The organism is Laspinema palackyanum D2c, from assembly GCF_025370875.1.
Lineage (GTDB): Bacteria > Cyanobacteriota > Cyanobacteriia > Cyanobacteriales > Laspinemataceae > Laspinema > Laspinema palackyanum.
In genome coordinates this window covers 18,393-76,063 of record NZ_JAMXFD010000003.1, presented here as the reverse complement: position 1 = coordinate 76,063, position 57,671 = coordinate 18,393, and the positions used below count along the sequence as shown (strand labels likewise).

At 48.4% G+C, this 57,671-nt stretch carries 47 protein-coding genes, 1 pseudogene and 1 riboswitch (1 of these 49 only partly in view); of the genes and pseudogenes, 30 read left to right on the top strand and 18 right to left on the bottom strand.

All coding sequences use genetic code 11. The features are described 5' to 3' along the window. Positions 1 to 628 carry the start of a TldD/PmbA family protein gene (locus tag NG795_RS05505; protein WP_367287903.1) on the bottom strand. Its footprint begins 740 nt before the window's first position, so 628 of the gene's 1,368 nt are visible here — the first part of the coding sequence; the start codon lies at positions 626 to 628; its stop codon lies beyond the left edge, outside the window. A gap of 341 nt (positions 629 to 969) precedes the next feature. Here NG795_RS05505 and NG795_RS05500 point away from each other — a divergent pair, with 341 nt between their 5' ends. From NG795_RS05500 to NG795_RS05470, 7 genes and pseudogenes are all read left to right on the top strand, one after another. Continuing rightward, entirely contained in the window at positions 970 to 1,950 is a 981-nt protein-coding gene (locus NG795_RS05500) for an alpha-ketoacid dehydrogenase subunit beta (RefSeq protein ID WP_367287666.1), read from the top strand. Between the two features lie 95 nt (positions 1,951 to 2,045). After that, complete coding sequence (gene secD / locus NG795_RS05495; protein ID WP_367287665.1) at positions 2,046 to 3,464, top strand: protein translocase subunit SecD; 1,419 nt, start codon at positions 2,046 to 2,048, stop codon at positions 3,462 to 3,464. A 27-nt stretch (positions 3,465 to 3,491) separates the two neighbouring features. Beyond that, positions 3,492 to 4,478 (top strand): protein translocase subunit SecF, encoded by a 987-nt coding sequence (gene secF / locus NG795_RS05490; protein WP_367287664.1) that lies wholly within the window; start codon positions 3,492 to 3,494, stop codon positions 4,476 to 4,478. Positions 4,479 to 4,552: 74 nt separating this feature from the next. After that, positions 4,553 to 4,993, top strand: coding sequence for a hypothetical protein (locus NG795_RS05485; protein ID WP_367287663.1), 441 nt, complete (start codon positions 4,553 to 4,555; stop codon positions 4,991 to 4,993). 78 nt (positions 4,994 to 5,071) lie between these two features. After that, on the top strand, positions 5,072 to 5,902 hold the full coding sequence (locus tag NG795_RS05480; protein WP_367287662.1) for an Rpn family recombination-promoting nuclease/putative transposase: 831 nt from the start codon (positions 5,072 to 5,074) through the stop codon (positions 5,900 to 5,902). 15 nt (positions 5,903 to 5,917) lie between these two features. Further along, a pseudogene (locus NG795_RS05475) lies at positions 5,918 to 5,974 on the top strand (hypothetical protein); the annotation flags it as partial. Further along, entirely contained in the window at positions 5,975 to 6,220 is a 246-nt protein-coding gene (locus NG795_RS05470) for an RpnC/YadD family protein (RefSeq protein WP_367287661.1), read from the top strand. 37 nt (positions 6,221 to 6,257) lie between these two features. Here the strand turns inward: NG795_RS05470 and NG795_RS05465 are convergent, their stop codons facing one another. Then, positions 6,258 to 7,061, bottom strand: a complete 804-nt coding sequence (locus NG795_RS05465) for a Nif3-like dinuclear metal center hexameric protein (RefSeq protein WP_367287660.1) — start codon at positions 7,059 to 7,061, stop codon at positions 6,258 to 6,260. Between the two features lie 744 nt (positions 7,062 to 7,805). On the opposite strand from NG795_RS05465, the gene NG795_RS05460 reads away from it, so the two are divergent. After that, positions 7,806 to 9,881: a cation:proton antiporter domain-containing protein gene (locus tag NG795_RS05460; protein ID WP_436836034.1), complete on the top strand. Its 2,076-nt coding sequence runs from the start codon at positions 7,806 to 7,808 to the stop codon at positions 9,879 to 9,881. Positions 9,882 to 9,981: 100 nt separating this feature from the next. Here NG795_RS05460 and NG795_RS05455 read toward each other — a convergent pair whose 3' ends face one another. Beyond that, positions 9,982 to 11,067 (bottom strand): AI-2E family transporter, encoded by a 1,086-nt coding sequence (locus NG795_RS05455; protein ID WP_367287659.1) that lies wholly within the window; start codon positions 11,065 to 11,067, stop codon positions 9,982 to 9,984. Positions 11,068 to 11,243: 176 nt separating this feature from the next. Here NG795_RS05455 and bchD point away from each other — a divergent pair, with 176 nt between their 5' ends. The 9 genes from bchD to NG795_RS05410 all read left to right on the top strand — a co-directional run bounded on the left by bchD (position 11,244) and on the right by NG795_RS05410 (position 21,661). Further along, positions 11,244 to 13,301 carry a magnesium chelatase ATPase subunit D gene (gene bchD, locus NG795_RS05450; RefSeq protein WP_367287658.1) on the top strand — a complete coding sequence of 686 codons (2,058 nt, stop codon included), beginning with the start codon at positions 11,244 to 11,246 and terminating at the stop codon, positions 13,299 to 13,301. A 98-nt stretch (positions 13,302 to 13,399) separates the two neighbouring features. After that, positions 13,400 to 13,873, top strand: a complete 474-nt coding sequence (locus NG795_RS05445; RefSeq protein ID WP_367287657.1) for a GNAT family N-acetyltransferase — start codon at positions 13,400 to 13,402, stop codon at positions 13,871 to 13,873. Between the two features lie 286 nt (positions 13,874 to 14,159). Next, positions 14,160 to 14,319: riboswitch (cyclic di-AMP (ydaO/yuaA leader) on the top strand. Positions 14,320 to 14,418: 99 nt separating this feature from the next. Beyond that, positions 14,419 to 15,255, top strand: a complete 837-nt coding sequence (gene ntrB, locus NG795_RS05440) for a nitrate ABC transporter permease (protein WP_367287656.1) — start codon at positions 14,419 to 14,421, stop codon at positions 15,253 to 15,255. Between the two features lie 186 nt (positions 15,256 to 15,441). Then, positions 15,442 to 16,854 carry a CmpA/NrtA family ABC transporter substrate-binding protein gene (locus NG795_RS05435; RefSeq protein ID WP_367287655.1) on the top strand — a complete coding sequence of 471 codons (1,413 nt, stop codon included), beginning with the start codon at positions 15,442 to 15,444 and terminating at the stop codon, positions 16,852 to 16,854. A gap of 143 nt (positions 16,855 to 16,997) precedes the next feature. Next, positions 16,998 to 17,840 carry an ABC transporter ATP-binding protein gene (locus NG795_RS05430; protein WP_436836033.1) on the top strand — a complete coding sequence of 281 codons (843 nt, stop codon included), beginning with the start codon at positions 16,998 to 17,000 and terminating at the stop codon, positions 17,838 to 17,840. A gap of 214 nt (positions 17,841 to 18,054) precedes the next feature. Next, positions 18,055 to 18,243: a hypothetical protein gene (locus NG795_RS05425; protein ID WP_367287654.1), complete on the top strand. Its 189-nt coding sequence runs from the start codon at positions 18,055 to 18,057 to the stop codon at positions 18,241 to 18,243. Positions 18,244 to 18,383: 140 nt separating this feature from the next. Next, on the top strand, positions 18,384 to 19,691 hold the full coding sequence (locus NG795_RS05420; protein WP_367287653.1) for a TldD/PmbA family protein: 1,308 nt from the start codon (positions 18,384 to 18,386) through the stop codon (positions 19,689 to 19,691). Positions 19,692 to 19,744: 53 nt separating this feature from the next. Beyond that, a complete protein-coding gene (locus NG795_RS05415) occupies positions 19,745 to 20,602 on the top strand; it encodes a DUF3153 domain-containing protein (RefSeq protein WP_367287652.1) in 858 nt (285 codons plus the stop codon). A gap of 651 nt (positions 20,603 to 21,253) precedes the next feature. Beyond that, positions 21,254 to 21,661, top strand: coding sequence for a response regulator (locus NG795_RS05410; RefSeq protein WP_367287651.1), 408 nt, complete (start codon positions 21,254 to 21,256; stop codon positions 21,659 to 21,661). Between the two features lie 337 nt (positions 21,662 to 21,998). Here NG795_RS05410 and NG795_RS05405 read toward each other — a convergent pair whose 3' ends face one another. Beyond that, positions 21,999 to 22,130 (bottom strand): hypothetical protein, encoded by a 132-nt coding sequence (locus tag NG795_RS05405; RefSeq protein ID WP_367287650.1) that lies wholly within the window; start codon positions 22,128 to 22,130, stop codon positions 21,999 to 22,001. Positions 22,131 to 22,147: 17 nt separating this feature from the next. On the opposite strand from NG795_RS05405, the gene NG795_RS05400 reads away from it, so the two are divergent. The 4 genes from NG795_RS05400 (at position 22,148) to NG795_RS05385 (ending at position 29,497) form a co-directional block, all read left to right on the top strand. Then, positions 22,148 to 24,139, top strand: a complete 1,992-nt coding sequence (locus NG795_RS05400; RefSeq protein WP_367287649.1) for a protein kinase domain-containing protein — start codon at positions 22,148 to 22,150, stop codon at positions 24,137 to 24,139. 82 nt (positions 24,140 to 24,221) lie between these two features. Then, positions 24,222 to 25,370, top strand: coding sequence for a protein kinase domain-containing protein (locus NG795_RS05395; RefSeq protein WP_367287648.1), 1,149 nt, complete (start codon positions 24,222 to 24,224; stop codon positions 25,368 to 25,370). 182 nt (positions 25,371 to 25,552) lie between these two features. Continuing rightward, positions 25,553 to 27,424 (top strand): protein kinase domain-containing protein, encoded by a 1,872-nt coding sequence (locus tag NG795_RS05390; RefSeq protein ID WP_367287647.1) that lies wholly within the window; start codon positions 25,553 to 25,555, stop codon positions 27,422 to 27,424. A gap of 180 nt (positions 27,425 to 27,604) precedes the next feature. Beyond that, positions 27,605 to 29,497: a protein kinase domain-containing protein gene (locus NG795_RS05385; protein WP_367287646.1), complete on the top strand. Its 1,893-nt coding sequence runs from the start codon at positions 27,605 to 27,607 to the stop codon at positions 29,495 to 29,497. A 140-nt stretch (positions 29,498 to 29,637) separates the two neighbouring features. Here NG795_RS05385 and NG795_RS05380 read toward each other — a convergent pair whose 3' ends face one another. From NG795_RS05380 to gatA, 3 genes are all read right to left on the bottom strand, one after another. Beyond that, complete coding sequence (locus NG795_RS05380; protein WP_367287645.1) at positions 29,638 to 33,792, bottom strand: DNA polymerase III subunit alpha; 4,155 nt, start codon at positions 33,790 to 33,792, stop codon at positions 29,638 to 29,640. Between the two features lie 239 nt (positions 33,793 to 34,031). Continuing rightward, the gene (locus NG795_RS05375; protein WP_367287644.1) at positions 34,032 to 34,949 is read right to left on the bottom strand and encodes an alpha/beta hydrolase; all 918 of its coding nucleotides are present in this window, start codon (positions 34,947 to 34,949) and stop codon (positions 34,032 to 34,034) included. 83 nt (positions 34,950 to 35,032) lie between these two features. Beyond that, a complete protein-coding gene (gene gatA, locus NG795_RS05370) occupies positions 35,033 to 36,490 on the bottom strand; it encodes an Asp-tRNA(Asn)/Glu-tRNA(Gln) amidotransferase subunit GatA (RefSeq protein WP_367287643.1) in 1,458 nt (485 codons plus the stop codon). A gap of 359 nt (positions 36,491 to 36,849) precedes the next feature. Here gatA and NG795_RS05365 point away from each other — a divergent pair, with 359 nt between their 5' ends. After that, entirely contained in the window at positions 36,850 to 37,623 is a 774-nt protein-coding gene (locus NG795_RS05365; RefSeq protein WP_367287642.1) for a M15 family metallopeptidase, read from the top strand. Positions 37,624 to 37,628: 5 nt separating this feature from the next. Here the strand turns inward: NG795_RS05365 and NG795_RS05360 are convergent, their stop codons facing one another. Next, on the bottom strand, positions 37,629 to 38,456 hold the full coding sequence (locus NG795_RS05360; RefSeq protein ID WP_367287641.1) for a TlyA family RNA methyltransferase: 828 nt from the start codon (positions 38,454 to 38,456) through the stop codon (positions 37,629 to 37,631). A 551-nt stretch (positions 38,457 to 39,007) separates the two neighbouring features. Between NG795_RS05360 and NG795_RS05355 the strand changes: the two genes are divergently transcribed. Together NG795_RS05355 and NG795_RS05350 are read left to right on the top strand one after the other, a co-directional pair. Then, positions 39,008 to 39,511 (top strand): hypothetical protein, encoded by a 504-nt coding sequence (locus NG795_RS05355; RefSeq protein ID WP_367287640.1) that lies wholly within the window; start codon positions 39,008 to 39,010, stop codon positions 39,509 to 39,511. Positions 39,512 to 39,862: 351 nt separating this feature from the next. Further along, positions 39,863 to 40,060, top strand: a complete 198-nt coding sequence (locus NG795_RS05350) for a hypothetical protein (RefSeq protein ID WP_367287639.1) — start codon at positions 39,863 to 39,865, stop codon at positions 40,058 to 40,060. A gap of 273 nt (positions 40,061 to 40,333) precedes the next feature. Here the strand turns inward: NG795_RS05350 and apcB are convergent, their stop codons facing one another. Beyond that, positions 40,334 to 40,843, bottom strand: coding sequence for an allophycocyanin subunit beta (gene apcB / locus NG795_RS05345; protein ID WP_367287638.1), 510 nt, complete (start codon positions 40,841 to 40,843; stop codon positions 40,334 to 40,336). A gap of 988 nt (positions 40,844 to 41,831) precedes the next feature. On the opposite strand from apcB, the gene glnA reads away from it, so the two are divergent. The 3 genes from glnA to NG795_RS05330 all read left to right on the top strand — a co-directional run bounded on the left by glnA (position 41,832) and on the right by NG795_RS05330 (position 45,222). Continuing rightward, positions 41,832 to 43,253 carry a type I glutamate--ammonia ligase gene (gene glnA, locus NG795_RS05340; RefSeq protein ID WP_367287637.1) on the top strand — a complete coding sequence of 474 codons (1,422 nt, stop codon included), beginning with the start codon at positions 41,832 to 41,834 and terminating at the stop codon, positions 43,251 to 43,253. Between the two features lie 159 nt (positions 43,254 to 43,412). Continuing rightward, on the top strand, positions 43,413 to 44,480 hold the full coding sequence (locus NG795_RS05335; RefSeq protein WP_367287636.1) for a class I SAM-dependent methyltransferase: 1,068 nt from the start codon (positions 43,413 to 43,415) through the stop codon (positions 44,478 to 44,480). A 265-nt stretch (positions 44,481 to 44,745) separates the two neighbouring features. Then, positions 44,746 to 45,222, top strand: coding sequence for a YbjN domain-containing protein (locus NG795_RS05330; RefSeq protein WP_367287635.1), 477 nt, complete (start codon positions 44,746 to 44,748; stop codon positions 45,220 to 45,222). 140 nt (positions 45,223 to 45,362) lie between these two features. Here the strand turns inward: NG795_RS05330 and NG795_RS05325 are convergent, their stop codons facing one another. Then, positions 45,363 to 45,767 (bottom strand): type II toxin-antitoxin system VapC family toxin, encoded by a 405-nt coding sequence (locus NG795_RS05325; protein WP_367287634.1) that lies wholly within the window; start codon positions 45,765 to 45,767, stop codon positions 45,363 to 45,365. Continuing rightward, positions 45,767 to 45,991: a DUF2281 domain-containing protein gene (locus NG795_RS05320; protein WP_367287633.1), complete on the bottom strand. Its 225-nt coding sequence runs from the start codon at positions 45,989 to 45,991 to the stop codon at positions 45,767 to 45,769. The genes NG795_RS05325 and NG795_RS05320 overlap by 1 nt, the downstream gene beginning before the upstream one ends. A 267-nt stretch (positions 45,992 to 46,258) precedes the next feature. Here NG795_RS05320 and NG795_RS05315 point away from each other — a divergent pair, with 267 nt between their 5' ends. Beyond that, entirely contained in the window at positions 46,259 to 47,068 is an 810-nt protein-coding gene (locus NG795_RS05315) for a lipoate--protein ligase family protein (RefSeq protein WP_367287632.1), read from the top strand. A 230-nt stretch (positions 47,069 to 47,298) separates the two neighbouring features. Here NG795_RS05315 and NG795_RS05310 read toward each other — a convergent pair whose 3' ends face one another. Both NG795_RS05310 and psaK read right to left on the bottom strand, forming a co-directional pair. After that, complete coding sequence (locus NG795_RS05310) at positions 47,299 to 48,537, bottom strand: site-2 protease family protein (protein WP_367287631.1); 1,239 nt, start codon at positions 48,535 to 48,537, stop codon at positions 47,299 to 47,301. Between the two features lie 721 nt (positions 48,538 to 49,258). Next, positions 49,259 to 49,534 (bottom strand): photosystem I reaction center subunit PsaK, encoded by a 276-nt coding sequence (psaK, locus tag NG795_RS05305; protein ID WP_367287630.1) that lies wholly within the window; start codon positions 49,532 to 49,534, stop codon positions 49,259 to 49,261. 145 nt (positions 49,535 to 49,679) lie between these two features. Here psaK and NG795_RS05300 point away from each other — a divergent pair, with 145 nt between their 5' ends. Further along, positions 49,680 to 50,339: a phosphoribosylanthranilate isomerase gene (locus NG795_RS05300; RefSeq protein WP_367287629.1), complete on the top strand. Its 660-nt coding sequence runs from the start codon at positions 49,680 to 49,682 to the stop codon at positions 50,337 to 50,339. 32 nt (positions 50,340 to 50,371) lie between these two features. Here the strand turns inward: NG795_RS05300 and folE are convergent, their stop codons facing one another. From folE to NG795_RS05275, 5 genes are all read right to left on the bottom strand, one after another. Next, positions 50,372 to 51,097, bottom strand: a complete 726-nt coding sequence (folE, locus tag NG795_RS05295; protein WP_367287628.1) for a GTP cyclohydrolase I FolE — start codon at positions 51,095 to 51,097, stop codon at positions 50,372 to 50,374. Between the two features lie 1,201 nt (positions 51,098 to 52,298). After that, on the bottom strand, positions 52,299 to 53,279 hold the full coding sequence (gene accA / locus NG795_RS05290) for an acetyl-CoA carboxylase carboxyl transferase subunit alpha (RefSeq protein ID WP_367287627.1): 981 nt from the start codon (positions 53,277 to 53,279) through the stop codon (positions 52,299 to 52,301). A gap of 213 nt (positions 53,280 to 53,492) precedes the next feature. Continuing rightward, positions 53,493 to 54,521, bottom strand: coding sequence for a long-chain acyl-[acyl-carrier-protein] reductase (locus NG795_RS05285; protein ID WP_367287626.1), 1,029 nt, complete (start codon positions 54,519 to 54,521; stop codon positions 53,493 to 53,495). 247 nt (positions 54,522 to 54,768) lie between these two features. Continuing rightward, positions 54,769 to 55,467, bottom strand: coding sequence for an aldehyde oxygenase (deformylating) (locus tag NG795_RS05280; protein WP_367287625.1), 699 nt, complete (start codon positions 55,465 to 55,467; stop codon positions 54,769 to 54,771). Between the two features lie 245 nt (positions 55,468 to 55,712). Then, the gene (locus NG795_RS05275; protein WP_367287624.1) at positions 55,713 to 56,756 is read right to left on the bottom strand and encodes a hypothetical protein; all 1,044 of its coding nucleotides are present in this window, start codon (positions 56,754 to 56,756) and stop codon (positions 55,713 to 55,715) included. 293 nt (positions 56,757 to 57,049) lie between these two features. Here NG795_RS05275 and NG795_RS05270 point away from each other — a divergent pair, with 293 nt between their 5' ends. After that, a complete protein-coding gene (locus tag NG795_RS05270) occupies positions 57,050 to 57,490 on the top strand; it encodes a peptidoglycan-binding domain-containing protein (RefSeq protein WP_367287623.1) in 441 nt (146 codons plus the stop codon). Positions 57,491 to 57,671 lie beyond the last annotated feature (181 nt).

Sequence of the window (57,671 nt, the reverse complement as noted above, 5' to 3'; positions counted from 1 at the left end):
GTTCTGCGGCACTGCGAACCCGATTTTCAATGCCGGTGAAGGCATCATAATCCGATCGCGAATGCACCGATTCATACCCTTGGCGCACTAAACCGCCTTCCCCCCTGGCGATCGCCCCAAAACCGCCGGAAACATCCAGACGTTCTTGAGCAATACAGGTCCCGGTGGAATTGACAAAATAGGTAATCCCAAAGCGATCGCGATAACTGGAACTGGTGGTTTGAATCCTTGGGTCAAAATCCAGCAAAAGCTGATTATACTGTTCCACCATTTGCCGCTTTTCTGCCAGGGAGACCCCACGAGGGTCCCGGAGTAAGGACTCCGCGACATAATCCTGAATGGGTTTAATATCAGCCAACTGAGTGGTATCTGAACCGATTAATTTAGCTTGGGAAATCGCTTCTTCCAGGCGATCGCCCAACTCGTCCAACCCATTAAACGTGACGAAACTCCACCCCCCCTTATGACAGGCGCGGACCCCACCAGCAAGGGAAAAATTGCGATTCACCGCATCAAGGCGATCGCCGCGAAACGCGATCGCCGTGGATTCGCTTTGTTCCATGCGAATTTCTAAATAATCGACGCGATCGCGGTAAGGGGCGATCGCTGAGAGTAACCGATCCTGCATTGAATGATTCACGCGCTAACGTTCCCGATTGGACAACTTGTAATCTTTCTTACTTCCAGTCTAATGTGCCAAACTCGGACCCCGGTACAGTCGGGATTAAAAACCGGGGTTATGCCCGAAAATTTGGAACCCTTGACCGCATTCTGAGGGCCATCACCCCGGTTTTTGGTCCCTAAAGCATCCGTACAGGAGCCAGAAGACAACCCTGGGGGACTTGTCCGACCCCTTTAAGAGGGGACCCACCGCCTAGAATCTAAAACTGTACCGATGCTCTAAAATCTCTAGCGTCGGGAAAATGCAATGGTATAAGATAAAAGCTTGTCCCATTACCCACCTTGAAGATGGCAGAAACCCTTTTCTTCAACGCGCTCAAAGCCGCCATTGACGAAGAAATGGCCCGCGACCCTACAGTATTCGTCCTCGGTGAAGATGTCGGTCAGTATGGAGGATCCTACAAAGTCACCAAGGACCTGTACGAAAAATATGGCGAACTGCGGGTACTCGACACCCCGATCGCGGAAAATAGCTTTACCGGAATGGCGGTTGGGGCCGCTATGACTGGATTGCGTCCGATTATTGAAGGCATGAACATGGGCTTTTTGCTCCTCGCCTTCAACCAAATCGCCAACAATGCCATGCTGCGCTATACCTCCGGTGGCAACTTTACAATGCCGATGGTGATTCGCGGTCCCGGTGGGGTTGGACGACAACTCGGTGCCGAACATTCCCAGCGCTTAGAAACCTATTTTCAGGCCGTTCCGGGCTTAAAAATGGTCGCTTGTTCCACCCCCTACAACGCCAAAGGATTGCTCAAGAGTGCCATCCGTGACAATAACCCCGTGCTATTTTTCGAGCACGTCCTTCTTTATAATTTGAAAGAAGACCTGCCCTCGGAAGAATATCTAGTGCCCCTAGATAAAGCAGAAGTGGTCCGACGGGGCAAAGATGTCACGATTTTGACCTATTCGCGGATGCGCCATCACGTTCTGCAAGCGGTGCCGCAGATCGTCAAAGACGGGTTTGATCCGGAAGTCATTGACTTAATTTCCCTCAAACCCCTAGATCTCGACACCATTGGCGAATCCATTCGCAAAACCCATCGGGTGATTGTGGTTGAGGAAGCCATGAAAACCGGAGGGATTGGGGCTGAAATTATTGCTTCAATTAATGATCGGTTCTTTGATGAGCTGGATGCACCTGTGCTGAGACTTTCGTCACAGGATATTCCCACGCCCTACAATGGAACCTTAGAGCGACTAACCATCGTGCAACCGCCCCAAATTGTTGAAGCGGTGCAAAAAATGGTTGGCTTAAAAATATAAGACAGTGTTGAAAAGTGAGTTTTGAGTTTTGAGTGAAATTGTCTAAATTTACAACTTAAAACTCAATTCTCAACCCTCTAGAAACAGGTAAAGTCATGCAAAAAAACCGTTCATTATTGGCTTTAATTCTGGTTCTGGTTATTGCCGCGATCGTTGCGTTGGTGAATGTCCCATTCCGGTTGGGATTGGATCTTCAGGGGGGTTCCCAACTCACCCTTCTGGTGCGACCCTCACCCGAGGTCCCGCAAATTACCTCCTCCGTGATGGAAGCTGTACAGAGCGTAGTCAGAAACCGGGTTGATGCTCTTGGGGTATCTGAACCCATTGTTCAGTCCGTCGGGACGGATCAGATTCTCGTCCAACTCCCAGGGGTCAGCGATCCCGCCCAAGCCGAGCGGGTGCTGGGGGGGACCGCTGTCCTGGAATTTCGCGAAGAAACCGCGAGTCAGGAAATCCGGGTGCAACTGGACGTGCGGATCCAAGAAGCCACCCAAATCGCCCTAGAGTTGGAGGCGTTAAAAGCATCGGGAGAACAAGGACAAATTGCTGAAAAGCAAGCCGAGTTCGATCGCAAGCGCGAAGAAATTCAGGCACTCAATCTCCAACTCTATGAAAAAACCCCCCTCACGGGTTCTAATCTGGAGGATGCCTATCCTGAACCGGCGCAAGTAGGGGCCGGGGCTTGGAATGTGGGTCTAGTTTTTGATAACGAAGGCGGAGAACTCTTCGCCCAACTCACCCGAAATCTGGCGGGAACCGGACGGACCCTAGGGATTTTTCTGGATGAAAAACTAATTAGTTCTCCCACAGTCCCTGCCGAATTTGCTACCACGGGGATTACCGGAGGACGTGCTGTGATTCAAGGCAACTTTACCGTACAAGATGCCAATGAACTCGCGGTCCAACTGCGGGGTGGAGCCTTGCCGGTGCCGGTAGAAATTGTGGAAAATCGCACCGTTGGAGCAACCCTGGGGCGCGATAGCATTGTTAGAAGTATCTATGCCGGAATCGGGGGCCTGGTACTGGTCTTGATTTTTATGGTGGTCTATTACCGTTTACCCGGTGTGATTGCCGATCTGTCCCTGGTGATCTATGCCATTCTGACCTTAGCCAGTTTCTCACTGTTGGGGGTGACTTTGACCCTACCGGGAATTGCCGGATTTATCCTCAGTATTGGGATGGCGGTGGATGCCAACGTCCTGATTTTTGAACGGACCCGGGAAGAATTACGGGCCGGAAAGAGTTTGTATCGGTCGGTAGAGTCGGGTTTTTACCGCGCTTTTTCGAGCATTTTGGATAGCAATGTCACCACGCTGATTGCCTGTGTCGCCTTATTTTGGCTGGGTGCTGGTTTGGTGAAAGGGTTCGCATTGACCCTGGGAATTGGGGTGGCGGTTAGTATGTTTACGGCGATTACTTGCAGTCGCACGTTAATGTTTTTGGCGATTAGTGTTGATGACCTTCGCAAGCCCGAACTGTTTTGTCCGAACCTTCAAAATGTTAGGAAAGTTTAGGGGGATGTGTTACCAGAGGCAGATTCGATGAGATTAAACATTAACAAACAGCGCCAATTGTGGTGGACATTATCCGCAGCCGTTGTGGTAGCTGGGTTGATTTCGATGGTGATTTCCTGGCAACAGTTGGGAGCCCCCCTGCGTCCGAGTCTGGATTTTGTTGGGGGGACTCGGTTGCAGTTGGAATTGGATTGTTCGGTTCCGGGTAATTGCGATCGCCCGATTGAATCGGGAACGGTGCGATCGATTCTCACCAGCCAAGGATTGGGCAGTAGTAGCATTCAAGTCGTCGGTGAGGAACGGCAGGCGTTATCCATTCGCACCTCTACCCTGGATGTGGAACAACGCACTCAACTGGTGAATTCTTTAACGGAAGAATTGGGCAGTTTTGATGCACAAAAGAGTCAAATTGATACCGTGGGTCCAACCCTTGGCCGTCAATTGTTTACCCAAGGACTCTTGGCATTGATTGTCTCGTTTGCTGGGATTATTGTCTATCTCAGTTTCCGGTTCCAATTCGATTATGCCCTGTTTGCGATCGTGGCTTTATTCCACGATGTATTGATTACGGTGGGGATTTTCTCAATTCTGGGACTGGTTTTGGGGTCGGAAGTGGATAGCTTGTTTATTGTGGCGTTGCTCACGATTATCGGGTTTTCGGTGAATGATACCGTGGTGATTTACGATCGCATCCGGGAAACCCTGGCTCAGGATAAATTGAATCGCCCCATTGATCAAATCGTGGATGAGGCGGTGAATCAAACCCTGGGGCGATCGATTAATACCACGGCAACCACGATGTTACCTTTGGTCGGGATTTTCCTGTTTGGGGGGGAAACCCTCAAATACTTTGCCCTAGCCTTAATTGTGGGGTTTTTGGCGGGTGTGTATTCCAGTCTGTTTTTAGCGAGTACCTTGTTAACCTGGTGGCGAGAACGCAATGGACAAGGGATGTCCCCAGTACCAGAGGGTCCAACCCCTGGGGAAGCATCCCCAGACTCGAACGAAGGTTAGTCCGGGTTAATGCTGCGTCGTTCTTCTGGATTTAGCGAGGTTGACGTGATCTTCTATCAATTGAGATTGCTCTGATGGAGAACAATCACGAATTTAGCGATCGCCCCCTCGACTCCGTTTCTCTGCAACAGGACCCCAGGTTCGAGCAAGAAGTGCAACGGTTACATGAGTACACCGTTGCCGCTCGTTGGGTGTTGGTGTTGCTGCTGTGGCTAACGGTGGGGAGTTTTAGCCTGTGGGCGTTGCGAGACGATATCAGACTGCTGTCTGAACATTTTACCTGGGCGAGTCTGCGCTACGCCCTTAGTCTGCGGTACAATCCCATCCCGGCGATCGGACTCACCTTCACCGTGAGCATGACCGTTGCAGTCCTGGTTTGGCAAAGTCGCAACATTTTATTTGGAATGCCACAATCAGAGCGATCGCGCTTAGAACAACAACTCCTCCGGATTCGTCAACAGGGTCCCTCTCATCCCCTCTATTCCTGGATTGTCCAGTCTCCCCGCCTGAAATAACTATCCATATCCTGTGCGGGTCGTCTTTCCAACTCGACCCGCCGCTTGGTGAGCTTGAAGAATCTCAAAACATAGCTCATGAAAACCGATACCATTTTTTACCGCATCTTTCAACAATATCCCCGCAGCTTTTTTGAACTCATCCACAGTTCCCCCGGGAACGCTGAGGAGTATCAATTTACCTCCGTGGAAGTTAAACAATTAGCCTTTCGGTTAGATGGGTTATTTCTTCCAAAAACCGATAAACCTGACCAACCTTTCTACCTCGCCGAAGTCCAATTTCAAGCGGATGAAACGTTTTATTCGCGGATTTTTGCCGAACTTTTCCTCTACCTGCGTCAATACCAACCGAGCTCTCCTTGGCGCGTGGTCATCATTTATCCCAGTCGAACCCAGGAACGAGAACAACGGCACCAATTCCACGAACTCCTGGACTCCGGGCGAGTCACTCGCATTTATCTCAATGAGTTAGACAACCCGGACGACTCATTAGGATTCGCCATTGTTAAACTGGTGGTAGAACCCGAACAAGAGGCGATCGCCACCGCCAAACGCCTGATTACCAAAGCCCAACAAGAACTAACCATCGCCCCTGTTCAACGGGATATCATTGATTTAATCGAGACCATTATCGTTTATAAACTACCCCAAGCTAGTCGAGAGGAGATTGCCAAAATGTTAGGACTTACCGATTTAAAACAAACCCGCTTTTATCAAGAAGCATTTGTCGAAGGTCGCGAAGAAGGCCTTGAAGAAGGTCGCGAAGAAGGTGTCCAACAAGCAAAGCGAGACTTTGTTCAACGTCTTGCTAACCGAGGAGAAAGTTTAGAAGAGATTGCCCAATTGTCTGACTTACCCCTGTCAGTGGTTCAAGAAATCTTGGACTCCTCGAATCAATCTCAGTTGTAACGGCTCCCTAATTTAATCGAGACCATTATCGTTTATAAACTACCCCAAGCAAGTCGAGAGGAGATTGCCAAAATGTTAGGACTTACCGATTTAAAACAAACCCGCTTTTATCAAGAAGCATTTGTCGAAGGCCGCGAAGAAGGTCGCGAAGAAGGTCTCCAAGAAGGTCTCCAAGAAGGTCTCCAGCAAGCAAAGCGAGACTTTGTTCAACGTCTTGCTAACCGAGGAGAAAGTTTAGAAGAGATTGCCCAATTGTCTGATTTACCCCTGTCAGTGGTTCAAGAAATCTTGGACTCCTCGAATCAATCTCAGGGGTAAAAAGTTTCCTACTCGTTAGGGGCTGGTTACCTCTGCTCTATCCTCGAAAAAACTGGCGGAAATCTTCATCTTGGGTACTTAATTTTACCCAAGAAACCCCGGCTTTACTTAATTTTTGCACCAGCCGATCGCAGGCGGGGCGTTCTGTGGCATAATGACCGGCGTCAATCAGAACTAAGCCGCGATCGCGCGCTTCCTGGAATTGATGAAATTTGCAATCTGAGGTGAGATAAGCCTCAGCACCGGCTTGAACTACGGCATCGATATAACTTGCTCCCGAACCGCCTAAAACCGCTAACCTGCGGATGCGCTTTTGGGGTTCGGCAGGAGAAACAATTAGTTCGGGCGGATGGAATTTTTCTTGAATTAGGGTTAACAAATCCCGGAGGGAAAGTGCCGGTTCCAGTTGTCCAATTCTGCCATAACCGAGTCCCGGTTGGGTGGGGACAATGGGCTTAACTTGTTTCAAATTTAACCATTGCGCCAAGACATCAGCGGTTCCATGATTCACTTGATCAAAGTTGGTGTGAGCGCTGTAAATGCCGATACGATGGGAAAAGGCTAGTTTTGCCATCTCGCCGATCGCCTCACCGCTACAGAGGCGATTGACTCCGCCAAAAATGAGGGGATGGTGAGCGAAAATTAAATTAACAGGTTCACCTGTTTGTTGGAGGGTGATTGCTTCTTGCATCACGGCTAAGGTCGGCGTTAAACAGACTAACACCCCCGCCGGTTCCGTTAAGATTCCCGGTTCGATTTGCCAACCACAATTATCCCACTTTTCTTGCCATGCTGGGTTCGCCCAGCCTTCAAACCATTTGATTAGCTCGGAAATCTTCATCGTCTTACTTAGTCATCCCTTGGTACTGCCATGAGTAGAGGTCCGGAGGCGATCGCTTCTTTGAGGACATCCGGGTATCTATAGCATCGGTATCGTATCGGCAACACTAACCGGGTTGGTTTACAAAATCTGTAGAAATTAGCAGCCAATCTGCGCCATAACCCCACGGTCTTGTCCCCTGACTCTAATCCTCTATCGAAGTCCTAAGTTTAAGTTTAACAAAGCTGCTCCGACTTAGGTGCGATCGCGCGTCTAAGTCGCCAATTTCAGCCACGGGTGTTCTACTCAACCCGGGATGAAGTCAGAGGCGATCGCACCTGAATCTAGGTGACCCCAGCCCAAATTACCCCCTTTCCCGCCGATTTAGGTAGTATACTGAGCATTTAAAAACCCTTTTGACTGGGGTTGATTGGATGAGTTCGACTTCCCCTGCCTTACCTGGACTATTTAAAAATTGCGCTTAAAACCTAACCCGTGTAAATCTTCCTCTAGGGAGAGTTAATTTAGAGATTTTAATCTTATAAATATTTAAAAGTATCTTTCAGTATAACATAAAAATTTTTCCAATGTTTCCTATGCTACCCTCGAAAAAGTTAGGCCAAAAATTTCCAAGAAAATAAATATTTTTTCTTCCTGAAATGCACCTCAACTTTCCGTTCGAGCAAAAAAATAAAAAATATGTTATAAACTGAAAGACCGAAAATCAACTTTTTACAAATACCATTACCAGGAAGGAGTCCTTTTATGGCAAACCTTTGGCCGTTCATTGAAACGAATGGTGGAGAAATCACTAGGGTGTTGATGGAGACTCCCTTGGCTCAAGTTTTAAGCGGTCCCATTAAAGACCCCGTTGCCATTTTTTTGATTATCATGGCAATGATGCTCGTTGCACCCTTGGTTTTTGAGCGGTTAAAACTGCCGGGAATTGTGGGATTAATTCTAGCTGGAGTCGTCATCGGACCCCACGGTTTGGGATTATTAGCCCGCGATGAGACCATTGTGCTATTAGGCACAGTGGGATTACTATTTTTAATGTTTATGGCGGGGTTAGAAACCAGTTTAGATGACCTCAAACTCAATGCGGATAAAGCCATTGTTTTTGGGTTGGCAACCTTTGCCATTCCGATGGTATTGGGAACTGGGGCGATGTTGTTGCTAGGAGATAGTTTGTTAGCATCAATTCTGGTTGCCTCTTGTTTTGCCTCTCATACCCTGCTGGCATTGCCAGTTTTGACCCGCTTGGGGATCATGCGCGCACAATCGGTAACTGCCACATTGGGAGGAACCTTAATCACGAATGTCCTGGCGTTGTTAGTGTTAGCCGTGGTGGTCAAAGCGCATGGGGGTAACTTAACCCTACAATTTTGGCTGTTTCTAATTCCTGCCTTGGCGATTTATACTCTCGCTACCTTGTGGGGAGTTCCCAAGCTGGGGCGATGGTTTTTTAGAAAATTTGGTCATGATGAGGGAGCAGAATTTACCTTTGTAGTGGCGACGTTGCTGGTGGTTTCGTATGTAGCTCAACTGATTGAAATTGAAGCAATTATTGGGGCATTTTTAGCCGGAATTGCCATTACTCAATTGATTCCCGCTTTGAGTCCTTTAATGAATCGGATTCAGTTTATTGGGAATACGCTATTTGTCCCCTTCTTTCTGCTCTCGGTGGGGATGTTAATTGACCCGATGATTCTGATTAGTGAACCGCGATCGCTCGTGGTGGCAGGGGTGATGATTGGGGCTGAATTTCTGTCGAAATATCTAGCCGCTTGGGGTTCGGGGAAGTTATTTGGCTGGACCTTTCCTAATACGATGGTTGCCTTTGGGTTGTCCGTCGCCCAAGCGGCTTCTACCCTAGCAGCGATTACCGTTGCTTATGAGATAGAACTGGTGGATGAAGTCACCGTGAATGGTATTATTGCGATGATTCTCGTCAGTTGCATTGCCTCTCCCTGGATTACCGCCAAGTGGGGAAAAGGAGTGAAACCCGAGGAAAAAACCACAACCCGGGAAAGCGGGGGGTTGACCGATCGCGTTTTAGTTCCTGTGGCGAACCCCAGTACGGAAGATAATCTCTTAACTTTAGCAATTTTATTGGCAAAAAACTCCAAAGGAACCCTGCTCCCTTTGCACGTTCTTTCGGATAAAAATGGTAAGATTTCCCCAGAGCAAAGAATTCAACAAAGCCAGTTATTAGCAGCAGCAGAAACCATTGCTCATGCCGCAACTGTGGCAGTGGAACCCATTGGTCGAATTGATGGAGCGATCGCCGGGGGAATTGTTCGCAGTGCCTCGGAACGAAATGCCAGCTTAATTATCTGTGGGTGGAAAGGATATTCCACCTATCGGGAAAATTTCTTTGGCGACGTGATTGATCGGATTGTGCGGGGATCGCCCGTCCCGGTTCTAATTACCCGATTTCCGCAACCCATTGAGAATACCGCCCGAATCTTTCTCGCCGCCACCGAAGCGGAAACCGCCTCTTGGGAATTTCAACAAACCTTAGACATTGCCAATGCCATCGCCACTGAACTCAAGGCTAACTTACAGTTGTTATTGATTGTCACCGGCGGATCTAAAGACACTGAATTTGACCTTGAATCCTTTGGATTGAGTGCAACGACTCCGGTGCAACGCCTCCGGGGAAACTTTGTTAAAAAAGTATCCAGAATGCTCAAAACCGATGATTTAGTAATTTTAACCTCCGGTTCCCATCAACATCAAGCCTTTGGGTCATCTGGACGATTAGTAGAACCGGAAGCGATCGTGCGTACACATCCGGATGTGGCAACCATTGTCGCTCATTTTCCGCCCCGGATTTAACCCCAATCAGCTTGATACTTCTTGCAGACTTTTAAAAAGCCGATTGCCGTTGGTAAGGGGGGAAAAGGGGGATCAATCACCGAATCAAAGCCAACTGATTCTATATGGATTCGGTGACCCTTTCCCCCGGGCGATCGTCAACCTCAATTTCATATTGAGCGCCTTTATTTTTCCATTTGTCCATAATATCTTTAAAATATAACTCTTGAATCCAAATCTGAGCCACCACAGTCAGCGGGAGAGCTAACAATAATCCCAACACCCCAAAAATACTGGCAAAGAAAATTTGCGCCACCAGAGTTACTGCCGGTAATAGAGACACTTGTTTCGCCATCACCGTAGGCGTTAACCAATAACTTTCAATCTGTTGAATGATAATATACCAAATTAACACCGCTAAGGCTTTCCAAGGGGCATCTAATAACGCAATCATCAACGGAAATACCGCGCTCATGGTGGGGCCAATATTGGGAATAAAATTAAAGAGTCCTGCCATCAAGGCATGAACTAAAACCAGATCCACTTGTAAGATCCAAAGGCCGATTCCACTTAAACCGCCGATAAAAATACAATTAATCGTAATTCCCGCCAACCAGTTTCCTAAACCGATTTCACATTCATCTAAAATTTCATTGGCACGACGGCGATAAAAAGAGGGGAATAGTCTAACAAATGCCTGCCGATATTCCAATGGATTCGCTAAGAGCATTAAGGTCAGCACCATCACAAATAAAAGCTGAAGGGCAATCCGAAACGAATTGGAGAAGAAATCCACAAAATTCGTGACCGATCGCAAAACGAAGGGCTGCAACTGCACAATCAACTCAGCCAGACTCGGCGGTTGCGGTAACCAAAGCGGTAACTGAGTTTCTATTGATCGCAACCAAACCCGCAACGCCAGAAACACTTGGGGTAATAGCTCAATCATCCGTTGAGATTGTTCGAGAAACTGGGGAACCACCAGCCAAATAAACAGCACATTAAACAGCACGGTCAGAGAGAGGGTGATAAAAATAGCAACCGTGCGGTTGAGACGTAATCGCTTCTGGAACTGCTTGGCAATACTATTGAGGGCAGTCGCAAAAACAACCGCGACAAATAACAGTAACAACAATTGCCGAATTTCCCATAAAATATAAAGGGAAATCAGAATGGCAACAAAACCAAGCCATTGACCAAATTTCACAGCCGTTGCTCGTTGAGATAATAGACTTTCCTCTAGGAATATAGCTCATGACCTCTCCAGATTGGCTAGAGGGGCCTTGATTTCAGGACAGGCGACTCCCCCTGCCCAGTAAAAAATCCCCGGACCCGCCCGCTTTTTTGATATTCTGAACCATTGGACTAGCAATTATTCAAACCATGCCCGCGCCCAGCACCTCTACCCTCACAGCATTTCCCCTGACAGCAGTTGTCGGTCAGGAGGCGATTAAACTCGCCCTACTGTTAACCGCAGTAGACCCCGGATTGGGAGGACTGGCGATCGCCGGTCGTCGGGGAACCGCCAAATCCGTGATGGCGCGTGCCATTCACGCCCTGTTGCCCCCGATTGAAGTGGTCAAAGACTCCATCGCCAACTGCAATCCCACCAATCCTGATGAATGGGACGACCTCACCCGAGAGGCCTACCCCCACTCTGGAACCAATGGCACTACCCCGGATGAGGTTCCCACCCAAATCATTCCCGCCCCCTTTGTGCAAATCCCCCTGGGGGTCACCGAAGACCGTTTATTAGGGTCCGTGGATGTGGAACAGTCGGTCAAGCAAGGGGACACGGTATTTCAACCGGGTTTACTCGCCCAAGCGCATCGGGGGGTACTCTATATTGATGAAATTAACCTCCTCGATGACCAAATTGCCAACCTGCTGTTAAGCGTCCTCACCGATGGACGCAACCAAATCGAACGGGAAGGGATTAGCTTCCAACATCCTTGCAAACCCCTGTTTATCGCCACCTATAACCCCGAGGAAGGGTCCCTGCGCGAACATCTGCTCGATCGCATTGCTATTACCCTCTCTGCTGATGGGGTCCTCGGCTTAGATCAGCGGGTGGAAGCGGTGGAACAAGCTTTATCCTACTCCGCTTCTCCCCAAGCGTTCTTACACCAATACACCGAAGATATTGACAACCTGAAAACCCAAATTCTCCTTGCCCGAGAATGGTTAAAGGATGTGGAAATTAACTCGGACCAAATCGCCTATCTGGTTAATGAAGCCCTCCGAGGCGGCGTCCAGGGTCATCGCGCCGAATTATTTGCCCTGCGCGTTGCCAAGGCATCGGCGGCCCTGGATGGTCGCACCACGGTCAATGCAGAGGACCTGCGTCGGGCGGTGGAATTGGTGATTGTTCCCCGTTCGACGATTGTCCAAACCCCACCGGAGGAGGAACAACCCCCACCGCCACCCCCACCGCCACCGCCGCAAGATAACTCGGATCAGCAACAAGATGAACCGGAGGAGGAAGAACCGGAAGAACAAGACGAACAGGAAGAACAGGAACAACCAGAACAGGAACAAAGTATTCCTGAAGAGTTTTTGTTCGATCCTGAAGGGGTGATTATGGACCCGAGTGTGCTGTATTTCGCACAAATGGCAAAACGGCAAGGGAAGTCGGGCAGTCGCAGCATTATTTTTTCTGACGATCGCGGACGGTATATTAAGCCGATGTTACCCAAGGGTAAGGTGCAACGGGTGGCGGTGGATGCGACGTTACGCGCTGCTGCACCCTACCAAAAAGCCCGTCGGGAAAAGCAACCGGACCGCAAGGTGATTGTGGAACAAGGGGATTTGCGATCGAAACGCTTGGCAAGAAAAGCCGGGTCTTTAATTATCTTTGTGGTGGATGCCTCGGGTTCGATGGCACTCAACCGGATGCAATCGGCGAAAGGGGCTGTCTTACAACTGCTGACGGAAGCCTATCAAAACCGCGACCAAATCGCTTTGATTCCGTTCCGAGGAGAACAAGCGGATGTGTTGTTACCCCCCACGCGATCGATTACTTCGGCCCGCAGACGGTTAGAACGGTTGCCCTGTGGCGGTGGATCGCCCTTAGCACATGGATTAAGTACCGCAGTGCGGGTGGGGTTAAATGCTCAACAATCGGGAGATATCGGTCAAGTGGCGATCGTTGCCATTACCGATGGACGGGGAAATGTTCCCTTATCTCGGTCCTTGGGTGAACCGCAAATTGAAGGGGAGAAACCGGATATTAAGGGAGAATTGCTCAACATTGCCGGTAAAATTCGCGGCGTGGGAATGCAGTTGTTGATGATTGATACAGAGAATAAGTTTGTTTCCACCGGGTTTGCGAAAGAGTTAGCAAAAGCGGCAGGGGGTCGATATTATAGTTTACCCAAGGCCACAGACCGGGCGATCGCAGATATGGCTAGAGGTGCATTAGCTGAAATGAAATCTCGCTAGGATTGGGCATTGAGAATGGGAGAATTAGAAGATTAATTCTTTATTCTCCCATTCTCAAGGTCCCGGTTTCGGTTCATTATTGCGACTGAATTTACGTCATGGCTGCATCAAAATCTCTGCCTTTGGGCTGTATTCTGCGCCCTGCAACTCCCGAAGATTTGCGAGCGATTCGTAAATTAGTATTTCAAGCAAAATTAGACCCCACCCAGTTGCGATGGGAAAATTTTTCGGTGATTGAATTCCCGGATAAAGTCATCGCTTGTGGACAATTACGGCAATTTTCCGGTTGTCAGGAATTGGGGAGTTTAGTCGTTGACAAATCTTGGCGCGATCGCGGATTAGGGTCCTATCTGGTTCAGCATTTAGTCAAAGAGGCGATCGGGCCGGTTTATGTGGAATGTATGGGCTGGTTGGTGGAGTTTTATGAACAGTTAGGATTTGTGAAAATTTCCTGGTCAGAATTACCCAAGCCTCTAAAAATCAAGTTTTTCTTAGGACAACTCGGCTCAAAAGTCTTCCCCCTAAAGGTAACAATTTTACAAGCCAAACCCTCAAAGCCCCGTACTTCCTAGCGGATATAATTTTTGCCAGTATCCGCGTTCAACGTCCCGACTTCAGTCGTTTCTTAAGTTCGTAGTAACGACTTCAGTCGTTATCTTATCCCCGTTCGCAGGACAGATAAAAAATCAGGAGAGTGTTCGATATTACTCCAAAGGGGGGAGAACGACTGAAGGCGTTACTACCAACTAAGAGGGAGAGCGACTTACGGACTTTATTAGGGACCGCCCCTAATCCCCAAAAAATTAAATTTCGTACCCCCTTGACATTTCTGCAAATTTTTCGTAAGAATGAATTTCAAGAGTAAGTCAGCCTAATTTAGGAGCCGCAGCTTGTTTGCGATCGCACCTGAAGCGGGGGAACCATATATCGGGGCGAATCTTTCATGGAAAAAGAGAAAGAAGAGCATCTCTCAGCTCTAGCCCGTCAGCTAACCTCGTAGGCATTGAGAGGAGACTGAAGTGCAGGATATTTATAATAACCTGACGGCTTCAGTGTCCTAGGCCAAGCATCGCTACGACTTACTCCCTTTGGTCCTAGACTCTGAGGGGAAAATTAAATGAGTAGAAGTGTCGCTACCCGCAAGGGCAGCAGTTTTTCATACGCACAGCGTCGCCGGGTCCAATTGGACTCGGTATTGTTACCAGCGATCGGTTTTGCCGTGATTCTTGCCCTGTGGTGGGCGATCGCCACCTTTTTTACCACCCTGATGCCGACTCCGTGGGAGGCACTGGTGGCGAATATGGATTATATTCTCAATCCCTTTTATCGTCGGGGACCGGGAGACTTAGGCATTGGTTGGCTACTCTTAGCCAGTTTGCGCCGAGTCCTCTTGGGTTTCGCCCTGGGTACGTTGGTTGCCATTCCCGTTGGGTTCTGGATTGGCCTCTCCCCAAAGGCAATGAAGGCAATTAACCCCGTCGTTCAGATTTTCAAACCCGTTTCTCCCGTGGCCTGGTTACCGATCGCCTTGGCAATCTTCAACCTCGCCGATCCATCAGCGATCTTTGTTATTTTCATTACCTCCCTCTGGCCGACCCTAATTAACACCGCCCTGGGGGTCTCCAGCGTACCCAAGGACTATCTACAAGTGGCCGAAGTTCTGGAAATGTCCCAGTGGCGGAAGATGACCCAGATTTTGTGGCCTGCGAGTCTCCCTTATATTTTCACCGGATTAAGAATTAGTTTAGGGATTGCTTGGCTGGTCATTGTCGCCGTTGAAATGTTAACCGGCGGCATTGGCATCGGCTTTTTCGTCTGGGATGAATGGAACCGTCTGAACTTGAGTTCTGTATTTCTAGCCGTCCTCGTCATTGGTTTGACGGGTCTGATTCTGGACTACCTGCTGCTTAGGCTTCAGCAATGGGCCACCCATCGGCCAGCTACCTCGATTTAATCGGGCCCGATTGCCTTTGATTTGGGTAAAGCTGGGCTAGGGGAGAGACCGTTTAGCGCCATCTTTAACAACCACAATTAATCTGTCATACATTCATTCTTGGGGTTCTCCTCTAGCAATGGAGGGGTTGTTTATACCCAGATGGAGTAAGACAGCTTACTAAACTTTTAGATACTCCTGAACATCATGAATTATATGAGTCGGCGATCGCTCCTCAAAGGAGTGGCTGGATTTTCTGCGGGATTCGCCTTGTCCGCCTGCGCTCAAGCCTTCTCTGGCGGAGCGAAAGGCAACTCCCGGAGCCCTTCTTCATCTCAACCCTTTGAGATTGACCAGGTAATTGACCCAAGCACCTTGGAACAGCCGAATATCCGAGTGGGTTATGTGCCAGTCAATGATTGTGCCCCTTTTGCCGTAGCTGCCGAAAAAGGCTTTTTTTATAAATATGGACTCAATGTCACCCTTAACCGAGAGGCGAGTTGGGGTACCTCCCGAGATGGTCTCATCTTTGGCCGGTTAGAGGCATCCCCCGTTGTATCGGGCTCAATTACTAATGCTCGCTTAGGAGCAGAGGGGGCACGCCATGCGCCCATGTGTGGGGCGATGACCATTCACCGTCATGGTAATGCCATGACCATGAATCGCCGGATGTGGGATAGCGGACTGCGACCCCTGCACGAATATAACGGAGATTTAGATGCATTTGCTCGGGACTTTCGCAATTACTTTGACGGGTTGCCCTCCGACCAGCGAATCTGGGCTGTGGTCCTGAGTTCGGCCATTTATGAATACTTCGTCCGCTATCTGGCAGCAGCGGCGGGTGTCGATCCCATCTCCACCTTTCGGATCATGATCATTCCACCCCCTCAAATGGTCACCAATGTGCGAATTGGGGCGATGCAAGCCTATATGGTGGCTGAACCTTGGAATACCCGGGCCATTACCGGGAATGAAGGAGTCGGCTTTACCTTTGCCCAAGGTAAGGAAGTGTGGCGGGGTCATCCGGACCGAATTTTGGCGGTGATGGAGTCGTTTATTGAGGAAAATCCCCGCACTTATCGCTCTTTGGTCAAGGCCATGATTGAAGCCTGCCAGTATTGTGGTGACCCCGCCAATCGGGAAGAAGTGGCTCAGATTATTTCAGCCCGAGCCTTTACCGGCGCACCCGCTAAGTTCACAAGTCCCGCTCTGGTGGGCAATTACAACTATGGAGGTTTTGATGGTCAAGATCGGATAGTTTCTAATATTGACACCACAATTTTTGATAAATTGCCTGATAATTTGCCTCACCCGCCAGGGGATCACTCGACCTTTTTATGGCAATCTCAGGCCCTCTGGCTGATGACCCAGGCGGCAAGATGGGGACAAGTGAGCGAGTTTCCAGCCAATGCGGATGCCTTAGCACGTCGGAGCTGGCGCACAGACCTCTACCGTGAGATTGCCACGGAAATGGGCATTCCCTGTCCAGCAGAGGATTACAAAGTAGAACCGGGGGAGTTGTTTATCGATCGCAAGTCTTTCGACCCCAGCAACCCCGTCGGCTATCTCAACAGTTTTGAAATTCGGGCGAAGGCTCCCGTTAACTTTTATCTGTCCTAGCGTTTGGACATTAAATAGCGAGGGAGACGCTCGCACTCGGGGCGGATATTTGAATGGATTGGATGCCGTTAACAAGCGGCTCCCGCTCTGTTTCTATTTGTCCTAACGGTCTGTTTTATCAACTTTATTTAGCGAGGTGAATCGTGGTTAAACCTAGTAATTATTCCTTTAATTCCCCTAATTCCCCAACTCTTGCAACCGAGGATTTTTTAGTCATTCGTGATTTAGTCAAAGCTTATCCCCAGGCCGGTGGCGGTCAGAATGTTATTTTGGACGGCATCGATCTCACTGTGCAGCCAGATGAATATATTTCTATAATTGGTCACTCGGGTTGTGGCAAATCTACCTTACTCAAAATTGTAGCAGGGCTAGAGCAAGCCAGTTCCGGCCTGGTAACTTTGGAAGGAAAACCCATTTCTAAGCCCGGAGCAGAAAGAATGATGGTTTTCCAGCAATATTCTCTGTTACCCTGGCTAACAGTCCGGCAAAATGTGCGCCTTGCAGTCGATGAAGTGCTGGGCCGTTTGTCAGAAGTAGAAAAGCGAGAAATCGTCAATGAACATTTAGCAATGGTGAATCTCAATGCCGCAGCGGAGAAATACCCCGACGAAATTTCTGGGGGGATGAAGCAGCGGGTGGGAATTGCTCGGGCGTTGGCGATTCGACCGAAAATGCTGTTAATGGATGAACCGTTTGGGGCGTTGGATGCCCTCACCCGAGGCAAGTTACAGCGGCAGGTGTTGGATATTTGGGAACATCATCCCCAGGCGGTGATGATGATTACTCACGATGTGGATGAGGCGCTGTTTATGTCAGACCGAATTGTGATGATGACCAATGGTCCCCAAGCCCAAATCGGGGAAATTCTCAACGTGCCTTTTGCTCATCCGCGCGATCGCGCCGCCTTACGAGATGATAAGCGGTATTACGAGTTACGAAATCATGCCCTTGATTTTCTCGATCGCTATTTCACTCAGGATGATTGATGATGGAGGTGATTCCCCCAAAGGCCGGTAAATCTAACTCCAAAACCCCCTCACCCGTTTAAGGTGAGGGGGTTTTTCTCTCAAGGATTGAAGTAAGCCCATTGCCCTTAGCTTCAAGTCCAGCAGTTTTTATAAAAATTTCTAAACCCTATGTTAATATACTTGTTTCAGTTTTAGATATTATCTCACACTGGTTTCTCCAAAAATAACCCTTATGAACTTACCAGAATTTGAGTATTTAATTCGCAAAACGGTCACTTATTTAGATTTTCATAGCGATGATGCCTCCAAGGAATTAAACGCACAGTGGCAACAGGTGCTAGTGGAGATTCAGCGCCTCAAACGACAGAAACAGCAGGAAAAATCCCGTCGCAGTCCCAGCAAACCAACCAAACCGGAGTAATTTTCCAGAATTTCCGGAAAAAAATCCGGGTATGATTGCTCATGAGCGATGTTATTCCCAGATTCCGATCCACAAGGGTAGCGATCGCAGGCCGATCCGACCTAAGATCGAGAAGAAAACCAGTAACAGCGACAGAAATTGTGAGTGATTCGACTCTTGAGAAAATTCTCGATTTGGCAAAATCTCGGGTAGACTCTGCCGAAGTTTACTATGTCTCCAGTCAAGATACCCCGATTGAATTTGAAAACAACCGCCTGAAATCCCTGCAAACCAAAGCCCTCCAAGGGGTGGCCCTCCGGGTGATTTCCAAGGGCAAAATTGGCTTTGCCAGTTCCACGGATTTGACCCGCCTGGATGATTTAGTTGATGCTGCGGTGCAAACCTCGGAAATTGGCGACAGTGCGGAATTTGAATTCGCCAGTAACCTCCATTTGTCCTCCCCAACCTCAGAATTTCAACCCCCAACCACCCAGGAATTGCTGGAAGTCGGTCGGAATCAAATTGAGCAGGTTCACGGTTACAACCCCGATATTCTGGTGGATGTCAGCTTTCATATTCGCAGTGGGACGGTCAAAATTATGACCAGCGAAGATTTGTATGCCACGCGATCGAGCCAGATTGTGAGCTCCAGTCTGAGTGGTAACTTAGTCAAAGGGGAAGATTTCCTGCAAGCTTATAGCTATGATGTCGCCCGCGATCGCCTGCCCGACTTTGATCGCCTCCTCAAAGACCTCCTCAAAAAATACCAACTCGCCGAACGTCCCGCCATCATCACCAGTGGTTCTTTCCCGGTCTTCTTTACCCCAAGAGCCGCAGCGAGTACCTTGGGCAGTCTATTCGATACCATCTTATCCGGTCAAGCGGTGGTGCAAAAGGCATCCCCCCTCATGGATAAAGTGGGAGAAAAAGTCTTTGATGAGCGCCTAACGTTATTTGAAGACCCCACCCTGGGCCCATCCGCTTGTGAATTTGACGATGAAGGCACTCCCACCAGTCCCAATACCCTGATTGAAAAGGGCGTGGTGAATGGGTTTTACTGGGACCGACGCTGGGCCGCCCGCGCCGGGTTAGAATCCACCGGAAACGGGTTTCGCGGTGGACTTTCGCGCCCAGGCCCCGATTTGGTCAATTTGTGCCTGAATCCGGGGAGTACCTCCACTGCTGATTTAATTGCCGGAGTCAAGGAAGGATTGATCGTTGAGCAAGTCCTCGGGGCTGGTCAATCAAATCAACTAGCGGGGGAATTTTCGGTTAACTTAGATTTAGGGTATAAAATCGAAAATGGCGAGATTGTGGGGCGAGTGAAAAATACAATGGTTGCCGGGAGTATTTTTGAAGCCTTTGATAGTTTAGTCGATTTTAGTAGCGAACGCGAATGGGTCGGCGGCGGTGCATTGATGCCGAGTATGCTGTTTGGGAAACTGGGAGTTTCTGCCAGACAAGGTTAAGTTTCGGGTTGGTAAAAGATGATTTAATGAATTGACCGGAGGAAGATAAATTTGTGAAATTAGCAGTTTTTGGGAGAAAATTCGGGGAGTGCATTCAAGGGAGCATGAGGCGATCGCGAGTCTGGATTGTCCTATTACTGGTCCCGCTCTTGCTCACCGGCTGTGTGGAATATGATGTGGGGATTAACTTTGAGAGTCAAACTCACGGAGAAATTGTCCAACATATCCAACTCGGAGAACGACTCAAAGCCTTTAGTAGTGCGACCGCTGAAGCCTGGTTAGACAGTATCGAACGCCGCACTCGCCAATTGCATGGGCAGGTTAAACGCAGTTCTGACCGAGAAATTACGGTGAAAATCCCGTTTAATAATGGGGCGGAATTAGTAGAGAAGTTTAACCAATTTTTTAATTCCGAGGAGAGGAATCAAGCGGAATTAGCGAATTCCCCCGAGGCGCAAATTCCGGATATTTCTTCTCAGATGGCGGTCAGACAACGGAACTTTTTACTGGCGATTTATAATCACCTAAATTATGAGTTAGATTTGCGATCGCTCGGGGTAATTTCCTCTAATGGCACCGTGATTGTCAGTCCGGGGGTCCTGTTGGATCTGGAATTTACCTTAAATACGCCCTGGGGTGCAACCGCCGTTGTCTCCGAGGATGGACTAATGCCAGAGAGTCGCAAGGATGGACGGCAACTGGTCTGGACCCTGCAACCGGGACAACTGAATCATCTGGAGACCCGATTCTGGGTCCCGAGTCCCATAGGGATTGGGGCATTTATTATTGTGGTGTTTGTGACTGTCAGTATCTTTTTGAAAGACAAACTGTTACCCGCCTTGGGAATTGGTCAGCGCAAACCGCTAAAGGCCAAAAAACCCCAACCGGAAACCGTTAATCTCGGGGGGTAAATCTGGGCCTCTGAGGAGCCCGGAGGACTAGGGTGGGAAAAAAGCCCACCTCCAGGTCTTCTCCAGTAAGGTGGGCTTTTTCCCACCCTACAATTGCTGTAAAGTTTAGGCGCTAAAAATTCTGGAACAGCCCTGCTGAGAGATGGAACCGCTGACATCAACGGGAATGTTTTCATCCCCCGAGTCAATTCGACCAAAAGAAAAGGGAGTGAGGGCATAACTCGGTTTAGAAAAGGGTCAAAAATCTGCCTCGGTCCTCGGTTAAGAACGTACCCTCTGGGATTAATCCGGCGGTCAACTTGAGCCAACTTTATCAAAGCTTTAAGAACAAGGAAGCTAACCGGAAAATTCCGGGGTTTGATTCCCGGAGTAGAGGGCGATCGCCTTCCCGGGGCGAAGGGCGGTTGTTGTCAGTGTTTAATCTAGGTAAAACCACTGTAGCCTCATCCACCAAAACCCCGAATTTTGTTTCTGGGGCCTATCCGTTATTTCAGGGTAAAAATAGGGTAAAGTTTAAATAGAGATATACCCATCGCTCAGGGGATAGAGTATCGTCTGATTGAGTCAATGAAGATTTGGCCGAAAAGCCGGTCAAACTGTTGCGATTCTAACCTGTCCATCTGAAGTGTTTTTAAGGACTGGAGAGAAAAAATGTCTGAAAATAATAGTCCCGTAGCCACCATTCTAGCTGTCGATGATAGTGTCGTCATGCAAGATTTAGTCAAGCGAGCATTGGCTCAGGATTATCGCGTCCTAGTGGCAGATAATGCCGTGGATGCTTTGTCGATGATTTACCACGAGCAGGTTGCGATTTTGTTGCTCGATGTTTCTATGCCCGGAATCGATGGCTTAGAGCTTTGTCGAACCGTGAGGAACATCCCTCAATTTCAAGAACTGCCCATCGTCATGCTAACGGCTCGCGATGGTCTGTTTGATAAGGTCCAAGGTCGGTTAGCTGGAGCAACGGAATATTTAACTAAGCCATTTGATGCCGCCCAACTGCGTCAAGTTGTGGGAAATTTTATTAATAGTAATCATCCCTCCGAAGTCGCCGACTAATCTCAAAGTTCAGGGAGGGTTGTTCAGCAATAATGCCCCCTTTATTCCCGGAAGAACCAGTGGGCATTGAAGTAGGGCACTCTGAAGGGAAACCAAGTCCTCGGACTGGGGAAAGCGGATGGGGAGAGCGGGAATCTTGGGAGGAAAAGAGTGCCAGCCTTAACTCAAAAATTAAGACTGCATTCAAACTCGATAATAAGATCCAACAATTGGGACTTAGGCGGTTAATCCATAAAAATTAATAAATATTCAAGAAGTGTAAAATTTGGGTTAAAAATCTGTTGAGACTCTCGGGGGTTACCCCAAGAAAGCCCCTAGGGGTTAGCCGTTAGGGGACTCAGGGGAGGACCATAAAACTCCAGGCGATCGCTGCACAACCGAGCAAACCACCACTCACAGAGGGGGGTTTGCTCACGAGGGTCGAAATAGTTGGACGCTGAGGAGGCAAAATAAAACTAAATCGGTTCATTGCCTATCATTCCTTATATGAGTTACTGCCTAAATCCCCGGTGTCAAAATCCCCAAAATCTGCCGAAGACTTCAATTTGTGAAAGTTGCGGCTCAAAGTTACTGCTTAAAGAACGCTATCGAGCTATCAAACCGATCGCCCGAGGGGGATTTGGCAAAACCTTTTTTGCGATCGATGAAGATAGACTAAATACTCCCTGTGCCATTAAACAACTCCTGCCGACCCTCCAAGGCAGTAGTGAATCCAGACAAGGATTGTTCGAGAAAGCCGTTGCCTTATTTAACCAAGAAGCAGTCCGCCTTTATGAACTGGGAGAACATCCCCAAATTCCCACCCTTCTCGCCTCTTTTGAACAGGACAAACGCCTGTATTTGGTGCAAGAATATATTGATGGGAAAACCCTGTGGCACGAACTGAAAGAGGGGGGTCCGTTTCGGGAGGAGAAAATTTGCCAACTCCTCGCTAAAGTCTTGCCCATTCTCAAATTTGTCCACTCCAAAAATGTGATTCACCGCGATATAACCCCGGGGAATCTGTTGCGACGCAAGCGCGATGGTCAAGTGATTTTGATTGATTTTGGAGTTGCCAAACAACTGACGGACGCTTCATTTGCTAAACCCGGGACCAAAGTCGGGACCACTTGTTATGCACCCATCGAACAACTTCGCAGTGGGAAAGCTTATCCTGCTAGTGATTTGTATGGATTAGGGGTGACTTGTATTCACCTGGTGACGGGTGCAAAACCTGATGGACTATTTGATCCGATTAAAGGCTGTATTTGGCGGGAGTATTTAGCGAACCGAGGTCGGACGATCGCCCCGCGCCTCGGGGATATCCTAGATAAAATGATTAAAGATAACTTGAGCGATCGCTATCAATCCGCCCAGGCGGTATTGACCGATTTGGCAGCACTTTTACCCCAGGGCGATCGCCAGGAACTCCGCAACACCGCCACCCGGATTCAAACGTCCCAGTTCATGAAACCTCCCTCAACCCAGAATTTACTTCCCCCTGGGGACAGGGTGAGTCCCGTGGCGGTTTTCTCGAAACCCCCGATTAGTAATCGCGCCTCAACCCACAGAGGGCCTCGCTGTGTGCGGACCCTCACGGGCCATACCTCTTGGGTGACTTGTCTGGCGATCGCCCCGAACAGTCATATTCTCGCCAGTGGCAGTCTCGACGATCGCATCCTGATTTGGAATGTTTTGACTGGGGAAACTCTACGCGGATTCTCCGGTCATACCAAATCCATTAATGGACTGGCCATCTCGCCGGATGGCACTCTTTTAGCCAGTTGCAGTGATGATGATACCATCAAGCTTTGGCATCTCAATACCGGGCGAGAAATTGCCACCCTCACGGAACATTTACGCGATGTTAATTCCCTAGCTTTTAACTCAACGGGCACGATTTTAGCCTCCGGTTCAGAAGATAGAACCGTGCGACTTTGGCAGATAGGAACAGGACCGAACGGAAACATTTCTGTCTCCCCGTTGTGTACCTTGGCCGGTCGTTCGGGAATGATTAAAGCCATTGCGATCGCACCCAATGGTCAACAATTAGCCAGTGGCGGTTTGGATAACGCGATCCAAATTTGGGATTTAAAACACCATAAAGTGCTCTATACCCTGGGGGGACATCTTCAATCGGTAAATTGTTTGGCAATCAGTCCCGATGGCGCACTTCTGGCCAGTGGCAGTAAAGATAAAACCATTAAACTTTGGCATTTTTCCACAGGAAAGTTGATTACCACCTTATCTGGCCATCGGGATCTGGTCAATTCCGTGGCCTTTTCTCCTGATGGCAAACATCTCGTCAGTGGTAGTACAGACCAAACCTTAAATCTCTGGCAAATTGGCCAGGAAAAAGGCCAGTTCTCTACCAACCATGTCACCACCCTGAATGGACATACCGGGGCGGTGAATGCGGTGATTTTTGCTCCCGATGGTAAACTGGTGATTAGTGGCAGTTGGGACGAAACGATAAAATTTTGGCAAGTCTTGTCTTAAACCAGGCGGATCAGACTTGTTTCGGTGCGATCGCCACTCATCACCGAGGAACGATACCCATTCTGTCAATTCCGGTAAGATTATGACCTATTGTCTCAATTCAAACTGCCCTAACCCCGCCAATCCCCCCAGTACCAAATTTTGTCTAACTTGTGGGGCTAAATTACTGTTGCGCGATCGCTATCGGGCGGTCCAACCCCTGGGCCAAGGGGGGATGGGTCGCACCTTTTTTGCCGTTGATGAAGACCGCCTCAATGCACCCTGTGTGATTAAACAGTTTTTCCCCCAAATTCAAGGGACTGCTGCCTTAGCAAAAGCAACGGAACTGTTTCAACGGGAAGCGGTGCAACTGCTTCATCTGGGGGAACATCCTCAAATTCCCTCCCTTTATGCTTATTTTGAACAAGATAAACGCTGGTATTTAGTTCAAGAATTAATTGATGGTCCCGACCTTTTAGATGAACTCAAAACCCAGGGACCGTTTAGCGAAACTCAAATACAATCCCTGTTACTGGATTTATTGCCCATTCTGCAATTTATTCACAACAATCATGTGATTCATCGAGATATCAAACCGGATAATATTTTACGTCGGCGCAAGGATAATAAACTGGTTTTAGTTGATTTTGGGGTGGCAAAAGAAGGGACGGGGACTGCCCTGGCCCAAATGGGAACTCGCGCCGGAACTCACGGATATGCGCCCCTAGAACAAATTCGCGGAGGTCAAGCTTATCCCGCCAGTGATTTATATAGTTTGGGGGTGACTTGTATTCAGTTATTAACGGCAAAAATGCCCGATGATTTATATGATGGGATGAATGCCCGTTGGGTGTGGAAAGAACAACTGGCAAAGCAAGGGAAAAGGACCTCTCCTATTTTAGCCCAAGTTTTAGATAAACTGCTGCAAGAATTAGTGCGCGATCGCTATCAATCAGCGACCGAGGTTTTACAGGTATTGCAACCTGGGGCGATCGCCGGACCTCCCCCCAAACCCCCTGCTGCGGCCCAAACTCCCCCCTCTCCCGGCGTTCAACCGGGAAAATTTGACCCGGTTTCCTTGGATTTACAAGCGATTAAAACTCATTTTAGTCAAGGACAACCGGGGAATGCTCCACCCCCTGCTTCTCCCCCACCCAAATCCAGCCCAACTCCCCCCAATAAACCCGCTGGATTTGACCCGATCGCCGCTGAATTAGAAGCCTTACGCTCTGAATTTGGACAAGAACCGTAATCCCATCTATTTTCTCAGAAAGCGGTGGATTTGGAGAAATTGTGATTAAACTAGAGAGTGGACCCGAATGCCTTCCGAGGATGATTGCTCACCCCCGAGCATCCGGGGGTTTGAGACAATTCTACAAGAAGTCTAGTCACAAGAGTTGCCCGTATCCTGAAGCGTTTTACCTGAAAAATGGCATGAGCTATTGTCTCAATCCCCACTGTCAAAATCCAGAGAATCCAGCCGGTATCAAGTTTTGTCAAAGTTGTGGCAACAAGTTACAACTGAACGATCGCTATCGAGCACTTTCCCTGTTGGGGGAAGGGGGATTTGGCCGCACCTTCATCGCGGAAGATGCCGATCGCTTAAATGCCACCTGTGTGATCAAACAATTTTTGCCGTTACCCCAAGTTCAGCAAAATTCCGACTTATTAGAAACGGCGACTAAAATGTTCGCCCAGGAAGCTCAACGACTGTTACAACTCGGGGATCATCCCCAAATTCCGACCTTATTTGCAGATTTTGCCATTGACGGACGTCTCTATTTGGTGCAACAGTTCATCAATGGCAAAACTTTGTTGCAGGAGTTAGATGAAACCGGGCCGTTTTCCGCTGAAAAAATCAAAACTTTATTATTAGATTTACTGCCGGTTTTGCAGCATATTCATGAGCGCAATGTGGTTCATCGAGATATTAAGCCAGAAAATATTTTAAGACAAAAATCCGATGGGAAATATGTATTAATTGATTTTGGCGTTGCGAAACAACTCAGTAGTAACGTTTTAGTTAAGACGGGAACTAAAATCGGGACGGAAGGCTATGCACCGATTGAACAATTGCGGGGAGGGAAAGCGTATCCGGCGAGTGATTTGTACAGTTTAGGGGTGACTTGTATTCATTTGATGACCGATACCAATCCCGATGAATTGTACGACCCGATGAATGGGCGCTGGTTGTGGCGAGAAGAATTAATCAAAAAAGGGATAACGATTGATCGCCGCTTAGAAAAAGTGATTGATAAGATGGTGCAGGAGTGGGTGAACGATCGCTATGAAAGTGCCGGAGGGGCGCTGGCAGACCTCTATTGGTCGCTTCCTCAGCGGTTTATGTCCAACTCCCCAAGGGCGACCCCGACGATTAACCCCTCGATTCCGAACACCTGGAAATGTATTCATACTCTGACAGGTCATCAAAACTATGCGATCGCTGTAGCAATTAGTCCTGATGGAGAAACCTTAGCCAGTTGTAGTTATGATAAAACAATCAAGGTGTGGCATTTGGCCACCGGGACGGCGATCGGGACTTTAACCGCCCATACCGGGTGGGTGAGTTGTCTGGCGATTAGTCCCGACGGACAAATTCTGGTCAGTGGCAGTTTGGACAATACCCTAAAGCTGTGGGATTTGGGCAGTGGGAACTTATTGCAGACTTGGGATGGATTAAATGCCTATCCGTTGTCGATCGCAATTAGTCCCGATGGCGGAATCCTAGCAGCCGGTTGTTTTGACAGTACCGTGAAACTGTGGGACCTGACCACGGGGATGGCAGTGGGGACCCTGACTGGACATACGGGGTATGTGGAATCGGTGGCGATCGCCCCGGATGGGAAAACCTTGGCCAGTGGGGGTGGATACGATGACCATACCATCAAATTATGGGACTTAAACAGCGGATTAGAGCAAACTACCCTCCGGGGACATTTGGCCTCAGTCCGTGCCGTCGCCTTTACTCCCAATGGTCAGCAGTTAGTTAGTGGCAGTGAAGACAAAATCGTGAAACTGTGGGATTTACAGACCCACACCGAGACTTACAGCTTGCAGACTCTCAAGGATTGGGTACAAGCGGTTGCTGTGAGTCCCGATGGCGAAATCCTGGCCAGTGGCAGTCGCGATCGGTTGATTAAATTGTTCCTTATGAGAACCGGACAAGAACTCTGTACCTTAAAATGGCATTCGGGACCTATTACCTCTCTCGCTTTTAGTCCAGACGGCCACAAATTAGTGAGTAGCAGTTGGGATAATACAATCAAAATTTGGGAATCTGTCTTGTCAACTGAAAATAGAACATAAAATAGGCAATCAACAAAACGAGTAGGAACCCGAAAAGCTGATTCATTCCGGAATATTGGTAGTCTGCAATACCAATAGGTGTTGAAAATTAGCCCCGATGGAACTGTTCCGTAAAAGTGCCGAGACCAAAATTTTGGTAAAGACTGATTACTATATAACCACTTCTGAGTGTTTGCTGGTATGACTTATTGCGTGAATCCCGCTTGCCCAAATCCCCAAAACCCACCGAATATCCAGACTTGTCTAAGTTGTGGAGCGAATTTGCTGCTGAAAGAGCGCTACCGTACTATCCAACTTCTGGGAGAAGGGGGTATGGAACGAACTTTTTTGGCTGTGGATCAACAGCAGCAAGACAGTTATTGCATTATCAAGCAACTGCTGCCGGTGGAAACCGGCTTAGAAGCCTCGGCAAACAGTAGTACCCTGGAAAAGGTGATTGAAGTCTTTGATCACGATGCTCAACGTCGGCAGGCAATGGGAGATCATCAGCAGATTGCCAAGTTGCTAGATTATTTTGAGCAAGACAAACGCCTGTACATGGCGATCGAGTTTATCGACGGGCAAAGTTTGCTCGAAGAGATGGAACAACATGGCGCGTTCCGAGAAGCCCAAATTTGGGAACTCCTGGACCTCCTCTTACCCGTGTTTAAAACCATTCACGATCGCAATATTATTCACCGAGATATCAAACCGGATAATATTCGCCGCCGCCATACCGGGGAATTAATCCTCACGAATTTTGGCGTTTCTAAACCTTTAGCCAGTCTTGGACTGGCCCGAACTGGGAGTACCATTGGCAGCGAAGGATATGGGCCCCCAGAGCAGATCCGGGGAGGACTGGCCTATCCCGCCAGCGATCTCTATAGTCTAGGGGTCACTTGCATTCAACTGTTAACCGCAGAGTGGGTTGACGATTTGTACGACCCCCTAGAGGGAAGATGGATCTGGCGAGAACGACTCTGGAAAATGGGGACCGATGTGAGTGACGCTTTAGCCCAAATCCTAGACAAACTCTTGCAGGACCGGGTGAATGAACGGTATCAGTCTGTAACTGAAGTTCTGGAAGACTTGCATTCCCGGCGACCGACCTTTTTGAACAGGTCAGAAGAGTCCAGTTTACCGCCAACCCTCCCCACCGCAACCCCACCGGCAACCCCACCCCTGGCAGATCCCCATGCCTGGAGATGCATCCGGACCCTCAAAGGTCATCAAGGTTGGGTCTGGGCGATCTCCTTTAGTCCCGATGGCAATACCTTAGCCAGTGGTAGCGCCGATCAAAGCGTAATCCTGTGGAATATCACCACCGGCGATCGCCTCCGCACCCTAGAGGGTCATTCCGATTTAGTCCTTTCCGTCGCCTTTAGTCCCGTATCTCCCCTGTTAGCCAGTAGCAGCCGGGATAAAAGTATCATTCTCTGGAACGCCGAAACCGGGGAACGGATTCGGAACCTTGGGGGATGGTTTTCCGGCCATTCTGAATTAGTAGATTCCCTCGCCTTCAGTCCCAATGGGACCATGCTGGCCTCCGGCAGTTGGGACCGCAAAATCATTCTCTGGAATCCCTACACCGGCAAAGCTATCCGCAAGCTCAGGGGCCACTCAAGCTGGGTCTATTCCCTCGCCTTTAGTCCCGATGGCATTACCCTCGCCTCCGGCAGTCGGGACACAACCCTGATGCTGTGGAATGTCCACACCGGCCAGCACTTTTTTACCCTGTACGGCGATTCTGGCCTCGTCAATGCCGTGGCATTCAGTCCCAATGGCAAAACCATCGTGAGTGGCAATTTTGACGGGACCCTCGTCTTGTGGGATGCGGGTCGAGGTGAACAAATCGGTCGTTTACCAGGACATACAGAACGGGTCAATGCTCTAGCCTTTAGTCCCAATGGCAAATTTCTCGCCAGTGGCAGCCGCGATCAAACCGTCATCCTCTGGGATATCCGTCAGCGTAAGCCGATTTGTACGTTGACTGACCATCGCGATCGCGTCTTTGCTGTCGCCTTCAGTCCCGATAGCAAAATCCTCGCCACTGCCGCAGGGGATGAGACGGTCAAACTGTGGCAGGCACCGTGATAGGTCATTTGTCATGGGTCTTATGTCGTTAGTCATTTCCGGCGTTCGTAGTAACGCCTTCAGGGGTTCTCTTATGTTCGTAGTAACGCCTTCAGGCGTTCCTTCATGTTCTTAGTAACGACTTGCTGTCGTTCTCCCCCTCATCCCTCATCCAAGTCCTGCAAAATGGACCGAATCGAGTTGAGATAGGCAACCGTAAGCTGCTGGAACGGCAACTGGTCCGGGAATGGGGGTAGATTCCCCATCCCATTCCCAGGAGGGAGAGAATACACCACTGCCGGGAATCCAGCAGAATTGAGGGCGGTAACCACATTATGACAATCCTGGACCCAGAAATTGGGTCCGCAAATGGCAGCAGCGCGATGGCGATCGCCCGCTTTCACAATGATGGCAACTGCCGGGACCGTTGCCTTGGTTTTGTCTGCGGAATGTTCTTCCAAAAGCACTTTCAGGCGATCGAGCATTTCCGGCTTATTAATGCGATCGGTCGTCAGTTCCAATAAAATCATCTCCGTGATCCTCGTCGATACAACTGCCTCCCGCAGTGGGGTCAACTCGTCCAATTTCAAGACTTTCGCTTCCTCCACAATTATCTGAGTGCGATCGTCGCGGCGATCGACCTTCCCATCAATCAGAATCGGCGTATCCGGAATCAGCAACTCGTGGATTTGTTCATAAGTATCGGGAAATACCACCGCTTCTGCCTTCCCTTCAATATCTTCCATTTGCAGAAAAGCCATGCGGCGTTCATCTTTTTTCGTCAGAATCTGTTTAACTTCCGTCAACACCACCAGCACACTGATTTTGCTTCGGGATTTCTGTTCATCTAGTTTCCCCAGACTGACTACCTCAATCCCCAACTGTTCCGCAATTCTTCCGGCATTTTTTAAGGGATGTTCAGAAACATAAAATCCCAGCAATTCTTTCTCAAATTGCAGCTTTTCTTCCACCGGAAAATCGGCAATATTGGGCGGAACAGGGGCGGATTCAAAGGTAGAAGTTTCGGTCATTACTGCCAGTTGGTCAAATAAATTAAGCTGGCCCGTTTCTTGTTCCTTAGCCCGGTCCTGGGCCCATTTAATCGCCAGAGGCATATATTCGATCGCTTGTTTGCGGTTAGGATTGAGACCATCCAAAGCCCCACATTTAATCAAGGCTTCTAAGGCGCGACTGTTGACCGTATGTAGATTAATGCGATCGCACAAATCCGCCAAAGAGTGAAATGGCCCATTCGCCTCTCGTTCGGTCAAAATAGCATGAATCGCATTGTCGCCAATATTTTTCACCGCCGACAATCCAAACAGAATCGTTTTCTTTTCCTCAGTCGCCTCCACCGGGGTAAAATCCACCCCAGACCGATTAATATCCGGTCCTTGAACGGTGATATTTAACTCTTGGCAGTTAGCGATATATTTCTGAACTTTATCCTGGTCCCCACTATTTGAAGTCAGCAAAGCCGCCATATATTCGACGGGAAAATTCGCCTTCAAATAAGCGGTTTGATAGGTAACGTAACCGTAAGCAGTAGAATGGGATTTGTTAAAGCAGTTAGACGCAACCAACCCATTGGCGAGAATAAAATTGTGGTCCCGTTCAACGCCAATATCATAAACCGTTTGAATTCCCAAAGCTTGACGCGAGACCAGTTTTGACGAGACTCCTATGAGTTGTAAACCCTGCTCAAATATCTCGTCAATCGCCACCATTTGACCCGCTTTTATCATAAACTTATGGTCTTTTGTGGCGCGAACAACCCGACCCTCTGCCAGGGCGTATTCAAAAACCTCTTGCTGACCCCGATGATGCCATTGGGCGATAGGTTGGCGGTACAGATAACCCTCCCCATCGACACTATAAACGGTACAGGGGATTTGCTTTTCTACGATTTGACCGATCGCCATCGGGCCATATTCTACGGTCAATATCTCGGTATCGTAGCTTAAGCAATACTCCGCGAACAAAAGCATCTGATTAAACAAGTTTTCTGCAATGGATTTAGAAACCCCATTTTTTGTGGCTCCATCCAGAAACAGTTCCCGATGTTTATTCATTTCTTCGGGTTTCTTTTTCCCCATTGCACGGCGTAATAAATCCGCTTGACCCAAGGAATATCCCCCTAAATCTTGGGCTATTTTCATGATCTGTTCTTGATAGACCATGACTGCATAAGTTTCTTGCAGAATGCCTTCTAAAAGAGGATGTTCATAGGCAATTTCTTCCCGTCCATGTTTGCGATCGATAAATTTAGGAATTAGCCCTGCATCCAAGGGCCCGGGACGATAGAGTGCCAAAATAGAAGAAATATCTTCAATACAAGAGGGTTTTAAATCTTGCACAATTTGTTTCATTCCCGAAGATTCTAATTGAAAAACTCCTTCGAGGTCCCCCCGTTCTAAAATCTTGTAGGTATTTTCAATATCTTTGGGGAATTTTTTAGTGCCTCTGCCTCGAACTTCCTGTGCTTTACGTTCTTCAGCGGGAAACTGATAGGGGTCAAAATCAAGATTTTTGGTTGTCTTGATATAGTCTAGGGTTTTCTGAATCATGGTTAAATTCTTCAACCCTAAAAAGTCCATTTTTAACAACCCCAGGGATTCTAAATCCTCCATCGGATACTGGGTAATGGTTGCGCCGTCGTTATTCTTTTGCAGGGGAACAATTTCATCTAAGGGGTCGGCCGAAATCACGACTCCGGCAGCATGAACCCCAGAACTTTTGTTCGTTCCTTCAATTCTAATAGCCATATCCAACCATTGGCGGAATTCGACTACCGTTCCATCATCTCGGGGAATTTGTTCGTTTTTAACATAAGCTTCGCGAAATTCCGGAGCGGGGGATTTATCAGAAATCATGACCGCTAATTTTTCCGGTTTCCCCCGCGCAACGGGAATTAATTTCGCCATTTCATCGGATTTTTTGTAGGGAACTCCTAACACCCGGGCGACATCTTTTAACACGGCTTTGGAAGTCATGCGGTTAAAAGTGATGATTTGGGCGACCCGTTCTTTGCCGTATTTTTCAGTCACATATTGGATCACTTCATCCCGGCGAGAGATGCAGAAATCTGTGTCAATATCAGGCATGGATTTCCGTTCGGGGTTCAAAAAGCGCTCAAATAGAAGTCCATGATGTACTGGATCGATATTGGTAATTTGCATGGCATAGGCGACGAGAGACCCGGCGGCAGACCCTCTTCCGGGACCGACAGGAATGCCGCGATCGCGTGCATATTTGATGTAATCCCAAACGACCAAAAAGTACGCCGCAAACCCCATTTGTTGCAGCATTTTCACTTCATAAACCAGCCGGTCCCGATAGACTTGGGGAATTTCTTCGTAGCTTTTAACTTTAAAGCGTTCTTTCAGTCCTTCTTTGGCAATCCATTCCACATAGGTGTTGGGAGTTTCTCCCGGAGGACATTGGAAATCGGGAATCCGAGGTTCGCCGAGAATATGGTAGGGTTCGATTTTACTGGCGACTTCTAGGGTATTGGCGATCGCCTCTTGAATTATGTCATCAGACAAGTGATCTCTAAACAACAACGCCATCTCTTCAGCGGATTTCATATACTCCGTTCCGCTATAGCGCATCCGCTTATCTTCACTAATCAGCTTGCCAGTTTGAATGCACAATAGCGCATCATGAGCTTCTACGTCATAACAGGAGATAAAATGGGAATCGTTGGTGGCAATTAGTTTAATATTCAGTTCGCGGGCAATTTTCACCAATTCCACATTCACCATTCGGTCTTCCTGAGACCCATGATCCTGGAGTTCTAAATAATAATCATCCCCAAAGAGTTTTTTATACCATTTCGCGACTTTTCGGGCGACATCCAGTTTATTTTGTAAAATCGCTTGAGGAATTTCCCCTCCTAAACAAGCACTGGTAACGATTAACCCTTCGTGATATTTTTCTAACAGTTCTTTATTAATACAAGGACGGGCAAAAATTCCTTTGCCGTGAATTCCTTCGAGACTGGAAATTGTGGTGAGTTTGACTAAGTTTTTATAGCCTTGAGTATTTTTTGCTAAAACAACTTGATGATAGCGACGGCAACGGGCTTTGGTATCTAAGGGTTCATTAATCACATACATTTCATTGCCGATAATCGGTTTAATTCCCTTTCCTCGGCAGACTTTAATCAGTTCGATCGCCCCATACATGACCCCGTGATCCGTCAGGGCGATCGCTGGCATTCCCAACTCGATCGCCTTGTCAATCAGTTTCGGAATCTGACTGGCACCATCAAGCAGACTGTAATCGGTGTGAATATGTAAACCAACAAATGACATAAGGCTACGTTTGATTGCAGTTTGATGAAGAAATAAATAGAGTTTTGATATTCAGAACTGGGAAATTTATCCCCTCTTGACTTTATCTTAACGCTTTTAGGAGTGATTGAACGTCATTTCCAATGGGCGGGTCCAACCCTGATTTTAAGCCTAACCCGCCCAGGGGTCTGAATTCAGGTACCTGCACCCTTGAGCCTTCCCATTTGACGCAATGGATAGTTTTAAAAAATTGAACCCCGTTATCGCAAAGATTGGATTTTATCTCTGGACATCTCTACAATGGGTTGCTCTTCTGTGATTGAAATAAAGTCTCGCACCGCTTGAAAATAGGCTTCTCCCGCAATGGATGCCACATTATTATGTCCGGCATCCGCAACCAAAAAAAGTTGTTTGGGTTCCGATGCCAATCGATACAATTCTTCAGTCATTTCACTGGGAATTTGTGGATCAGCCGTCCCATGAATGAACAAAACGGGAATCTGTAATTGGCTGATTTTAGCCCGAGAGTCAAAGCGATGAGTCAATATTAAATCAATGGGAAACATCCAAAAATGGAAGCGATAATCCACCATTTCTCGCATGGTGGTAAAGGAACTTTGAACGATCGCCCCAGCGGCATCAGGTTGACGACTTGCGAGGTCGATTGCGATCGCCCCTCCGAGAGAATGTCCATACAAGAAAATCTGTTCCGGCGCTATCCCCCGGTCCTGAACTAAATAGTTCCAAGCCGTTTCTGCATCCACAAATACGGTATTCTCCGTGGGAAATGACCCTTCCGAGAGTCCATACCCCCGGTAATCAATTAATAACACGGAGAACCCCAACTGATGAAACCGGGCGGCATGATTGACATTTGCCCCAATATTCACCCCATTCCCATGCAGGTACAACAGGACCCGACTGCTTGAAGTTTCGGATGGAATCCACCATCCATGAATGCGTTCTACCTTGCCACTTTTCTGACTTACGGGAATCCAAACTTCTTCATACTTGAGTTCGAGTTCAGCCGGAGTTGTTTCTATCACAGGTGCGGGAAAAAAGATAAACCGATTTTGCCGCAGATAGAGAAATAAACAAGCCCCGAAGTAGGCGATCGCCAAAATCCCTGCAATCAAAAGAGGTCCTTTTACAGAAGTCGGCAGTCCCATTCCACTCATGCCAATTGCAATGTTTAGAGATTTGATTTGAAATGAACATGAGGATCATCACAGGTTTCCTGGATAATCCCGGCATCCCTTTTCTAAATTTGGGGTTTGCGGTTATGCCAATCCGTCGCCTGTTCATAAGCATAGGCCACTTCAAACAGTAAATCTTCCCGCAACACATTCCCAATCATCTGCATTCCAATTGGTAACCCTTGGTCATCAAACCCACAAGGAATACTCAAGGCAGGTAACCCCCCTAAATTGACCGGAATGGTCATCAAATCCGATAAATACATACTCAAGGGGTCAGCGGTCTTTTCCCCCGCCTTAAATGCCGTAGAAGGTGCTGTGGGACAAACCAAAATATCCACCTGAGCGAACGCTCGCTCAAAATCTTCCTTAATCAGAGTCCGAACTTTTTGCGCCTTGAGATAATACGCATCATAATAGCCAGCGGATAGGGCATAAGTCCCGATCGCAATCCGGCGTTTTACCTCCGCCCCAAATCCCTGGGCCCGAGTCTTGCCATACATCTCAATCAAACTTTCGCTATCCTCGGCGCGGAACCCATATTTTACCCCATCGTAACGAGCCAGGTTAGCCGAAGCTTCCGAAGGCGCAATAATGTAGTAAGTCGGCAACCCATAGCGGAATCGGGGACAGGATACCACCTGAATCTCCGCCCCTAACTCTTGCAACACCTCGATCGCCTTGGTAACGGCTCTTTCCACTCCCGCATCTAACCCATCCCCAAAGGTTTCCTTGATGATCCCAATCCGTCGCTGACCCTTCGGCTTTAAATTGGGTTTCACGAATTTCATATAGTCGGGGATCGTCACCTTCAAACTGGTCGAATCCTTGGGATCATAGCCCGCAATATGCTTGAGCAAAATTGCCGCATCTTCTACCGTGCGCCCAAACGGTCCAATTTGGTCCAGGGAAGAGGCATAGGCGACCAACCCATACCGGGAGACTAATCCGTAGGTGGGTTTCATCCCCACTACCCCACAAAACGAAGCGGGTTGACGAATTGAGCCCCCGGTATCCGAACCGAGGGCAACAATGCATTCTCCCGAGGAAACTGCTGCCGCTGACCCTCCGGAAGACCCCCCGGGAATCCGGCTCAGGTCCCAAGGGTTCGAGGTGAGCTGAAAGGCTGAGTTTTCCGTGGAACTCCCCATCGCAAACTCGTCCATGTTGGTTTTACCCACCATCACCGCGCCTGCTTCAATTAGGCGCTCAGTCACGGTTGATTCATAGGGCGGCACATAGTTTTCCAGCATTCGGGATCCGCAAGTAGTGCGGACTCCCTCGGTGCACATATTGTCTTTAATCGCGATAGGAATGCCTGCGAGCATACCGATTTCTTCACCGGCAGCGATTTTGGCATCCACCCGTTTCGCTTGTTCCAAGGCGCGATCGGGTGTCACGAGTAAGAAGCTATGTAGTTTGGGTTCTAACTTGTCGATCCGCTCTAGGGCTTCTTTGGTAATTTCTACCGCCGAGCGTTCTTTTCGGATTAGTTGTTTGTGTAACTCGCGGATGGATGCCATGCTCGTACCTTAGGATTTCAATCTTAATATTAAGGTGACCTCAACTCGCCAGAATACCATCAAGCTTGGGGCTTTCAAATCTTTGGCGTAGCCAGCGTCTCTAAACTCATGCTATATCAGAATGAACAGGCACTCCGAGGAGTTTAATACTTTGAGCGGTTCTATTTGTGGAGACACTTCGGCAACGCTTAATCACCAGATGCCCGGATGCAGTTGACACTCAGCGCTCTTTCCCCGGATAGATCCCCCCGGGGTAATTTTCTTCAATTGATCCCCGGGAATTTCTGTCAGGGGGGCGATGCCGGGGGAGGGGGGGTTCAGATATTCTGAAACTATCGGATGATTTGCCCTAAAAATGAATGATTGGACGTTTGATTCCCCTCGGCGCGATCGCCCTCCTATCTGCCACCCCTAGCCCAATCCTCGCCCTGACCCCACCCCCGGCGATTCCCCCACAGGTCACCCTTGAGGAATCGTGGAAATCCCTGCTGGATTTGACTCCACCCCCCTTGCCACCTCTAGCTGATTCCAGTCTCTACATTCCTTTGCCGAGTGACACTCCCAGCGCAACCCTCTATGGTCATTTAGCCTACGCCGAGGCACCGGATGGAGATTTAGTCGCGGTGGGAAATGGGCAAACACTGCGTCAAAGTGCAGCATTCCAGTTTCAGGCAATGGTAAGTGCAGCCGCAGCCGATGGCGTCCAGTTGGTTCCCCTCTCCGGATTTCGCACTCGCGAGGCTCAACATCACGTTTTTTATGCGATCGCCGACCAACGGGGCCAAACCCTACAACAACGGGCTCGTTATGCCGCACCCCCCGGCCATAGCGAACATCATACCGGCTATGCTTTGGATATCGGCGATGGTTCTGCACCCAGCCATGATCTGCGGGTCAGCTTTGAAAATACCCCCGCTTTTCGCTGGTTAAGCGCAAACGCCGCTACCTTCGGTTTTGAACTCTCTTTCCCTGAAAATCATCCCTCGGTCAACTATGAACCCTGGCACTGGCGCTGGGTTGGCGATGCAGAAAGTCGTCAGCTATTTCCTACCAAATCCGTTACTGATAGGTCTATAAAAACCCTCACCCTCCAGGGTGGGTCTCTACGGACGAAGCCTGCGGACCCAGGCTAGTCGATCTAACTGGGAGTCTCGTTCTTAATCTCTTGTTGCGCCTGTTTTGCCATCAGTGCGATCGCCGCTTTATCTGGTACGGGGGTCTCGCTTGCCATTTTTAACCAGAGTAAATACTCGATATTTCCTGCGGGACCACTGATGGGGGACCAAGTTAACCCCCCATAACCCCAACCCAGTTCCAGTGCAGCTTGCAAGACTTGGAAAATTGCATCGGTATGATCTGCTGGATCTCGCACCACGCCTTTTTTCCCCACTCGCGATCGGCCCACTTCAAACTGGGGCTTGACCAGCAATACTAATTCTCGGGGAGACACCAGCAATTCCCATAAAGCCGGTAATACCTTGCTCAGAGAAATAAACGAGACATCCACCACCCCCAAATCTGGGAGATTCTCTTCCGATGGATACAAATCTGCTTTGGTCAAATAACGCAAATTAGTACGTTCTCGCAAAATGACCCGAGGGTCGTTACGCAGTCCCCAATCTACTTGACCATAGCCGACATCAATGCCATAGACGAGTTTAGCCCCCGCTTGCAGCAAGCAGTCGGTAAAGCCTCCGGTGGAAATGCCGCCATCGAGACAGAGGCGATCGCTCACAGGAATGGGAAAGGTTTCTAGGGCTTTGGCGAGTTTTTCACCGCCTCGGGAGACAAAGCGCGATCGCTCTTTGATATGAAGTTCGGCATTGATATCGACTTCGGTCCCCGGTTTATCCAGCAGTTGCCCATTCACCCTGACTTCCCCAGCGCGAATAAACCGCTGTGCCTGCTGCCTAGAGGAACAGAGGTTTTTTTCTACTAACAGGGTGTCGAGTCGTTGTTTAGCCACGGGATTTCAGGGGTGCAGACGGATTTGCAATACCTGATTTTACCGTTTTTTGGGCCAAAATTGAGGCGATCGCTGGTGAACAAGGGCAAGTATCAGGCCAACCCACTCAACCTAGAAGGGTTCATAATTTGCTCAAGTTTCCCTCTTTTTAAAGATAATATGAAGCAGTCTAAATTCTTCATCTTTAATTTTTTTTAAAAGTAACAAAGTATGTTTTATCCCCTAGCTCAAGAGGGGTAAATTTTTATTTATCCTGCATGATTAACAATTCTGAATTGTCAAGGATTCATGACAATTCCTAGTTTTGCATCCTGACTGAACTTTGCATTTAAAAAAAAGGGACCAAAGAGGAGCCTGATTCTGCAAAAGCACTATAAAAGCGGCCAAATCTGAATGCTTCATATTTTTTTACGAAAAATCACGCACATAATTCTTGACTGAACTGTAACCAATGTTACCATTAAGAAGAAATCCAAGAAAAATGACCCCTGTTCTTCATCCCCGAGGAATTAGCTTGGATCCGCAGTTGAATTTACAGTGGAGAGGCACTCATGTTAGAAGCAAAACTCAACCCCTGCGCCAATTTGTTGTATGGCTGGATTCAGCGCAGAGGAAACGGAGAATCACCTGTTCAGGTGGATTTGCAAGATTTTAAAGCCTGGACCTCGGAATATCGGGACCGTCCTTATAGCGATCGCGAAATTTTTGATGCCTTGCAACAATTAAAAGAACTCGCAGCAGTGGCGATCGCGAAAACAGAAGTCACCGTCTCTGTTTTACCCAGAGAAATCCCGGGTTCCACCGAGCATCCCTCTCTGGAATTATTACTAAATGAGTGCAATTTCCCGGGAGAAAATGCTGGAAATCAACGCCATTGGAAGGAGTTTCCTGGCGATCGCCCGAATCGATTCCTAACCGTTTCCCTGGTTGCCTTGACCTCTTTTCTCTGTGGACTCATTCCTCTCGTCGCAGTTCAAACCGTCTCGGAAACCCACTTGGCGCAGGTGGAAACGCTTACCCCCTGGAGTGTACTTGGGGATCAGCATAGTTATTAACGCTTTAAATCTACCCCTCGGCTGAAAATACTCTATCTAAGCTTTCATAACATCACAAAATCCCTTTTAAAATCATCCGGGGTCATCTGGCCCTTATGTCCGAAAGTCATGCTCTGAAAAGGGTGTGACCTTTTCAGGAGTTGGGAAATTCTCTGGAAATTTAAAAGTCAGGGAACTTTTTGCGTCTATATCATATATTGTCCATTTTAAAAACGATCGAGATCGCCTTTGTAGCTGTTTGCGATCGCCTCATTTGCTAAGTAAGATCACTTGGCAAAGATAGAAATGGCTTGATGATTGAGATAGGTAACAATTTCAGAACCAATATTGACGTTCTAGGCAAATTCAGGTATGGCCTTCTCTCAAGCGACCGACCGCGATTCCTTCAACCCCTCAGAAAATCCATTAGCGGTTCTGAGTGGAGATAGCATTTATATTGTTTATCCCAATGGCAAGGTAGAAGCGATCGCCAGCCAATTTTTAGAGCGATCGCGGATTAAAAACCTGCTTCACCGTTGTCAGGTCTGGGGCGACCTGGCTGCTTTTTAAAAAAGGGATAGCAAGTCATCCAAAATCCGGTGAACATCACCTCAAATCAGAAAAAGATGTAGAAATGCTCCCTTTCTCATCTTTACCAGAGTGTGAGGATATAAAATTCAGCCAGAGGGTTACTCATCCGGATTGGGGGTTTCCCTGATTGACCTTTTTATCAAGTTAATCAGGGAAAAATTAAGGAGTTGATTAAGACCCCTAAACCCAAAAATATAAAGTCCGCCAATGCGGACTTCCCGAGATTCAAAATTCGGTTTTAAAGTCTTACGACTAGATGTCGCGTTCGCTTAACTCGCGACTAATATGATCAAAGGGTTGATCTACCCAATCACCCGGTTGAATCCCAGCTTCAGCGACCTTTTCTCTGACCATTTCTTTGAGGATTTGAATCCCAACCACAGTCGGTCCAATCGGGACTCCTAAAGAATTGTAAGTTTCCCGCAATCCTTGCAGAACTCGTTCATCGAGAACGTCGGTATTTCCTGCAACTAAGGCATAACTGGCATACCGCAGATAATAGTCCATATCCCGCAGGCAGGCCGCATAGCGACGAGTCGTATAGGCATTTCCACCCGGACGAATCAACTCAGGTAAATCCGCAAATAAACGGAGTCCGGCTTGTTTCACCAGTTCGGCTGCATTGGCATTAATAATTCCAGCCGCTTGTACCCGGACAGTCCCGGTTTGAAAATAGGACTTCAGGTTATCAATGGCGTCGCGATCGAGATAGCGACCTGTGACGTCATAGTTTTTTATCAGACTTGTGATTGCGTCCCGCATTAAATTTCTTCTCCCAACAGTGTCAACAGATGGTTTACTACTCTTGTGTCAATGAGAGTGTTGTGCGTTATCAAGATTCGATCAACAAACAGGACCGATCGCCGCGTATTGTTACTACTTCAATGAGCAAGAATACTTAGAAGGGAGTGAGGCGAACTGGCCTTTGCTCCCCCTCGGACGTCAGATGCTCGAACGTTTGTAGTCTACTACAAAGCGATACCTAGGAACAGACCCTTGAGTGATCGAAAGAAAGGCGATCGGGATCAGGGTCTTATGTCCTTGGTCATTGGTCATTGGTCATTTGTCCTTGTTTGATGGGGGAGATGGGGAGGATGTTTGTAGTAATGACTTCAGTCGTTACCGCGTTACTTGGCTTTACTCCAAGTAACGCGCCCCTTTGGAGGCGATCGCTCCAGTCCCCAAAAACGACTGAAGTCGTTACTACGAACAATCTCCCCCATCAACCAATGACCAATGACCAATGACCCCAGAAATCCTTAATATTTTCTCTATTCGCACAGACTCAGAATTGTGGTTAAATCCAACCAGAGTTGTACAGAATACTCAGGAAACCATTTTTTGTATCAATTGATACAAAAAATCACCAAGTCAATCCCTAGGATGATTCAGGGATAACGCAACTGAATCTTGGAGCCTGACGAGCGATGGTGCTGTGCACCGGCTTCGCCCAGGGCATAAAGCAAGGGAGCAGATGCGCGATCAACTCAAGCGACAGAGGGGAATTTTGCAATGATTGACCCTGTATTGTTCATGGCGATCGGCACCGACTTCGCCATCGAAATAGACCGATTGATCTGAATCCTTGAAGTTCGCGGGCGCAGACGAATGCCTCTCTTCCCAAAGCTAACCCGGAAAGAGATCCGGCTAGATCTAGGTTCGTACCCAAACCTCTTTGATATCCTGCCCCTTGTAAGCACGCTCGTTCCCTGAAGTCGATTGACACTAACCTAGAACAGAGGAGATATTAATGTTTCAGACTCCACAAGAAGTTTTAAATTATATCCGCGAGCAAGACATCAAGATCATCGATCTCAAGTTCATCGATACGCCAGGAATCTGGCAGCACTGCTCGTTCTATCGTGACCTGATTGACGAAAGTGCCTTCGATGAAGGCGTCGCCTTCGATGGTTCCAGCATCCGGGGTTGGAAAGCCATCAATGAATCGGATATGTCAATGGTCCCCGACCCAACCACGGCCTGGATCGACCCCTTCATGGCCGAGAAAACTCTCAGCATGATTTGCAGCATCAAGGAACCCCGCACCGGCGAATGGTACAGCCGCGACCCCCGCACCATCGCTCAAAAATCCTTGGACTATCTGATTGCAAGCGGGTTGGGCGATATGGCCTTTATCGGCCCAGAAGCTGAATTCTTCGTGTTTGATGATGTTCGCTTCGATCAAACTGAAAACACTGGCTATTACTACGTTGATTCCGTCGAAGGACGCTGGAACTCCGGTAAGCAAGAACCCGGTGGCAACCTCGGCTATAAACCGGGCTACAAACAAGGGTATTTCCCCGTTGCGCCAACGGATACCCTCCAAGATATGCGGACCGAAATGCTGCTGATCATGGCCGATTGCGGTGTTCCCATTGAAAAGCATCACCATGAAGTCGCCACGGGTGGACAAAATGAATTGGGGATTCGCTTTGCGCCCTTGGTGCAAGCGGCTGATTATTTGATGACCTACAAGTATGTCATCAAAAACGTAGCCAAGAAGTATGGCAAGTCGGTAACGTTCATGCCGAAGCCTTTATTTAACGATAACGGCTCCGGGATGCACACCCACCAGTCCATCTGGAAAGATGGTCAACCCACTTTCGCTGGGAATGAGTATGCGAATTTGAGCAAGAGTGCACTGCATTACATTGGCGGTTTGCTCAAGCACGCACCCGCTTTGTTAGCCATTACCAACCCCACCACCAACTCTTATAAGCGGTTGGTTCCTGGTTTTGAAGCCCCGGTGAACTTGGCTTATTCCCAAGGTAACCGTTCGGCCTCGATCCGGATTCCCCTTTCTGGACCGAATCCGAAGGCGAAACGCATGGAGTTCCGTTGTCCCGATGCCACCTGTAATCCTTATTTGGCATTTGCGGCGATGCTCTGCGCTGGCATTGATGGGATTAAGAATCAAATTGATCCCGGTGATCCTTTAGATGTGGATATCTATGACCTCAGTCCTGAAGAGTTGGCGAAGGTCCCCTCTACTCCAGGGTCTCTGTTGGATGCTCTCAAGGCGTTGGAAGCGGATCACGAGTTCCTGACCGCTGGGGGTGTGTTTACGGAAGATTTCATCACCAGCTGGATTGAGTACAAACTTGACAATGAAGTGAACCCGATGCGTCTGCGTCCTCACCCCTATGAGTTTGCACTCTACTACGATTGTTAATCCCTGGGGTCTCATACCCTTTGCGAATTAATTAAATAAGGGCCACCCGGTTAGGGTGGCCCTTTTTGGGGAATTCACGGAAAACCAGCGGGTTGATTAAGGTTTTCGTTACAATTATTTATATAACAACATCATCGATCGCATTGATTTAGCCCTACCATGACGGATCTTCTCACTAAAGTAGCCTATCAAACGGTTCAAAACAGCAAAACCTATTTTAGTCTGGCTCATAAATCCATCAGCACCCAGTTACTCAAGACCTTCGCACCCCCGCGCGAATCTAAAACGAATCCCATCTCCCCCAAACTGTTAATGCTGATTCGGGAACGACTCGATCGCCTGATTGAAACGGACTGGAATGATGCAGAACGGGGTATCTATCCCACGGATCTGCTTTTTGATCATCCCTGGGAAGATTTTTTGCGGCAGTATCCGTTGCTCTGTTTAGATATGCCCACAGTCTGGAGCAGAGTCCAACAAAAAAGGAATCAGGAATTTGCCTCGGACATCGATACCACCGGCTATCCTGCCTATTACCTGCAAAACTTCCATCACCAAACCGATGGGTATTTAAGTGAAAATTCGGCGAACTTATATGATTTACAGGTAGAACTATTATTTAATGGGTCTGCCGATGCCATGCGTCGGAGAATTTTAGCGCCCTTAAAGCGATCGCTGAACGTTTGGAATGGCCTTCCTGAAAATCAACTCCGGATTTTAGATGTCGCCTGTGGCACTGGGCGCACTCTGAAATTCCTCCGAGGAATGCTCCCGAAAGCGGCTCTTTTTGGTATCGATTTATCCCCGGCTTATTTGCGAAAAGCGAATGAAATCCTGTCTCAAATTCCGGGAGAATTACCCCAACTCTCTCAGGCGAATGCAGAGGAACTACCCTATCGGGATAATTATTTTCAGGCGGTAAGTAGCGTTTTTCTATTCCATGAACTTCCGGCGAACACTCGCCAAACGGTTATTAATGAATGTTTTCGAGTGCTGCAACCCGGGGGAAGTTTGACCCTTTGTGATTCGATTCAAGTGAGTGATGCTCCTGAATTGAAGGGGGTTATGGAGAACTTTCCTCAGATGTTTCATGAACCTTACTACCGGCATTATATCCAGGATGATTTAGTGCAGCGGTTAGAAACAGCAGGGTTTACGGATATTCAAACGGAAACCCATTTCATGAGTAAATATTGGAGCGCCCGCAAACCTCACTTGAGTGAATAGGTGGGGCGACTTGAACGGGGCGATCGGCTTTTGTAATGGAGGCGATCGCCCCGTTTAAATCAGCCTCCACCCTATTTAAGCCTTGAAATTCGAGACGATAGGGTTTGTAACTCTTCGATTTTAAAGGGTCAGCGACTCAACTGTCCCTCCTAAAATTATCAATGCCAGCGCAATATCTCAGTCCCTGGAGAGTAGACAGAAATGGCATGGATACGCTATACAAGGTCTAGGAAAAACCCAACGATGCACCAGTAGGAACCTGATAATGACAACCGACTTAGAAACCCAATGCACTCCCATCCCTTCCACGGAAGAGTTATTAGAGCAGTCTTCCGAGACTAGCCTTGTAGAGGAACTTGAAACCGTCATTGGCAGTTTGGCTCAGGACCAAAAGGTGATGTTCGCACTCAACGAATCGGGTCATCTTTGGAAATTCAAATACGGCAGCGTTGAGGTGTTCGTACAACTGACGGGAACCAGTGATGAGGATACCTTAACGGTTTGGTCTTTTGTCCTCCAACTTCCCGCCAAAAATGAACCGGAGTTAATGAGGAAGTTATTGGAAATGAACTGGTTGAGCACTTATGAAGCCCACTTTGGCATTGTGGACGAACGAATCACGGTCCTCTGTAGCCGCACCGTCATGGACCTCAATCCCAGTGAAATTTCGCGCTGCGTCACCATCGTAGCTGCGATCGCTGATGAAAATGATGAAAAACTGCTGGCGGAATACGGACAATAGGTGTAGAGGGTCAGTTGTCATTTGTCATTTGTCATTGGTCGTTGGTCGTTGGGGGTTTGTTTGTCCCGAGTCTTCAACAATCCAAAGGACAAATGACCACCCCCCAATGACCAATGACAACTGACCATCGATTGTATGAATTACCAAATGGTCTGAATCGTCGTTAATGCCTGAATTTTCCGGTCACGGGTGACTAAGGGAAGATTTAAAGATAAAGCAGTGGCGGCAATAATCCGGTCTGGCATATCTGGCACTACATCTCGGGGAATCTGTCGTAGAGTTTGTGCTGTTATTAAATCCAGTGACGCTACTGCTAAACCCGTTTCCGAATCCGATAGAGCATTAATCAATTGCCCAAATGCCTCTTCAGGTAAGCGATACCTTTCTACTAGATAGCTTACTTCTACTATGGAAATTGCAGACACATAAATTGGATAATTTTCACCTAATGCATTATCTAAAGCATTTAGGGCAGATGGGGATAATAGAGCATTTTCACGCAAATACCAGATAATTGTATGAGTGTCGGCTACAACGGCTGTCATTAAATATCCTCCCGAGGAAAATTTCCCCACATTTCTTTTCGGGCTTGGGCAATATCTTCTTCTGTAATATCAACTTTTAAATCAGCCCACAATCCTTTGACGCTCTTCAACGGTCGTTTATGCGGGTTTTTTTGATGAAGAAATTCCGCAAAATCTAAGACTTCTTGCTGCTTGTCGGGGGTTAAGGTCCGCAACTTTTCTAAAACGGCCTGTTCTATATTCATGGGGTCAGTTCCTCCGCCATAGTTATCGCATAATGTTGATTCTTAGCTTCAATTAGTCTAACAAATGTTTGCCCCCTGATCCAATTCCCGATTCAGTGGGTTTCTAGGAGTGGTTCGTTGCCATAATAAAAGCCGTTAACCTTGCTCTTGGAATGAGTGAAATAAAGGGAGGTAAGATGTTGAGGTTGTCCCAATGAATATGAGGCTCAACTCTCCTATTTCTGTTTAGGCTCTTACCCCATCCAAAGCACCCTTCAATCTTTAATTATGCATAATCCCCTATGGCGGTTAATTCCACCGATTCAGGTGAACGGTTCCTTGCAGATGGCAGTGGATTTATGGTTACTAGACCAGTATGTTTCGGGGAATCATCCCCCGGTGTTGCGATTTTATACCTGGGAACCCGTGGCGATTTCTCTGGGTTACCATCAACGGCGATCGCCCCAACGATGGGAAAATCTAAGTTGGGACGGGATGCCAATTGAGTTGGTGCGGCGTCCGACTGGGGGTCGGGCGGTTTTGCATCAAGGGGATTTGACTTATATGGTGGTGATGTCGGATCCGGATGCGGGGGGAGGGACAGGGGCGAAACGCTCTGCGATGCCGGGATATGAGGCGATTTGTGAGTTTTTAATCGCAGGTTGGCGCAGTTTGGGGGTTGAATTACAGTATGGTCAGGCCCGACGGGGATACCATCAAACGGCGAATTGTTTCGCGACGGCAACGGGTGCGGATTTGGTGTTGCCGTCGGGGGAAAAGTTTATTGGCAGTGCTCAACTCCGACGCAATGGGGCGGTTTTGCAACAGGGTTCGATGCAGTTAAACCCGTCGCCGGAGTTGTTTTCTGAGGTTTTTGGGACGGAAGGGCGGGTGCATTCGGGGTTGCCGGTGCTGTCTTTGCCGTTGGAGGTGATCCGGGAACGGGCGATCGCCTCTTTGGTGGAGTCTGCTTCCCGTTGTTTCGGGGTGCAGTTGATTCCTCAACCTCTTTCGGAGCGTGAATGGGAGAAAATCAACTGCTTGGGTAACCCGAATTGGGTCTGTGGGGAAGACTCGCAGGAGGGTTCTGAACTTTGAACAGGGGAGAAGATAACGACTAAAGTCGTTACTACGAACATAAGAGAAGATAACGACTGAAGTCGTTACTACGAACCGGGGAGAGTTAACGACTGAAGTCGTTACTACGAACATAAGAGAAGATAACGACTGAAGTCGTTACTACGAACCTAAGAGAAGATAACGACTGAAGTCGTTACTACGAACAGGGGATGAGGGAGTTAGGTTTTGAGTTTGGATATGGGAGTGGCTCACTTTTTGAGATGGCGTATCTCTTTTTCTGTAAAGGAGTTGGCGGTTGCTTTGGCGATCGCAGCAATGCCAAATCCTGGGGGATAACTTCCCTCTTCTTTAATCTGCTGAATTTGTTCGTGCTGGATTGGCAGGTTCAATTTTTTCCCGACGGTGGCGACGATATCCCCGCGATCAATAATTCCGGAGACGGCACCGGCTGGGGAAAGCACAGTAATATAAGGTAAATTGTCAATTTCCATCCGATTAATGACCTCGACTAAGGTGCTATTTTCCTGGACGGTAATAATCTCAGACAGGGGATGTACAATTTCTAACAAGGTTTGAGTCTGCCACTGACTCCGTTCGATTGAGCGTAAATCTTCTAGGGAAATCATGCCTCGATAGCGGCCATCGGATGCGGCAAAATAGGCGGGATAACGCTGCTCGGTTTGCAGGTAGTCTGCGGCAAATTCATTTAAGGTCATTTTGGCATCAACAACCCGAAAGTGACGGGTCATGGCGTCCTGAGCTTGGAGTTGGAGTAGAGCCTGTTGTAAGGTGGCGAGGCGATCGTAGGCGTTGGCGTTGCGGACGGCAAACCACCCAATTAAGGCAATCCAAATCCCCCCCAAACTATTGGCGAGTAACAAGAGGGACAGTCCCAGGGCGATCGCAGTAAAACCGAGGGTTTTTCCCGCTTGGGCTGCCCAATGTACGGCTTTAAAGCGGTTTCCACTGATTTTCCAGATGATCGCTTTTAAAATTTGCCCGCCATCAAGGGGGAGTCCGGGAATCAGGTTAAATAATGCCAAGACGAGGTTAATCGCGGATAAATCCCGGGCGACGACGGCAACGGGTGAGGTCCCCGGGACGAGTCCACCGATGACTCCGAGGATGGCAAATAAGGTAAAACTCACCGCCGGTCCGGCGATCGCCACTTGAAAGGCTTCTTCTGGGGTCTTGGATTCCTGTTCGATGGCGGCTACACCCCCAAAAATAAATAGGGTAATCGAGTTGACCTTGATTCCTTGGGATTGAGCGACTAAACTGTGCCCGAGTTCATGGAGTAATACCGAAGCAAACAACAGGAGGGCTAACCCTAACCCAGTGGCCCAGGCGATCGCGGGTTCCCATTGTTGTTGTTCTGAATACTGCCCCGCATTTAATACCGTGACTAAAGAGAGGATAATCAACCATGAATAATCTATATAAAGCGGGATGCCAAATACCATCCCAATTCGCCAACCCGATTGCATAAAATTTTCCTTAATGTTTAGTGATGTTGTTTGCCTAGATCCGGCACATCGCGATCCAGCCACTCTGAGAACTCAATCCGGCTTTCTTCTATTCTACTAATTTTCAGGGCGCAACTGACTGGGAGGATGTGGGTACAGTGAAGGGGTTGCAGCGCAGAGGGTTGAAAAAATGGATGGCGCGACTCTTGTCTAATTTTTTGGAAAAGACAGGTGAGTTTTTAGGGAGATGAACGATAATTTTTTTTGAAGGAAAGCAGAAACCATCCCATAGCAGTTGTTTCCTGGAGTTCCAGAGATGTTAGGGGGGGTTGATTGCAGCGGAATGGAACCCTGAGTTTCCCTAACGAATTTTCAGTTGTATTTGATGAAGCTTGCTAGAGGCCAGTCTAAATCATGAGGAGCATAAAATTTATCTGGGGGAGCCTCTTGCTCCCTGATCGGAGTAGGGTGTAAGAGGCTCCCACTCCTTGACCAAATTAGCATTCTCCAATTCTTACCCGAGGCGCTATCAAGACGAAAATTTTCCCGGTGCGATCGCCTCACTCTAAATTGGATAAACAAGAGGGACGCCGTAGGACTGGTTACAGGTTTAGATCCAACGGATGACGATCGCCCCACAGGAACTCACTCAGGGAATCCCCGGGTTCACTCTGGGGCGATCGGTGAATTGGAGGCGGTTCTGGGTTGCACTGAGTCATCCCAGTTTTACGCTTCCATTTCCCTACAGAACACCCGCATTGCTTAAGCCTAAGATTAACCCGGTCCCTATAATGTGACCGAAACTGAGGGTTGCCAGCAGTTCAGGAAAACCAAATTTCTTTAAGAGGGGAGGCGTTCCCACGGGCAAACCTGGCCCTTTGCCTGGATTCTGGATGGCTCGGTAGCCAATGATGACGGCAAATAGATTAGCCAGGATCATCACCAGTCCAACCGTTGGAGACCAGTTTGAGGTCGGGGCTGAGTTCGAGGCAACTGCGAGTAAGGTTGTGTAAAGCAAGTTTGTATCTCCTTTGTGGATAAATCAGTTCAATGACTGGAATTATAAGAATTTATCGGCAAAAAAGAAAATTTTGTATTAATCCTTTACAAAAGCTTACACTTTTGAAACAAATTGTCATAATTTGCAGGAGCAGAATCGTAGGATGCGCGTTAAAATTTGCGGAATCACGAAACCCGCGCAGGGGGTGGCGATCGCTGATTTGGGGGCTACAGCCCTGGGTTTCATCTGTGTGCCGACTTCCCCGCGCTATGTGACGGATTTACAGATTCGGCAGGTGGTTCAGGCGATTGAAGGGATGCCCGTGGATCGCATTGGCGTGTTTGCCAATACTACAATTGAGATAATTAGTCAAACTGTTAAAGTAGGAGGATTAACCGGGGTGCAACTGCATGGCGGGGAATCTCTGGAATTTTGCGATCGCCTCCGCCAAGGGTTACCCGAAGCGGTGGAAATCCTCAAAGCTATCCGGGTCAAAACTACAACGGACTTGGATCAAGCCAAGGATTATCTCCCGGTGGTAGATACATTGCTGCTGGATGCTTACCATCCCGGATTGTTGGGGGGAACGGGGCAAACTTTGGACTGGAATCTGTTGCAACAGTTTAACCCCGGTTGCCCTTGGCTGTTAGCAGGGGGACTGACCCCGGAGAATATCCAAGAGGCGATCGCCCAAGTCAAACCCCCCGGTATCGACCTCTCCAGTGGAGTAGAGCGATCGCCGGGGGACAAGGACCTCGCCAGAGTTGCGGAGTTGTTCTTCAATCTCAAACTGTCCGGTAGTTACCTATCCCAATCCGCTTGACAACTCATCCGTCACCCTGTATAATCCTTTCTTTAAAAGAAAGAGGGTTGATGGCGAATCAGGTTGAGAAACTCTTCCCGAGTCTTTTGCTCTTCCTGGAATTGACCGACCATCGCACTGGTTACCGTCCAAGAACCGGGTTTTTGCACCCCCCGCATGACCATACACATATGAGTGGCTTCCATGACTACTGCCACCCCTTTCGGTTCTAAAATGCTTTGAATGGCTTCGGCAACCTGGCGGGTGAGGCGCTCTTGCACCTGGAGCCTGCGGCTGTACATCTCGACAATGCGGGCAAGTTTGCTCAATCCCACAACTTTTTGATTGGGGATGTAGGCAACATGGGCGCGGCCCATAAACGGCAGCATATGGTGTTCGCAGAGGCTGAAGAAATTGATGTCTCGCACCAATACCATCTCGTTATGCCCTTCGTCAAAGATGGCTCCATTCAACAACTCTTCTAAGGATTGATTGTAACCACTCGTCAGAAAACGCATGGCATCCGCTGCCCGTTTGGGGGTTTTGAGCAACCCTTCCCGTTCTGGATCTTCCCCAACCCCGAGGAGCACTTCGCGGAACGCATCCTTCATCAGATCGACGCTTTCTGCCGGGGGTTGATGGATGTTGGCTTGAGCACCATTTAAGGTATTGCGATCGGGCCTTGTCTCGATGCGGAGAGTTTTATCTGAGGTTTCGGCAGATTTGGTACCATTTCCAGTTTCGGGTAATTGGGATCCGTGGGAAGCAGCAATAGTCATAAAAGATGTATGAGAGTGAGAGAGGTTTACAGATACTTCAAGTCCAGACATTTACAGGATGGATGTCGTCGGACATAGCACCACAAACAGCCGAACTGTTGGCGGAGGCTGTATCTCGCGGCGTTGATCAAGGGTGAAAATCAATCCTCAAAGCGCCAGTGTTATCTCTAAGAAATTAACGTTTATGAGGAAAGACCTAGGGTCTGAGATGTCTGATGAAATGGCTCCATCCTCTTTGCTGGATTACGTCTTTCCGCTAGAAAAAAACCGATAACCGCATTTTTTCTTTCCGAGACGGAATGTGATCGATGGAATTTCGATCTCGAACTGCGATCGCTGTATCGGATTAATCTGGGAATTTCACCCCCTGGCTGGATATCAAGACGATAGCAGCCGGTTGAGTCCCTTGTTTCGTGACTCACTAGGTTGCCGAAATAGCCAATCGTCTTGGGATAATGAGAAATCAGATAGCTCAAGGGGAGCAAAAAGAGTGAAGTTAGCAAAGAAACCGGCTGAAATTTGGTGACTTAATTTCATTAGGGATAGAGAACCAACCCCAGGGTTGATCTCCATTTCTTGCTGAAAACTTGCCTAAGGGATTGCAGGAACGTCGGGATTGCCCGAACGTGGTATTTTCCTCGATCGCTTGGCGGGATTTATAGCTGGAATTTTCCCTGATTTTAGAGGGAAAGTTAAGGGCATTGTTTGCCCAGGTAGAAGTCGCAAGAAGCGGTGAGTCCGTCATCTTACATCTGGGGATGCACCGATGCGGTTAAGAGTCACCATGATTACCCCTGGGTTCGCCGAGGTTAAAGTTTTAGAAATCCGCCCGGGTATTCTACCCAGTGAGTAATGAATCATCGTGCAAGATAATTTGACTCAGAAAACTAACTAAACGTAAACTTTTGTTACTGATTTAAAGTATATCATCCAATGGGATGGTTTGTTTAGCACGCCCGAATTCTTTTTCACTGTCCAGTTCAGGATTAGCAACCCGGAATTTTGGGGCGATCGCGCCGGTTCATTGCTCGGGTCAGTGTAGCTGAAAAATTAACCAGGGACAAGGATTGACCCTAGTCCCTGGTCCATTACCTGAGTTCTATGGGGGGATTTTTTTGATCCATATAGAGTGAACTGATTGAGCCCGCTTAGAAAAACAAATGGTAAACTGGAGCCATCTTAACCCCGGAATAGAGCCAACTTAGGCAGGTACTTCGGCAAACACCCCAATCCGGCGAAATTTCTGATAGCGCAGTTCCCGGCGTTGCTGACTGGTTAAAGCCGACAATTCGTCTAAATTCTTTAATAACGCTTCCTTGAGACTGGAAGCGGCCTGAAGGGGATTGGAATGCGCGCCCCCCAAGGGTTCGGGCAGGATTTCGTCGAGAATCCCCAGGTTTTTTAAATCCCAGGAGGTAATTTTCAGGGCTTCAGCAGCCCGAGGAGCCTTGGATGCATCTTTCCAGAGAATCGCGGCACAAGCTTCAGGAGTGGCGACGGTGTACACTGCGTGTTCAAACATGAGGAGGCGATCGCCTACCCCAATCCCCAATGCACCACCAGAACCGCCCTCTCCAATCACCGTAGAAATAATCGGCACATCCAGACGGAACATTTCCCGCAGATTGTAGGCGATCGCCTCTCCCTGACCTTGATGTTCTGCCTCTACCCCCGCCCAAGCACCTGGGGTATCAATAAATGTAAAAATCGGCATCCCGAAGCGGTTCGCATGATCCATTAACCGCATCGCCTTGCGATAACCCCCAGGGGAAGCCATCCCAAAATTGCGCGTCACGTTATCTTTGGTATCCCGACCTTTTTGATGACCGAGAATGACCGCTGGAATGCCGCCAATCCGGGCCATGCCACCGACTAAAGCCGGGTCATCATATCCCCCGCGATCGCCGTGGAGTTCCATCCATTCATCGGTAATCGCTTGAATGTAATCTAATGTACTGGGCCTCCGGGGATGACGGGCTAACTGCAACCGCTGATACGGCGTTAAGGTGGAAAAAATTTCCTGGCGCAGTTGGTTAGCGCGCGCTTCCAACTGGCGAATTTCCTCCGAAACATCCACCCCATTTTCTTCGGCGAGTTCTCGGATTTGCTGAATACGCCCTTCCAGTTCCGCTAGGGGCTTTTCAAAATCTAAAAGGAAAGTTCTGCGTTCGGGAGTTGCCATAACAGGTGAAGAGTTAGAGAGATGGGGGAGATGGGGGAGATGGGGGAGATATGGAAGATGGGGGAGATGAGGGAGATATGGAAGATATGGGAGAGACGGGAGATGGGGGAGATGGGAACGACTGAAGTCGGGACATTGAACATCCTCCCTATCTTTCCCATCCTCCCTAGCTTCCCCATCCTCCCTATCTCCCCCATTTCCCCCAACTAGAGACTAACGAGGCTCAAGCAGCAGAGGTTGAAAGCCATGCTTAATCGACCATTCGCCGATCATTGCCATTTTCTGCACCGAAATTTGATTACGTCCCCAGGAGAAATTCGTATAGATTTTTTCAAATTCCAGGAGCATCGACTCGGCAAAGCAAGCAAAAAGCTGACGTGCGGGGACATCCATACTGACGATTTGCATAATTCGCCAATCGATATCTAGGGTATGTTCGACAATGCCGCCTTTAAGGACAGAAACCTCCGGGTGTTGAAACTGAGTCTCCAGGTTTTTGGGATACCCGCCATCAATGAGCAAACAAGGATGCTTTAAGGAATTGGCATCAATTTGCACCCCTTTGGGCATACTGGCCACCCAGACGACAATATCGGCTTGGGGGAGAGCTTCTTCCAAAGCCATAATTTTGCCGCGTCCTAAATCTTCTTGCAATAGCCGCAAGCGTTCGCGATCGCGGGCGATGAGCAGGAGTTCTGCAACATCCGTTCGACTGTTCAACCAGCGACAGACGGCACTCCCGATATCCCCCGTAGCCCCACAAACCGCCACGGTTGCTTTGGACAAGTTGATACCCAACTGTTTTGATGCCTGTTCTACCTGTTGACAGATAATATAGGCCGTGTGGGTGTTTCCGGTGGTAAAACGTTCAAACTCTAGCTTGATATTGCGAACTTGCTCAAATTGCTGCAAGTTAAAGTTTTCAAAGATAATTGAGGAAAAACCCCCAAGTGCCGTGATGTTAATGCCATGTTTTTGGGCGTGAGCCATCGCGTTAAGGATTTTGCGCGTTGCCGCCTTGATCCGCCGGGAGGCGAGCATCTCTGGCAGAAAGCAGGATTCCACATACCGTCCTTCAATAGTCTGGCCGGTGGCACTGGTAACAGTGATGTTATCGACTATCTGCGGTGGGGCGGAACACCAAAAATCCAACCCTTGATCGGCATATTCCGGGTAACCCAGATCTCTAGCAACAGACTGGGCGTGAGCCAAACTGGTAAGGTGACCGATGAGACCAAACATTAAGCGTTTTAGGGTAGCCTTTGAATCAGGCGCAGTAGGGTTAAAGGAAAAGATTCATTAAGAATATCTTTAAATGGTACACCAAGACGGTACGGGAGTCCCCGACCGAAGTTGATTCCCTGGGGTTCATGAGTCCCCGAAAGGAGGCGGTTGTACCGGATCAAGTCCAAAAAATAGCGATCGCCCCCGACTGAAGCCAAAACTGACGTTAGTGGAGGGCGATCGCCTAAAGGTTGAAGGGTTAAATTTAAGCTCCGGCTAGTCCATAAGCGGACATCCGCATAATGTCGCGAGTGGTAAATCCAATCGTGCTGAGGGCTTCACCGTAAGCAATCATAAAGTCTTCCACAAGGGCTTCTTTTTCCATTTCCAAGACCTTCGCATCGTCGGCTACCTGATTGAGCATTTTCCAGACGATGGGGAGGTTTTCGCGGTTGGCTTGCTCTAGTTCAGTTTTGGAGTCCTCATAATGAGCTTGCAGCCATTTTTCCCCAAAGTTGAGGTGGCTGTATTCGTCTTTAACGACGCCTTCGGTAATTTTCCGTGCAAAGGGGTCTGCTACGGGGATATAGATGTTGTAGGCAGAGATGGCAAAGCTTTCGATAATCAAGGCTTGAATCAACAAACAGGTGACGACTTTACCTTCGGCTGCTGCCTTTTGAAAATTTTGGTGCAACCCGGAAAAAAATTCTCGGGCAAACTCCATGTCAGGCTCTACCGCTAAATTCCGCCCACAGGCTTGGAACCCTTTCTTATGACGAAGCTCCATTTTCGCCAAGCCGAGCAATTCGTCTTTACAATCCGGCAGCATTTCAGCCAGTTTAATGTAGTTATCATTGGCTTCCTGTTCGCCTTCTATGACGATCGCATTAATTCGGCTGTAAGCGTCTTTGTAAGTGGGGCTTTGGAAGTCAAGGGTTGCGCTGGTGGCCTCAAGCTGGGGCATAGCTCTGTTTTCTCCTGATGATATGGTTGCTGACAATCTTAGAACTGACCTTATTATTTGAGTTAAGGTAAAGAATAGACGGGTTAACACCATTTAAAGGTCTTTTATTTTACTTTACCGTTCGTCATATAACTTTACCATTTTTTCAGGGAATCGCCAACGAGGACAGACTCTGCTGAGAATCTAGCCCCAAGGGCTACAAAACTGAGGGGATGGAGGTAAAGGGGCGATCGCCCCGGTTGGACCTACTCAGGCTGAGAATCACTCAGAATTTGCAAGCGAATGGTGCGATCGCCTTCATCTCCCAGGGGCACTTCAATCACTTGACCGGCTAATCGGTCCAAACAAGTCAACAGCATTCGCAAATGGGGGGTACTTGCACCTGTATCGACATAGAGGCGATCGGTCAAACTGCCCAAACGCCGCCAGGTCGTATAAAGTTTAGCCACGGTTTGTTCAATTTGGGACGCTTGTTTGACCAAATCTGCTGCGGTATTCAGACAACCCATGCGCAGTGCTTCTTCTAAAGCCATTTCTACATCGATGGAACTGGCGGCGATCGCCTGAACCTGCGCCGCTGCATCTAAATATTTCGACAAACTCCGCGCATCGGAAGTCAGTTGTTTGACGGTATCCACATCCGGATTGATTGCCGCTTCCTCGCGAATCGAAACCTGGTGGGAGGGAGGCAGTTTCTCCATTTCCCGGACCAATGGCGCGAGATAACGGGGAGGCAGGGAACCGGCAGTGGCTTTTTCTTTTACCTCTTCCGGCAGCAATTCCGACGTCATGGCGGTCCATTCGTCCGAGAGTTGGCGCACTTCCCTGCGGGTGATGCGATCGCCATCTCGGGCTGCCTGAGTGACCATCTGCTGCACCTCGGGAGCAGATTTAGCCGTTTCCACAAAAGCCCGTTTGCTAAATTTATTAATGGTATCCGGGTCCAAATCCCCTTGACTTAAGAGGGTATCCGCACTATTTGCCAGTTCAATGAGGGAATAAGCCTGACTTTTGCTGATTTCCCGGTCCTTGAGCCAGTTGAGGAAGCCCCTGCCGCGTCCTTCCCCGCCAATTTTCTCGCGATCGCGCACTGCACTGAGGATCCGTCCGCGCCAAATATCCGTTTGCAAATCAAAATGGTCGCAGACTTTCCAGGCATTATCTACCTGATGCTCAAAATCAGGCTCTGAAATGTCCTCATCTTCCGGGTCCGGAAGGTTAAAATTCAGGTCCGTGATATTTTCTAAAACCGCAGCAAGTTCTTCCGGGGATTGGGGTCGTTCAGCCATTGACAGCAGCAAGTTTGTTGGGCGACAGCCGACTTATTATGGCATGAGTTGGCGCTACTCCATGCATTGTTTTGCCCGCAGAGGCCCCAGTAGGTCCTTGAGTTTAGGCCCTCGTCGAGAGCTTTGTCCCCGGGGCGATCGACATCCCCTCTCCACTCCCTCGGCTCAAGGATTAAGAAAACTTCAGAGTTGTTTAGGAAAATTTTATCAAATCTACCCCAATTTATCCATTACATTGACACCGGATTAGAAAAAAATTAAAATGATAGATAAATCATGATTTAGGTTAATATATGACCGTATTAAAAGCAGGCGATCGCGGAGACTCCGTGAAGTTTTTACAACAGAAATTGCAAACCCTGGAATTATTCTCGGGTCAGGTAGATGGAATTTTTGGACCCAAAACTGAGGCGGCGGTTAAAGCCTTTCAAAAAAACATGGGATTATCCGTCGACGGCATTGTAGGCAAAGAAACCTCGGATAATTTTGAAGGCGTCATGCGATCGCCTAAACCGGGACCTACCTTACGACTTGGTTCCAAAGGCGACGAAGTAAAATCCCTCCAAGAAACCTTAAAAAAAGTCGGCTACGACCCTGGAGCCATTGACGGTATCTTTGGACCCAAAACTGAATCGGCAGTTAAAGCCGTTCAGCAGAAAAATAAGATGGTAGTCGATGGAGTTGTCGGAACCTGGACTTGGCGTAAATTAGTCTTTTTAACCTTCTTATTTTAGAGGAAATTATCTCTATCTTCAAGAGAAATAATGACTTCAGTCGTTTCCGGCTTCCTCATTGAGGGGAAATAACGACTAAAGTCGTTACTACGAACAAAGATAAAAATTCTTAGTTTGTAGTAACGACTTCAGTCGTTTCCGGCTTCCTAATTGAGGGGAAATAACGACTAAAGTCGTTACT

What these genes read in the sequence shown, in the direction of transcription:
- accA (WP_367287627.1), bottom strand. Translation starts at nt 53,279, where the DNA reads ATGGCAACTCCCGAACGCAGAACTTTCCTTTTAGATTTTGAAAAGCCC.
- NG795_RS05400 (WP_367287649.1), top strand. Translation starts at nt 22,148, where the DNA reads ATGAGTTACTGCCTAAATCCCCGGTGTCAAAATCCCCAAAATCTGCCG.
- NG795_RS05275 (WP_367287624.1), bottom strand. Translation starts at nt 56,756, where the DNA reads ATGGCTGAACGACCCCAATCCCCGGAAGAACTTGCTGCGGTTTTAGAA.
- NG795_RS05310 (WP_367287631.1), bottom strand. Translation starts at nt 48,537, where the DNA reads ATGCAATCGGGTTGGCGAATTGGGATGGTATTTGGCATCCCGCTTTAT.
- NG795_RS05500 (WP_367287666.1), top strand. Translation starts at nt 970, where the DNA reads ATGGCAGAAACCCTTTTCTTCAACGCGCTCAAAGCCGCCATTGACGAA.
- NG795_RS05350 (WP_367287639.1), top strand. Translation starts at nt 39,863, where the DNA reads ATGGCCTTCTCTCAAGCGACCGACCGCGATTCCTTCAACCCCTCAGAA.
- NG795_RS05285 (WP_367287626.1), bottom strand. Translation starts at nt 54,521, where the DNA reads ATGTTTGGTCTCATCGGTCACCTTACCAGTTTGGCTCACGCCCAGTCT.
- NG795_RS05485 (WP_367287663.1), top strand. Translation starts at nt 4,553, where the DNA reads ATGGAGAACAATCACGAATTTAGCGATCGCCCCCTCGACTCCGTTTCT.
- apcB (WP_367287638.1), bottom strand. Translation starts at nt 40,843, where the DNA reads ATGCGGGACGCAATCACAAGTCTGATAAAAAACTATGACGTCACAGGT.
- secF (WP_367287664.1), top strand. Translation starts at nt 3,492, where the DNA reads ATGAGATTAAACATTAACAAACAGCGCCAATTGTGGTGGACATTATCC.
- NG795_RS05325 (WP_367287634.1), bottom strand. Translation starts at nt 45,767, where the DNA reads ATGACAGCCGTTGTAGCCGACACTCATACAATTATCTGGTATTTGCGT.
- NG795_RS05300 (WP_367287629.1), top strand. Translation starts at nt 49,680, where the DNA reads ATGCGCGTTAAAATTTGCGGAATCACGAAACCCGCGCAGGGGGTGGCG.
- NG795_RS05320 (WP_367287633.1), bottom strand. Translation starts at nt 45,991, where the DNA reads ATGAATATAGAACAGGCCGTTTTAGAAAAGTTGCGGACCTTAACCCCC.
- secD (WP_367287665.1), top strand. Translation starts at nt 2,046, where the DNA reads ATGCAAAAAAACCGTTCATTATTGGCTTTAATTCTGGTTCTGGTTATT.
- bchD (WP_367287658.1), top strand. Translation starts at nt 11,244, where the DNA reads ATGCCCGCGCCCAGCACCTCTACCCTCACAGCATTTCCCCTGACAGCA.
- NG795_RS05470 (WP_367287661.1), top strand. Translation starts at nt 5,975, where the DNA reads ATGTTAGGACTTACCGATTTAAAACAAACCCGCTTTTATCAAGAAGCA.
- NG795_RS05390 (WP_367287647.1), top strand. Translation starts at nt 25,553, where the DNA reads ATGAGCTATTGTCTCAATCCCCACTGTCAAAATCCAGAGAATCCAGCC.
- NG795_RS05465 (WP_367287660.1), bottom strand. Translation starts at nt 7,061, where the DNA reads ATGAAGATTTCCGAGCTAATCAAATGGTTTGAAGGCTGGGCGAACCCA.
- NG795_RS05315 (WP_367287632.1), top strand. Translation starts at nt 46,259, where the DNA reads ATGCATAATCCCCTATGGCGGTTAATTCCACCGATTCAGGTGAACGGT.
- ntrB (WP_367287656.1), top strand. Translation starts at nt 14,419, where the DNA reads ATGAGTAGAAGTGTCGCTACCCGCAAGGGCAGCAGTTTTTCATACGCA.
- NG795_RS05355 (WP_367287640.1), top strand. Translation starts at nt 39,008, where the DNA reads ATGTTAGAAGCAAAACTCAACCCCTGCGCCAATTTGTTGTATGGCTGG.
- NG795_RS05365 (WP_367287642.1), top strand. Translation starts at nt 36,850, where the DNA reads ATGATTGGACGTTTGATTCCCCTCGGCGCGATCGCCCTCCTATCTGCC.
- NG795_RS05375 (WP_367287644.1), bottom strand. Translation starts at nt 34,949, where the DNA reads ATGAGTGGAATGGGACTGCCGACTTCTGTAAAAGGACCTCTTTTGATT.
- NG795_RS05445 (WP_367287657.1), top strand. Translation starts at nt 13,400, where the DNA reads ATGGCTGCATCAAAATCTCTGCCTTTGGGCTGTATTCTGCGCCCTGCA.
- NG795_RS05460 (WP_436836034.1), top strand. Translation starts at nt 7,806, where the DNA reads ATGGCAAACCTTTGGCCGTTCATTGAAACGAATGGTGGAGAAATCACT.
- NG795_RS05335 (WP_367287636.1), top strand. Translation starts at nt 43,413, where the DNA reads ATGACGGATCTTCTCACTAAAGTAGCCTATCAAACGGTTCAAAACAGC.
- NG795_RS05270 (WP_367287623.1), top strand. Translation starts at nt 57,050, where the DNA reads ATGACCGTATTAAAAGCAGGCGATCGCGGAGACTCCGTGAAGTTTTTA.
- NG795_RS05385 (WP_367287646.1), top strand. Translation starts at nt 27,605, where the DNA reads ATGACTTATTGCGTGAATCCCGCTTGCCCAAATCCCCAAAACCCACCG.
- NG795_RS05410 (WP_367287651.1), top strand. Translation starts at nt 21,254, where the DNA reads ATGTCTGAAAATAATAGTCCCGTAGCCACCATTCTAGCTGTCGATGAT.
- NG795_RS05480 (WP_367287662.1), top strand. Translation starts at nt 5,072, where the DNA reads ATGAAAACCGATACCATTTTTTACCGCATCTTTCAACAATATCCCCGC.
- NG795_RS05330 (WP_367287635.1), top strand. Translation starts at nt 44,746, where the DNA reads ATGACAACCGACTTAGAAACCCAATGCACTCCCATCCCTTCCACGGAA.
- NG795_RS05280 (WP_367287625.1), bottom strand. Translation starts at nt 55,467, where the DNA reads ATGCCCCAGCTTGAGGCCACCAGCGCAACCCTTGACTTCCAAAGCCCC.
- NG795_RS05405 (WP_367287650.1), bottom strand. Translation starts at nt 22,130, where the DNA reads ATGAACCGATTTAGTTTTATTTTGCCTCCTCAGCGTCCAACTATTTCG.
- folE (WP_367287628.1), bottom strand. Translation starts at nt 51,097, where the DNA reads ATGACTATTGCTGCTTCCCACGGATCCCAATTACCCGAAACTGGAAAT.
- NG795_RS05395 (WP_367287648.1), top strand. Translation starts at nt 24,222, where the DNA reads ATGACCTATTGTCTCAATTCAAACTGCCCTAACCCCGCCAATCCCCCC.
- gatA (WP_367287643.1), bottom strand. Translation starts at nt 36,490, where the DNA reads ATGGCATCCATCCGCGAGTTACACAAACAACTAATCCGAAAAGAACGC.
- glnA (WP_367287637.1), top strand. Translation starts at nt 41,832, where the DNA reads ATGTTTCAGACTCCACAAGAAGTTTTAAATTATATCCGCGAGCAAGAC.
- NG795_RS05435 (WP_367287655.1), top strand. Translation starts at nt 15,442, where the DNA reads ATGAATTATATGAGTCGGCGATCGCTCCTCAAAGGAGTGGCTGGATTT.
- NG795_RS05380 (WP_367287645.1), bottom strand. Translation starts at nt 33,792, where the DNA reads ATGTCATTTGTTGGTTTACATATTCACACCGATTACAGTCTGCTTGAT.
- NG795_RS05425 (WP_367287654.1), top strand. Translation starts at nt 18,055, where the DNA reads ATGAACTTACCAGAATTTGAGTATTTAATTCGCAAAACGGTCACTTAT.